The sequence below is a fragment of the Streptomyces sp. NPDC002671 genome, from assembly GCF_053592475.1.
In genome coordinates, this window is record NZ_JBSFVU010000026.1 from 55,136 (window position 1) to 112,527 (window position 57,392).

At 70.2% G+C, this 57,392-nt stretch carries 50 protein-coding genes and 1 pseudogene (2 of these 51 running past the window's edge); 36 read left to right on the top strand and 15 right to left on the bottom strand.

Features of this window, described 5'->3' with window-relative positions:
- Together ACWD35_RS32835 and ACWD35_RS32840 are read left to right on the top strand one after the other, a co-directional pair.
- A protein-coding gene (locus ACWD35_RS32835) for a glycosyltransferase family protein (RefSeq protein ID WP_451354975.1) crosses the window boundary here: on the top strand, positions 1-927 show its 3' portion. Its footprint begins 171 nt before the window's first position; the window shows 927 of its 1,098 coding nt (coding positions 172-1,098); its start codon lies off the left edge, out of view; its stop codon occupies positions 925-927.
- The gene (locus ACWD35_RS32840) at positions 924-2,402 is read left to right on the top strand and encodes an oligosaccharide flippase family protein (protein WP_451354976.1); all 1,479 of its coding nucleotides are present in this window, start codon (positions 924-926) and stop codon (positions 2,400-2,402) included. Before ACWD35_RS32835 ends, ACWD35_RS32840 begins: the two co-directional genes overlap by 4 nt.
- A gap of 26 nt (positions 2,403-2,428) precedes the next feature.
- Here the strand turns inward: ACWD35_RS32840 and ACWD35_RS32845 are convergent, their stop codons facing one another.
- On the bottom strand, positions 2,429-3,427 hold the full coding sequence (locus ACWD35_RS32845; RefSeq protein WP_451354977.1) for a GDP-L-fucose synthase family protein: 999 nt from the start codon (positions 3,425-3,427) through the stop codon (positions 2,429-2,431).
- Entirely contained in the window at positions 3,394-4,584 is a 1,191-nt protein-coding gene (locus ACWD35_RS32850) for a glycosyltransferase family 4 protein (RefSeq protein ID WP_451354978.1), read from the bottom strand. Before ACWD35_RS32850 ends, ACWD35_RS32845 begins: the two co-directional genes overlap by 34 nt.
- Positions 4,585-4,786: 202 nt before the next feature.
- Here ACWD35_RS32850 and ACWD35_RS32855 point away from each other — a divergent pair, with 202 nt between their 5' ends.
- Together ACWD35_RS32855 and ACWD35_RS32860 are read left to right on the top strand one after the other, a co-directional pair.
- Positions 4,787-5,860, top strand: a complete 1,074-nt coding sequence (locus ACWD35_RS32855; RefSeq protein WP_451354979.1) for an NAD-dependent epimerase/dehydratase family protein — start codon at positions 4,787-4,789, stop codon at positions 5,858-5,860.
- Positions 5,842-6,651 carry a WecB/TagA/CpsF family glycosyltransferase gene (locus ACWD35_RS32860; RefSeq protein ID WP_451354980.1) on the top strand — a complete coding sequence of 270 codons (810 nt, stop codon included), beginning with the start codon at positions 5,842-5,844 and terminating at the stop codon, positions 6,649-6,651. Before ACWD35_RS32855 ends, ACWD35_RS32860 begins: the two co-directional genes overlap by 19 nt.
- Positions 6,652-6,724: 73 nt before the next feature.
- Here the strand turns inward: ACWD35_RS32860 and ACWD35_RS32865 are convergent, their stop codons facing one another.
- The gene (locus ACWD35_RS32865) at positions 6,725-7,765 is read right to left on the bottom strand and encodes a UDP-glucuronic acid decarboxylase family protein (RefSeq protein WP_451354981.1); all 1,041 of its coding nucleotides are present in this window, start codon (positions 7,763-7,765) and stop codon (positions 6,725-6,727) included.
- Positions 7,766-8,041: 276 nt separating this feature from the next.
- On the opposite strand from ACWD35_RS32865, the pseudogene ACWD35_RS32870 reads away from it, so the two are divergent.
- Positions 8,042-8,632, top strand: a pseudogene (locus ACWD35_RS32870) (sugar transferase); the annotation flags it as partial.
- A gap of 129 nt (positions 8,633-8,761) precedes the next feature.
- Complete coding sequence (locus ACWD35_RS32875; RefSeq protein WP_451354982.1) at positions 8,762-9,586, top strand: class I SAM-dependent methyltransferase; 825 nt, start codon at positions 8,762-8,764, stop codon at positions 9,584-9,586.
- A 112-nt stretch (positions 9,587-9,698) separates the two neighbouring features.
- Here the strand turns inward: ACWD35_RS32875 and ACWD35_RS32880 are convergent, their stop codons facing one another.
- The 4 genes from ACWD35_RS32880 to ACWD35_RS32895 all read right to left on the bottom strand — a co-directional run bounded on the left by ACWD35_RS32880 (position 9,699) and on the right by ACWD35_RS32895 (position 14,354).
- Complete coding sequence (locus ACWD35_RS32880) at positions 9,699-10,559, bottom strand: FkbM family methyltransferase (protein WP_451354983.1); 861 nt, start codon at positions 10,557-10,559, stop codon at positions 9,699-9,701.
- A 62-nt stretch (positions 10,560-10,621) separates the two neighbouring features.
- Positions 10,622-12,034 (bottom strand): glycosyltransferase, encoded by a 1,413-nt coding sequence (locus tag ACWD35_RS32885; protein WP_451354984.1) that lies wholly within the window; start codon positions 12,032-12,034, stop codon positions 10,622-10,624.
- 101 nt (positions 12,035-12,135) lie between these two features.
- On the bottom strand, positions 12,136-13,950 hold the full coding sequence (locus tag ACWD35_RS32890; RefSeq protein ID WP_451354985.1) for a DUF4012 domain-containing protein: 1,815 nt from the start codon (positions 13,948-13,950) through the stop codon (positions 12,136-12,138).
- 17 nt (positions 13,951-13,967) lie between these two features.
- Positions 13,968-14,354 carry a hypothetical protein gene (locus tag ACWD35_RS32895; protein ID WP_451354986.1) on the bottom strand — a complete coding sequence of 129 codons (387 nt, stop codon included), beginning with the start codon at positions 14,352-14,354 and terminating at the stop codon, positions 13,968-13,970.
- A gap of 192 nt (positions 14,355-14,546) precedes the next feature.
- On the opposite strand from ACWD35_RS32895, the gene ACWD35_RS32900 reads away from it, so the two are divergent.
- Positions 14,547-14,873, top strand: a complete 327-nt coding sequence (locus ACWD35_RS32900) for an antibiotic biosynthesis monooxygenase family protein (protein WP_451354987.1) — start codon at positions 14,547-14,549, stop codon at positions 14,871-14,873.
- 83 nt (positions 14,874-14,956) lie between these two features.
- Here ACWD35_RS32900 and ACWD35_RS32905 read toward each other — a convergent pair whose 3' ends face one another.
- Positions 14,957-17,224 (bottom strand): heterodisulfide reductase-related iron-sulfur binding cluster, encoded by a 2,268-nt coding sequence (locus tag ACWD35_RS32905; protein WP_451354988.1) that lies wholly within the window; start codon positions 17,222-17,224, stop codon positions 14,957-14,959.
- A gap of 219 nt (positions 17,225-17,443) precedes the next feature.
- On the opposite strand from ACWD35_RS32905, the gene ACWD35_RS32910 reads away from it, so the two are divergent.
- From ACWD35_RS32910 to ACWD35_RS32930, 5 genes are all read left to right on the top strand, one after another.
- On the top strand, positions 17,444-18,463 hold the full coding sequence (locus ACWD35_RS32910) for an MraY family glycosyltransferase (RefSeq protein ID WP_451354989.1): 1,020 nt from the start codon (positions 17,444-17,446) through the stop codon (positions 18,461-18,463).
- A gap of 94 nt (positions 18,464-18,557) precedes the next feature.
- A complete protein-coding gene (gene dnaK, locus ACWD35_RS32915) occupies positions 18,558-20,405 on the top strand; it encodes a molecular chaperone DnaK (RefSeq protein ID WP_451354990.1) in 1,848 nt (615 codons plus the stop codon).
- Entirely contained in the window at positions 20,402-21,055 is a 654-nt protein-coding gene (grpE, locus tag ACWD35_RS32920) for a nucleotide exchange factor GrpE (protein WP_451354991.1), read from the top strand. The genes dnaK and grpE overlap by 4 nt, the downstream gene beginning before the upstream one ends.
- A 42-nt stretch (positions 21,056-21,097) precedes the next feature.
- A complete protein-coding gene (dnaJ, locus tag ACWD35_RS32925) occupies positions 21,098-22,273 on the top strand; it encodes a molecular chaperone DnaJ (RefSeq protein WP_451354992.1) in 1,176 nt (391 codons plus the stop codon).
- A 5-nt stretch (positions 22,274-22,278) separates the two neighbouring features.
- Positions 22,279-22,731: a heat shock protein transcriptional repressor HspR gene (locus ACWD35_RS32930; RefSeq protein ID WP_451354993.1), complete on the top strand. Its 453-nt coding sequence runs from the start codon at positions 22,279-22,281 to the stop codon at positions 22,729-22,731.
- 61 nt (positions 22,732-22,792) lie between these two features.
- On the opposite strand, the gene ACWD35_RS32935 is transcribed toward ACWD35_RS32930, so the two are convergent.
- Complete coding sequence (locus ACWD35_RS32935) at positions 22,793-24,526, bottom strand: PA14 domain-containing protein (RefSeq protein ID WP_451355038.1); 1,734 nt, start codon at positions 24,524-24,526, stop codon at positions 22,793-22,795.
- A 169-nt stretch (positions 24,527-24,695) separates the two neighbouring features.
- On the opposite strand from ACWD35_RS32935, the gene ACWD35_RS32940 reads away from it, so the two are divergent.
- On the top strand, positions 24,696-25,355 hold the full coding sequence (locus ACWD35_RS32940; protein ID WP_451354994.1) for a Uma2 family endonuclease: 660 nt from the start codon (positions 24,696-24,698) through the stop codon (positions 25,353-25,355).
- On the opposite strand, the gene ACWD35_RS32945 is transcribed toward ACWD35_RS32940, so the two are convergent.
- Both ACWD35_RS32945 and ACWD35_RS32950 read right to left on the bottom strand, forming a co-directional pair.
- On the bottom strand, positions 25,271-25,801 hold the full coding sequence (locus tag ACWD35_RS32945) for a hypothetical protein (protein WP_451354995.1): 531 nt from the start codon (positions 25,799-25,801) through the stop codon (positions 25,271-25,273). The two genes, ACWD35_RS32940 and ACWD35_RS32945, sit on opposite strands and share 85 nt — an antisense overlap.
- Positions 25,802-25,806: 5 nt before the next feature.
- Positions 25,807-27,102 (bottom strand): fibronectin type III domain-containing protein, encoded by a 1,296-nt coding sequence (locus ACWD35_RS32950; RefSeq protein WP_451354996.1) that lies wholly within the window; start codon positions 27,100-27,102, stop codon positions 25,807-25,809.
- Positions 27,103-27,397: 295 nt separating this feature from the next.
- Between ACWD35_RS32950 and ACWD35_RS32955 the strand changes: the two genes are divergently transcribed.
- Positions 27,398-28,504 carry a sugar ABC transporter substrate-binding protein gene (locus tag ACWD35_RS32955; RefSeq protein ID WP_451354997.1) on the top strand — a complete coding sequence of 369 codons (1,107 nt, stop codon included), beginning with the start codon at positions 27,398-27,400 and terminating at the stop codon, positions 28,502-28,504.
- A 299-nt stretch (positions 28,505-28,803) separates the two neighbouring features.
- On the top strand, positions 28,804-29,844 hold the full coding sequence (locus tag ACWD35_RS32960) for a LuxR C-terminal-related transcriptional regulator (protein WP_451354998.1): 1,041 nt from the start codon (positions 28,804-28,806) through the stop codon (positions 29,842-29,844).
- 6 nt (positions 29,845-29,850) lie between these two features.
- Here the strand turns inward: ACWD35_RS32960 and ACWD35_RS32965 are convergent, their stop codons facing one another.
- Entirely contained in the window at positions 29,851-30,852 is a 1,002-nt protein-coding gene (locus tag ACWD35_RS32965) for a helix-turn-helix transcriptional regulator (protein ID WP_451354999.1), read from the bottom strand.
- Positions 30,849-31,886, bottom strand: coding sequence for a helix-turn-helix transcriptional regulator (locus ACWD35_RS32970; protein WP_451355000.1), 1,038 nt, complete (start codon positions 31,884-31,886; stop codon positions 30,849-30,851). Before ACWD35_RS32970 ends, ACWD35_RS32965 begins: the two co-directional genes overlap by 4 nt.
- A 297-nt stretch (positions 31,887-32,183) precedes the next feature.
- Here ACWD35_RS32970 and ACWD35_RS32975 point away from each other — a divergent pair, with 297 nt between their 5' ends.
- Positions 32,184-32,519, top strand: coding sequence for a hypothetical protein (locus tag ACWD35_RS32975; protein ID WP_451355001.1), 336 nt, complete (start codon positions 32,184-32,186; stop codon positions 32,517-32,519).
- 156 nt (positions 32,520-32,675) lie between these two features.
- On the opposite strand, the gene ACWD35_RS32980 is transcribed toward ACWD35_RS32975, so the two are convergent.
- On the bottom strand, positions 32,676-33,098 hold the full coding sequence (locus tag ACWD35_RS32980; protein WP_451355002.1) for a pyridoxamine 5'-phosphate oxidase family protein: 423 nt from the start codon (positions 33,096-33,098) through the stop codon (positions 32,676-32,678).
- A 122-nt stretch (positions 33,099-33,220) separates the two neighbouring features.
- Between ACWD35_RS32980 and clpB the strand changes: the two genes are divergently transcribed.
- Together clpB and ACWD35_RS32990 are read left to right on the top strand one after the other, a co-directional pair.
- The gene (gene clpB / locus ACWD35_RS32985) at positions 33,221-35,818 is read left to right on the top strand and encodes an ATP-dependent chaperone ClpB (protein WP_451355003.1); all 2,598 of its coding nucleotides are present in this window, start codon (positions 33,221-33,223) and stop codon (positions 35,816-35,818) included.
- 186 nt (positions 35,819-36,004) lie between these two features.
- A complete protein-coding gene (locus tag ACWD35_RS32990; RefSeq protein ID WP_451355004.1) occupies positions 36,005-36,535 on the top strand; it encodes a YbjN domain-containing protein in 531 nt (176 codons plus the stop codon).
- A 61-nt stretch (positions 36,536-36,596) separates the two neighbouring features.
- Here the strand turns inward: ACWD35_RS32990 and ACWD35_RS32995 are convergent, their stop codons facing one another.
- Positions 36,597-37,793 carry a pyridoxal phosphate-dependent aminotransferase gene (locus ACWD35_RS32995; RefSeq protein WP_451355005.1) on the bottom strand — a complete coding sequence of 399 codons (1,197 nt, stop codon included), beginning with the start codon at positions 37,791-37,793 and terminating at the stop codon, positions 36,597-36,599.
- Positions 37,794-38,542: 749 nt separating this feature from the next.
- Here ACWD35_RS32995 and ACWD35_RS33000 point away from each other — a divergent pair.
- The 18 genes from ACWD35_RS33000 to ACWD35_RS33085 all read left to right on the top strand — a co-directional run.
- Complete coding sequence (locus tag ACWD35_RS33000; RefSeq protein WP_451355006.1) at positions 38,543-39,067, top strand: DUF2617 family protein; 525 nt, start codon at positions 38,543-38,545, stop codon at positions 39,065-39,067.
- 118 nt (positions 39,068-39,185) lie between these two features.
- Entirely contained in the window at positions 39,186-40,826 is a 1,641-nt protein-coding gene (locus ACWD35_RS33005) for a polyamine aminopropyltransferase (RefSeq protein WP_451355007.1), read from the top strand.
- A gap of 68 nt (positions 40,827-40,894) precedes the next feature.
- Positions 40,895-41,668 carry an SRPBCC domain-containing protein gene (locus tag ACWD35_RS33010; RefSeq protein WP_451355008.1) on the top strand — a complete coding sequence of 258 codons (774 nt, stop codon included), beginning with the start codon at positions 40,895-40,897 and terminating at the stop codon, positions 41,666-41,668.
- A gap of 51 nt (positions 41,669-41,719) precedes the next feature.
- Positions 41,720-42,508 carry an aldose epimerase family protein gene (locus ACWD35_RS33015; RefSeq protein ID WP_451355009.1) on the top strand — a complete coding sequence of 263 codons (789 nt, stop codon included), beginning with the start codon at positions 41,720-41,722 and terminating at the stop codon, positions 42,506-42,508.
- 10 nt (positions 42,509-42,518) lie between these two features.
- Entirely contained in the window at positions 42,519-43,067 is a 549-nt protein-coding gene (gene pyrE, locus ACWD35_RS33020) for an orotate phosphoribosyltransferase (RefSeq protein WP_451355010.1), read from the top strand.
- Between the two features lie 173 nt (positions 43,068-43,240).
- The gene (fbaA, locus tag ACWD35_RS33025) at positions 43,241-44,263 is read left to right on the top strand and encodes a class II fructose-bisphosphate aldolase (RefSeq protein ID WP_451355011.1); all 1,023 of its coding nucleotides are present in this window, start codon (positions 43,241-43,243) and stop codon (positions 44,261-44,263) included.
- A gap of 69 nt (positions 44,264-44,332) precedes the next feature.
- On the top strand, positions 44,333-45,823 hold the full coding sequence (locus ACWD35_RS33030; RefSeq protein WP_451355012.1) for an MFS transporter: 1,491 nt from the start codon (positions 44,333-44,335) through the stop codon (positions 45,821-45,823).
- A 98-nt stretch (positions 45,824-45,921) separates the two neighbouring features.
- Complete coding sequence (locus ACWD35_RS33035) at positions 45,922-46,335, top strand: DUF3151 domain-containing protein (protein WP_451355013.1); 414 nt, start codon at positions 45,922-45,924, stop codon at positions 46,333-46,335.
- A 162-nt stretch (positions 46,336-46,497) separates the two neighbouring features.
- Positions 46,498-47,346, top strand: a complete 849-nt coding sequence (locus tag ACWD35_RS33040) for a tryptophan 2,3-dioxygenase family protein (protein WP_451355014.1) — start codon at positions 46,498-46,500, stop codon at positions 47,344-47,346.
- Positions 47,339-48,550, top strand: a complete 1,212-nt coding sequence (gene kynU, locus ACWD35_RS33045; RefSeq protein WP_451355015.1) for a kynureninase — start codon at positions 47,339-47,341, stop codon at positions 48,548-48,550. The genes ACWD35_RS33040 and kynU overlap by 8 nt, the downstream gene beginning before the upstream one ends.
- Before the next feature lie 205 nt (positions 48,551-48,755).
- Positions 48,756-49,673: an alpha/beta hydrolase gene (locus ACWD35_RS33050; protein WP_451355016.1), complete on the top strand. Its 918-nt coding sequence runs from the start codon at positions 48,756-48,758 to the stop codon at positions 49,671-49,673.
- Between the two features lie 162 nt (positions 49,674-49,835).
- The gene (locus ACWD35_RS33055; RefSeq protein ID WP_451355017.1) at positions 49,836-50,885 is read left to right on the top strand and encodes an alpha/beta hydrolase; all 1,050 of its coding nucleotides are present in this window, start codon (positions 49,836-49,838) and stop codon (positions 50,883-50,885) included.
- 58 nt (positions 50,886-50,943) lie between these two features.
- Entirely contained in the window at positions 50,944-52,092 is a 1,149-nt protein-coding gene (locus tag ACWD35_RS33060) for an acyltransferase family protein (protein WP_451355039.1), read from the top strand.
- Positions 52,093-52,102: 10 nt separating this feature from the next.
- Entirely contained in the window at positions 52,103-53,482 is a 1,380-nt protein-coding gene (locus ACWD35_RS33065; RefSeq protein ID WP_451355018.1) for a sensor histidine kinase, read from the top strand.
- Entirely contained in the window at positions 53,479-54,159 is a 681-nt protein-coding gene (locus ACWD35_RS33070; protein ID WP_451355019.1) for a response regulator, read from the top strand. Before ACWD35_RS33065 ends, ACWD35_RS33070 begins: the two co-directional genes overlap by 4 nt.
- 123 nt (positions 54,160-54,282) lie before the next feature.
- Entirely contained in the window at positions 54,283-55,644 is a 1,362-nt protein-coding gene (locus ACWD35_RS33075; RefSeq protein WP_451355020.1) for a sensor histidine kinase, read from the top strand.
- On the top strand, positions 55,641-56,306 hold the full coding sequence (locus ACWD35_RS33080) for a response regulator (protein ID WP_451355021.1): 666 nt from the start codon (positions 55,641-55,643) through the stop codon (positions 56,304-56,306). Before ACWD35_RS33075 ends, ACWD35_RS33080 begins: the two co-directional genes overlap by 4 nt.
- A 19-nt stretch (positions 56,307-56,325) precedes the next feature.
- Positions 56,326-57,392 carry the 5' portion of a cytochrome P450 gene (locus ACWD35_RS33085; RefSeq protein ID WP_451355022.1) on the top strand. The gene runs 163 nt beyond the window's last position, so only the first 1,067 of its 1,230 coding nucleotides appear in the window; the start codon lies at positions 56,326-56,328; its stop codon lies off the right edge, out of view.

A 57,392-nucleotide genomic window follows, 5' to 3' on the forward strand; every position in this document is an offset into this window, starting at 1 on the left:
GTTCGTGCCGCGGTCGGCGACGCACGGCCCGATCTGGTGTTCGTCCAGTCTCCGCATGCCTTTCCCTGGACTGCCGAGGCGGTGGGCGGACTGCTCCAGGACTTCGGCGGTCCACCCGTCGTCTTCTGGGAGGGCGACCTCTGGGGTGGGCGCAAGCGGATGCTCGACAGCAGCCGAGCCTGGCTGGCCCACGCCGATGCCGTCTTCAGCGTCGGCATGGGCCGGCAGGCCGCGCTGCTGCGGGGGCTGACCCGGGCACCTGTGCGGTACGTGCCGCATGCCCTGCCGGTGTGGTTCTGCGCAGACCCGGGAGAGCCCGTACCACAGCCGGAGACCGCCACGGACGACATCGCCGTGGTAGGCAACTGCCTTGCCCGGTTCGGCCTCGTCGGCGGTCTCGACGGCAGTCTGCGGCGGGCGCGGATGGTGCGCGGGCTGCGTCGCATCACCGCTTGTGACCTCGCCGTGTACGGGACCGGCTGGCACGGGAAGGGGGCGCGTGGACCGGTGCCGTACGGGGAACAGGTCAACGTCATGCGCAGGGCCCGCCTGACCGCTGGATGGGACCACTACAACAGCCGCACCGGCTACTTCTCCGACCGGCTGCCCATCGCCCTGTACGCGGGGCGTCCGCACGTGACCTCACGCCAGCCAGGGCTCGACTGGCTGCCAGGTCCCGACCACGGGCTGTACCTGGCGGACACTCCCTCCCAGGCCGTAGCGATTCTTCGCAGACTGCTCCGGCACGGCGACCACGAGGAACTGCACACCGCGGCCGTGCGCGGACACCACTGGACAGCCGCCAACCTGACCGAACTCCATGCACTGCGATACATGCTCAGCGGCTTTCTTCCCGTGCCCGCCCCGGAGGGCGGTCCCTGGCCGGACATCCGCGCCCTCTCCCCGTCCGAAGCGGTCCCGGTGTGACCGGGCTGCGCACCCTCGGGCCACAGCTGGCCGGGCGTCGCCCGCCCAGCTCGCGGGCCGCGTTCACGGCGCTGGCCTGGAACTACTCCTGCGCCATCGCTGCCACCGTCCTCCAACTCTGCTACACCGCATGCACCGCCCGCCTGGTACTGCCGCATGACTATGGGACCTACGCCACCTCCTCCACCGCTCTGACGCTCTTCGGGTATTTCGCCGGCGCAGGGCTCGCCACCTATCTACTGCGTGCCGAACGGCTGACCCGGCAGGCGCTGCGCACCGCGTGGACCGTCTCAGGAGTGAGCGGCACGCTGTGCTGTGTGGCGGTGCAGGTGGCCGCCCCCCTGTGTACCGCCGTCTGGCGGATGCCGGAGGCCGGGTCGATGCTGCGGCTGGCCGGACTGCAGTTCCTGGTCCAGCCGGCGGCGGCGGTCGCGATCGCGGCGCTGCGCCGCCTGGGCCACAGCCGGTCCTCGGCTCTCATCGAGCTCCTTGCGCAGGTTGTGGGCATGGCCGGCGGGACGCTGCTGCTCGCCGTCGGCTGGAATCCTTATGGCCTGGCGGCCGCTCCGGTCCTGACCGCCGTGTGCATCCTGACGGTGAGCGGTCTGCGCCTGGTGGCTTCGACGTTCGAGGCGGGCCCCCCGGTGCCGGCCCGCTCCCTGATCGGGCTGTCCAGCGCGTTCGCCGGTTACGGCCTTCTCCAGTCACTCACCAACAGCACTCCGATGTGGGCGGTGGCCCGCGTCATGGGTCCGGCCGCGGCTGGACAGTTCTCCAGGGCCTCCCTCGCGGTGGGCCTGCCGGTCACCTTGTTCTGCCAGAGCCTGCATCGCGCCGTGGTACCGCCCCTGGCCCGTATCAACGGCGACGGACGGCCGCTCCGTTCTGCTGTCCACGATCTGCTCAGCGCTGCATCCGCATTGGCGTTCGTGTCGTTCGGTGCGATGGCCGGGGTGGGGCCCGTCGCTCTGCGACTGCTGCTGGGACCCGGCTGGGACGAGGCGGGCAAGCTCGTGCCCGTCCTCGCCGTCGGCGGTGCCTGCTCGGTTCTGTACGCGATCGGCTATGCCGTGGACGAGGTCCGCAAAGTCATCCGTCGACTGCTGTGGCTTCAACTGACCGTCGGTGCGGCCACTCTGATCGCTGTCGCGGCCTCGGCCGCCGCGGGTGGCCTGCTCCTCATCGCCATCGCCGCGACCGCCACGACCGGGTTCGGCCATGTGCTGCAGCTCCTGCGCTGGCACCAGGAACAGCTGTGCCGACTGCCCTCGTTGGCCCGGATCTACCTCGTGCACGCGGCAGTCGGGGCGGCGCTGTACGCGGGCGGCCGAGCAGGGGCATCGCTCGCAGCGGCACCCGGCATCGCTCTGGGATCCGGTCTGCTCGGCATGGCTCCCGTTGCCCTCATCTGTGTTGCCCTGCGCCGACGGATGCCGCTCTATGCCACTGCCGCGGCTCGCGGTCTCGTCTCCTGAGAGAGGAGTTGACGTCCTGCTGCTGATCACCGCGCACGATCGTCGTGATGCTCCAGGTACCACTCATAGGTCTCCTTGACCCCCTCCTCCAGGCCGATCCCGGCCGACCAGCCCAGTGCGCGCAGTCGCGAGACATCCAGCAGCTTGCGCGGCGTGCCGTCCGGCCGGGACGTGTCCCAGCCGATCTCCCCCCTGTAGCCGACCGCTTGAGCCACCAACCCGGCGAGGTCGGCCAGGGCGATGTCCTCTCCTGTACCGACGTTGAGCGGCGCGTCCCCGTCGTAGTGCTCCAGCAGGTGCAGACAGGCACGGGCGAGATCGTCGACGTGCAGGAACTCCCGGCGCGGGGTGCCGGTACCCCAGTGGATCAGCCTGCTCGCTCCGCTTCGATGCGCCTCGTGGGTACGGCGGACGAGGGCGGGCAGGACGTGTGAGGTGTGCGGGTCGAAGTTGTCCCCCGGCCCGTAGAGGTTGGTCGGCATGGCGCAGATGTAGTGGCGGCCGTACTGGCGGCGCAGCGCCTGGACATGGTGGATACCCGCGATCTTCGCGATGGCGTAGGCGTCGTTGGTGGGTTCCAGCGGGCCGGTGAGCAGCGCGCTCTCTGTGATCGGCTGGGGGGCGTGCTTGGGGTAGATGCAGCTGGAGCCGAGGAACAGCAGCCGCTCGACACCGTGTTCGTGGGCAGCGTCGAGGACGTTGAGCTGGATTCGGAGATTGTCGGAGAGGAACTCCACCGGCTGGGCCGCGTTGGCGCCGATCCCGCCGACGCGGGCGGCGGCCAGTACCACGACGTCAGGGCCGGTCTCGGCGAAGAACGCGCGGACGGCGGCCCGCTCCCGCAGGTCGAGTTCGCTGCGGCAGCGTACGACCAGATCGGTGAACCCCTGGGCGCGCAGATGACGGTGGACGGCCGAGCCGACGAGCCCGCGATGGCCCGCGACGAAGATCCGGGTGCTGCGGGGCAGTGGTGTACCCGGCCGTCCTCCGGCTACGCCGTGGGCCGCGCTTCCTGCCTGCTCCATCGTGCCTCCTCGTAGACCCGCCGGATGCGGGTGACCCAGACCTGCTCTGAATAGTGTTCGGCGAAGACCTGACCGCAGTGCGCGCGCAGTGCGGGGAAGTGCTGTCCGGCCCGCGCCAGTGCAGGCCCCAGCGGCTCTTCCCAGCCCACGACATGCCCTGTGCCCTGCGCCTGTACGACGCGCGGCACCGAGGAACCCTCGAGGGCGAACACCGGCAGCCCGGCGGCGAGCGCCTCCAGGTAGACCAGCGGTACGGCGCCCTCCATGCACCTGCTCGGGAAGACCAGTCCCCGCCACGACGGCAGCCTGCGGCGTAGCTCGGCCCGATCGAACACGCCGAGGAAGCGTACGGACGCGGGCGCGACCGCCCGGCACTCGGACTCCGACTCTCCGCTGCCGATGACGTCGAGGGGCTCGTCCGCCGGCCAGCGGCGCAGGAGTTCGGCGATGCCCTTCTCCGGGCTGAGCCGTCCGACGTAGACCCACGGTCCGCTGCCGTCGCCCTCCCCTGCCACGGCCCGCACGAAGTTGCGGACCAACGCGAGCCGCTGCGGCGGCATCCCGGCCCGCTCGTAGATGTCACGGCTCGACTCGGACAGGACGACCACTCGGTCGGCACGGCGCAGCACCGGGTCGCCCGCCGCACCTCTGCGGCCGGCCCAGGCGAGCGGCAGGGTCGCGGCCCGTGAGCCGCGGTAGCAGCCGTACCGCAGCCCGGCCCAGCGGTCTCCGTCCGGGCAGCGGGTGCACTCCGAGCCCTCGCGGTACAGGGTCGCCGCGGCGCACAGCGGCCGGAAGTTGTGCAGGGTGGCCACGAGCGGACCGTCCCACTCCCGAGCCCACGCCCGCCCGAAGTTGGGGAAGAGGTTGTGGACATGGACCACATCGGGGGAGAAAGCGCGCAGCCGTCGCAGTGGTGACCGGCCGTGGCCGCTGGCGACGGTGAGCCCGGAGAACAGTGCGTACGACGGGGCACGCTGCAGCTCGTCCGTACGGGCCGCGATGAGCTCGACCTCGTGCCCGGCCCGGCGCAGCGCGTCGGCCTGTTCGGACACCGTCTCGTTCTCACCGCTGGGCGCACCGGAGCCGTAGAAGCTGTGGACGAGCGCGATCCTGAGCGCGGAAGGGCGGGTGTCCCGCGGTGTTCGGGGAGTCACGGGCCGCAACATATCGAGGCTGGGGCGTTCCGCCGTGAGGTGTGGGGGAGCGGCGGTGATCTGTTGCGTCCGCTTCACGCCGATGGCGCACACGGTACACTCGCCGACACTTTGCGCACCATGTCCCACATCGTCATAAATGCGAGCTACATCGATATACTCGCCCTTTGTTCCAGCCCGTGAATATCGAGGAGGCGATGGCGTGGCCGTCGCGGTGGTGACCGGCTCGGCCGGCTTGATCGGTTCGGAGGCTGTACGACGGTTCGCCCGTCTGGGACTGGATGTCGTGGGCATCGACAACGACATGCGGTCCCGGTTCTTCGGACCGGAGGCGTCGACTGCCTGGAACATCCGCCGTCTGACCGCCGATCTGGGAGACGCCTACACGCATCACGACGCGGACGTCCGCGATCGGGACGCGATGGCGGCGGTCTTCCGGCGGTACGGACGCGACGTCGCCGTCGTCATCCACACCGCCGCGCAGCCCTCGCACGACTGGGCAGTGCGCGACCCGTACACGGACTTCGACGTCAACGCGGCCGGCACCCTCAACCTGCTGCAGAACGTCCGTGAGCACTGCATCGACGCGCCGTTCGTCCACTGCTCCACCAACAAGGTCTATGGCGACCGGCCCAACTCTCTCCCGCTCGTCGAGCAGGAGACACGGTGGGAGATCGAACCCGGGCACCCGTACGCCGCCGGTATCCGCGAGGACATGTCGATCGACACCAGCCTGCACTCGGTCTTCGGCGCCTCGAAGCTGGCCGCCGACATCATGGTGCAGGAGTACGGCCGCTACTTCGGCATGAAGACCGCCTGCTTCCGCGGTGGCACTCTGACCGGCCCCGCCCACTCCGCAACCGAACTCCACGGCTTCCTCGGGTATGTGATGCGGTGCGCGATGGAGCGGCGCACGTACAGCCTCTTCGGGTACAAGGGCAAGCAGGTGCGTGATGCGATCCACAGCCATGACGTCGTCGCCGCCTTCGAGGCCTTCTTCCGAAACCCGCGCAGCGGCGAGGTGTACAACCTGGGCGGCGGGCGGCATGCGAACGCCTCCGTTCTGGAAGCGGTCGCTCTGGCCGAAAGGATCTCCGGCAACGCGATGACCGTCGAGTACACGGAGACGAACCGGATCGGCGACCACATCTGGTGGATCGGCTCCAACGCGCGCTTCGAGGAGCACTACCCGCAGTGGCGGCTGACCTACGACATCCCCTTGATCATGAACGAAATCCATGAGGCCAACGTGGACAGGTGGGTACCGGCCCGATGAAGGGCAACGTGCTGGGTGTGCTCGTCGACGCGACGACCTACCAGGAAGCGACGGACGCGGTGCTCGCCGCGGCGCGCGAGGGGCGCCCGTTCGCGCTGACCGCCCTGGCCGTCCATGGCGTGATGACGGGCGTACTGGACAGGGCACACGGCGCCCGGCTCAACTCCTTCGACCTGGTGACCCCGGACGGCCAGCCCGTGCGCTGGGCGCTGAACCTGCTGCACGGCGCCGGCCTCACCGACCGGGTCTACGGACCGCTGCTGACCCTCCATGTCCTGCGCAGAGCGGCCGACGAAGGACTTCCGGTCTATTTGTACGGCTCGACCGACGCAACGCTGGACCGGCTGGTGTCAGAGTTGCAGGAGATGCTTCCCGCGCTGAAGATCGCTGGGCGGGAGGCCTCCAAGTTCCGCTCCGTACATGGCGGTGAAGACGCGGAGATCGCCGCCCGGATCATCGGCTCCGGGGCCCGGATCGTTCTCGTCGGGCTGGGCTGCCCGCGCCAGGAGGCCTTCGTACACGCCATGCGCCCGCTGCTGCCCATGCCGCTGCTCGCCGTCGGTGCCGCCTTCGACTACCACGCCGGACAACTACGCAGGCCGCCCGCATGGATGCAGAGGGCCGGGCTGGAGTGGCTGTGGCGCCTGGGCCTGGAACCGGCCCGGCTGTGGAGGCGGTACCTCATCCTCAACCCGGTCTACGTGGTTCGACTGGCAGCACAGAAAACCCGGCTGTGGGATGCCGCTCCACCGGCCCCCGCCACCGAGCGCACGGCCACATTCCCGGTCTGATGCGGGTATGGCGCGCGCCCGAGGAGGCGGGCGCGCAGAGTCGTGTCACGACGCCGTAGCGCAGGAACTCCGATCACACGGGCTCCCGGCGCTCCTCCCGTGCCGGCTGGGGCAGTCGTGAGCCGGCTGCAACGCCGGGGGCGGACGTGGCGGGTTGGGGTACGCGCTCGGCGCTGTCGCCGAAGCTCAGGCGGCGGCGGAAGTCCGTGATGGTTTGACAGAGTCCCTGCTCCACCGGGGTCATGGGCTCCCAGTCCAACAGCCTGCGAGCCGCGGTGATGTCCGGGCGCCGCTTTTCCGGGTCGTCCTCGGGCCGGGGGACGAGCGTGATCTCGGAGGTCGATCTGGTGAGCTTGATGATCCAATGGGCAAGCTCGAGCATGGAGACCTCGTGCGGGTTGCCCAGGTTGACCGGTCCTCCGTGATCGCCGGCCAGCATCCGCACCAACCCGTCGACCAAGTCGTCGACGTAGCACAGGGACCGGGTCTGGCCGCCGTCTCCGGCGACCGTGATCGGCTCTTGCTGCAGTGCCTGGCGAATGAAGGTGGGGATGGCTCGCCCGTCATCCAGGCGCATCCGTGGTCCGAAGGTGTTGAAGATGCGCACGATCTTGGCGTCCACACCGCAACTCCTGCGGTACGCCATCGTCAGCGCCTCGGAGAAGCGCTTGGCCTCGTCGTAGACCGAACGCGGGCCCACCGGGTTGACGCGGCCCCAGTAGCTCTCCGGTTGCGGGTGGACCTCCGGGTCTCCGTACGACTCGGAGGTGGAGGCCAGCAGGAAGCGGGCACCCTTGGCGGCAGCCAGGTCCAGCGCGTGCCAGGTGCCGGCCGATCCCACGCGCAGCGTTTCCAGCGGCAGTCTCAGATAGTCCACGGGCGAGGCGGGTGAGGCCAGGTGGAACACGGCGTCCACGGGTCCGGACACGTCCAGGCTCTGAGTGATGTCCCGGTTGTCCAGCCGGAACTGCGGATGCCCCATCAGGTGCTCGATGTTGTTCATGCTGGACGTCAGGAAGTTGTCCACGCAGACCACGACGTGGTCCATGGCGAGCAGGCGCTCGCAGAGGTGGGAGCCGATGAACCCGGCTCCACCGGTCACTACTGCACGCATAAAGGGTCCTCTCAGTGGCCCTGACGCAGCCCGGACGGGGCAACTTGAATTGCCGATGGCGGGTTCTCTGTCTGAACCGGCCCCGGGTTCGGTAGAGATCGTGTTTGTATTCGTGTACCAGTTGCGAACCGGCTGCGATGTGAGAAGCGTTGGCGTGGCTCCAGAGTGTTTTCCCTTTCCCTCATTCGGCGCAGAAAGGCGCGTGGAATGACTGTCCACTCCATGGAAACGAACGGACATTGCCCAACTCGGCGCCGGAAGCCGCGACGTGCAGACCGGGCTGTCATAAGGGTGGTCGACTTCGTGGGGGCCACTGTTCTTCTCCTGCTGTTTGTGCCGGTGCTCCTCGTGGCGGCCATCGCGGTGAAGATGGACAGCCCAGGGCCCGTGTTGTTCCGTCAGCGACGCACGGGCTGGCACGGCAGGGAGTTTCACGTACTCAAGCTGCGCACCATGCGGCTCGGGGCCGAGGGGGCGCGGGCGGTGCTGGCCGACAGCAATGAAGCCGGCGGGCATCTTTTCAAGATCCGCGAGGACCCTCGCGTCACCACTGTCGGGCGCCACCTGCGCCGTTACTCCGTGGATGAGCTGCCGCAGCTGGTGAATGTGCTGATGGGGCAGATGTCACTGGTCGGGCCCCGGCCACTCCCGGTCGAGGACTCCGCGTTCACCGGAGTCGCCCGCCGCCGCCTGCTGGTCCGTCCGGGTGTCACCGGACTGTGGCAGGTCAGCGGCCGGTCCAATCTCACATGGGAGGACGCCTTGCGGCTGGACCTGCAATACGTGGACAGCCGGTCGATCGGGCTGGACCTGGCCATTCTCGTCCGGACGCTGCCCGCCGTACTGCGCGGTGATGGTGCCTACTGATTCCCGATAGCCCCGAGTCCTTCGGGGCGGGCGCCAGGCCGGCGGGCACCGTTTTCAGCATGTCCCGCCAGCAAGAAATGACTCATTCCGCAATGACTCCGTCCGCACCTGCATGCATGGAGAAATCGCATGAGCACCGACACCACACCTGACATGGCCGCGCTCCAACAGGCTGAGCACGCCAGCGGGCACGACTACGCAAAGGGCTCGCCACATCTGTTGCACCACACGATCAGGGACCGCATCGTGCGCCGCATCCACGGGCTGGTCGGCGAGGTCATCGACCAGCGGGGCACCTGCCGGGTCGTCGAGGTCGGTGCCGGGCACGGCGCGTTCACCGACCATCTGCTGGCAGCCGGCGCCGAGGTGGAGGTCACCGAGATGAGCGCGCCGAGCGCCGAGTTCCTCGCCCACCGCTACCGGCACAGCCCACGGGTACGGGTCGTGCATGACGTGACGGGCGAGGCGGCTCACGGCGGCGAGCCGGTGGACGCGGTGGTGTGCATCTCGGTCCTCCACCACATCCCCGACTACCTGGACAGCGTTGCCCGGTTGACGGGCCGCATCGCACAGGGCGGGTTCTTCCTCAGCTTCCAGGATCCGCTCTGGTACCCGCGCCGCTCGGCGCTCTCCCTCGGAGCCGATCGGGCCGCCTACTTCTGGTGGCGGGCCGGCCAGGGCGAACTGCGGCGGGGCCTGGCCACCCGTATGCGACGGTTGCGCGGCGTCCATGACCCCTCGAATCCGGCCGACATGGTCGAGTACCACGTCGTACGCAAGGGCGTGGACGAAGAGGCCTTGCGCAGGCTGCTGGTGAGGTCCTTCGCGAGCGTGGAGACGGAAGAGTACTGGTCGACCCAGTCCTCCACGCTCCAGGCCATCGGCGAGCGGTACGGCCCCCGTACCAGTTTCGGCATCGTCGCCCGGAACCGGATGCCCGCCAAAGACGGGTGACGGCTCCGTGACGCCCTGGGGGCGGCTCGGCGAGCGTCCGGCGCGCGCTTCCGTCGCCTGGCCCAGGGCCACGGTCACCGGCTGCCGTCAGCGGCCGGTGACGTCACCGACCTCACGCCCGCTGTTCGGGGGCGTGATCCAGGGATGCGGCGCGAGACTCCGTCTGCGTCGGCACCATGGTGAGGTCGGTTCGACCGTCCGGATGCACAGCGACGACGTTGTCGGTCACGCCACAGTGGTGGTCGGGGCTTTCCACGAGACGCAACTCTCCGTGATCCGTGAAGCGGTGCAGCCGGTAGCCGCAGGCTGCCAGGAGGTCCCAGGCCGTTCGATCCGGCGCGGCAGCTCCGGGCTTCCGCCACACGAGTTCGAAGATCACGACAGGGCGGTCCCGCGTGAGGATCTGCTCGGCCCCCTGAAGGGCTTGAGCCTCATAGCCCTCGATGTCCATCTTGATGAGGGAGATGCGGCGCCCGGGCGGTGTCACGTCGTCGAGCCGCACCACCTCCACCGGCTGGGTCTCCGGCCTGTTTCCGTTTGCCGCGTGCAGCGAAGCACGTGACCGGTCGTCGTGCATGTGGAGGGTGGCGTGCCCGGCTTGCGCGCCGGCAGCCACAGGGAGGACCTGCACGTTGCGCAGATTGTTCATCCGGATGTTCCGCTGGAGAACGGAACGCGCGTGGGCAAACGGATCCAGTGCCAGCACGAGCCCGTGAGTACCGACCAGCCCGGCGAGAGGCAGCGTGTAGCTGCCGTAATGCGCGCCCACGTCCATGACCACGTCACCAGGGCGGACCCAGCGGTGGAGTTGGGTCACTTCGATTTCGTAGTCGTCGCGCCACACATACGCGATCTTGGCATTGCCGCGCCACTCGGGAGGGCACCAGAATTCCATGCTTGGCCCGGGGAGCGTCACGGTGGCGCCCATGTGCAGGGCGGTGCGCGCCCGCCAAACCGCCAGTCGGGTCAGCATTGTCGCCGTGGAAGTGTGGGGCGCAGGATGATGTAGCGCCCACCGAGCCTTGCCGAGAAGGGTCATGTTTCACCGCTCTGCGTGAGTTGGGCATTGTGGGGGATGGGAGCCTCTGCCGGGGCTCGTCCGGGGCCGACTGCAGCCGAAGTGGTGGCAGATGGTCTGTCGACGGGAAGGATGGCGCGATAAAGTTCTTCGGCGATTTCCGCTTTCGCCACCCATGTGTGTTTCCGCGCCCACGCCAGCGCTGCGTTTTCCATGCAGCGGCGTGTTTGTTCGTCGCTGAGCACACCATTGAGCGCTGATGCGAGACGCTGTGGCAGATCGGCCGGGTCGCCCAGTGGCACGGAGACTGCTCCACCCGGTGCCGAGAAGTCACCGATTCCCTGGTGGCCGATATGCACCACGGGTACGCCTCTGGCGCACGCCTCCAACGATTGCGTACTGGAGGAGTCCCGGAGGCTGGTCATCAGAAGCGCATCGGCGTCATCGTAGACCGTGAGAACCTGCTTCCAGGGCAATCGGCCGCGGAACTCGACGAATTCGTTCACTCCCAGGCGCAGCGCGAGTTGTTCCAGGGTGTGCCGCAGAGGTCCGTCGCCGATTATCACGAGGCGCGCATCCGGGATTTCCGACCGTAGGTGTGCGATCGTCCGCAGTGCCAGCTCGGGAGCCTTGATCGCGATCAGACCGCCCACCCATAGAACAGTGGGAGGACCGGCCGGCCGGGCGCGCTCACCCTCCGCCGGCTCTCGGAGCAAGGACTCCTGGATGCCGTCGGCAAGCACCAGACGGGTATCCGTGCGGCCCAGACGGCGAGCCAGTCGTACTGTGTCCCGGTTGGTGGCGAGTACGACCGCCGCCTCGCTGACTGTCGTACGGCACAACGGTCGGTGGCTGAGACAGCGAACCCGCAACGTCCGCACCGCTTCCTGCCAGTACGCGGCACCCAGGTAGCGCCGGTGACTGTGCGGTGCGGTCTGGCCGCCGCCGACGGGGCCGAACACCAAGGGCGGTCCCAGGCGGTGCAGGGCACAGCCGCCTTGCAGGGATCCGTACGAGACGTGATGCACGAGGTCGGCCGCATCGAGTCCGTGGCTGCGGGCGTAAGCCAGAGCCTGGCGCTGCCAGCCGTCATAGCGCAGGAAATCCGTAGCCATGTCGCTCAGCCAGCCGGGCAGCATTCCGGTCCAGGAAGGAGTGGGCGGAGCCGGGATGACGTGTAGTTTGATCCGTTCTCCCACCTCCTTCATTTCTGCTACTCGCTCTATAATATGCTTTACGTTGTCGGAGTAGGGGTAAGTCAGCAATTCTACGGTGTGTCCGCGCCTCGCAAGCGTTTCGGCCCAACCCCACCCCCCGGCTGGTTCACTGCCGCAGGTTGGATCGCACGCGAACGCGACCAGTACGATACGCAGTCCGCGCACCGAGGAGATATCAAGGGGTCCCGATTTATTCATCCTCTGGTGGTGCATGTGTCCGAGAATAAAGTCTGATTCGGCAGGGGAATATCGGTTGTCGCCGTATTTCGTGGGCCGTTCCCCCGATCGGAACTACTTGTCCACTCGGCCACGGCTCAGACCCGGCATGGACCCGCCGACTTCACCGTGGCCCGCAGCGGCGTCACCAGGGCCTGCCGCAGAATCGTGGGGGCGCGGTCGGCCTGGGGCTCTCGGAGGTGCAGCACCAGCGTGCGGCTGGACTGCCGAGGCAGCTCCAGGTCGAGGGTGTACACCGGGTGGCCGCGTTCGGCGCCGGGGATCAGCTCGACCCGGCGGCCGTCCAAGGTGGCCCGTGTCAGGTCCGCCCCCTCACTGGCGTAGTAGGACACCAGCAGCCGGTTGTCGCCCGGGCGGGTGCGGTAGGGCGGGGTGTCCACCCGTTGGGTGACGTAGTAAGGGAGCCCCGAGGCGGGCGCCCTGTTGGTGAGCGTCACGGTCACGGTGACCGACTGGCCGTCGTCCGTGCAGGAACCGGGCGCCCAGACCAGGCTCCGGTCGAGGTAGTAGTCCAGCTTGGTGCCCGCCGCGTTGTTCACCACGAGCCCCGCGAAGGGGCCGGGCGTGTCAGGCAGCGTGCCGCCGAATGACCGTGACTCCAGCAGCCGTTCCTCGGCCCCGTGCGCGCTCCACACCTGCAGGCGGCCCTCCCGCTGCACGTCGTGCACGGCCCGCAGCAGCGCGGGGAGCAGGCCCGGGTCGTCGGCCGCGTGCATCAGCCGCTTGGCCGCGGCGCTCGCGGCCTCGACGAAGAACGCCTTGCGCTCCTCGACCTTCTCGTACGCCGCGTAGCTGCTCCGCTCGGTGAGGTCCACGGCGTTGCCGGCGGTGAGCATGGTGCCGTCGGCCAGCCGGGCGGGCCCGGTGGCGCCCAGCAGAAGGCCGAGCGCACCGGGGTCGATGGCCATCGCGCCGTCCAGGCGCTGCCCGGTGTGAGCCCGCCAGTACGCCGTCCAGAGGCGGGCCGCGGACGGGAAGTGCGGGCTCATGTTGGAGTTCTCCCAGACGCTGCCGGGTTCGTTGTTGCCGTACTGGGCGGCGAACTCGGCTCCGAGGTTCACGTGGGCCTGGACACCGCCCATCTCGATGTCGTTGCCGAAGCGCTCGAAGGACAGCCGGCCCCGGTCGGCCCGGAGCACGGCGAAGGCTCCGGGGAGGCCGCCGGTGCCCCGGGCTTCGGCCGTGTTCTGGAAGGAGAGGAAGTAGTGCCGGGGCACGTGCGCTCCGAGCATGGGCGGCACGACACGGGCCGCGTCGGCGATGTCGCGCGTCTGCGGGACGAGACGGTCGAGCTGATCCGACAGCTGCGCACGACCGCGGTCCACCGCCGGCAGCCAGGTGGAGCCGTGCAGCGCGCGGATGTCGTCCCGGACCTCGGCCGCGACCCGCGCGGCCCGGCCGAACGCGGGCGCCTGGTCCTCGAGTTGGGTGAGTACGCGCGGGATTCCACCCGCGTGAGCGCCCGCCGACAACTGGGGGACGGCCCGCACCAGCGGCGGCAGCACCTCGCCGGCCAGCCGGTCCGAGGCGTCCGCGATGCCGCGCACGGTCTGCAGGGGGCCGCCGGCGAACGGCACCTGGGCGGCGAGGTACCAGGCCGGTCCGGTGGTGAGCCAGTGCGCCCGGGCGGCGTGCGCCGCCGCGGAACGCAGCAGGCGCTCCTGACCGGACTCCGCCGGGGCACCCGCGGCGGCGTGCGCGGCCGGGCGGGTCGCCGCCGATGCCGCCACCGACTGCCGGAGCGCGCCGAGGTCGTGCTGTGCGGCGAGGAGTTCGGCGCGGGCGAGCCAGCCCGTGCCTCCGATCCAGACGGCCGCCGCCAGCGGAAGGGTGGCGACGGCCAGCAGCGAGTTCCTGGCCAGAGGGCCGAGGGAGCGCCTGGGGAAGGTCATGCGTACCTTGGGCACCGTCATGAGCTGCGGCGACGGCGCGCGACCAGCATGATGCCGGCGCCCGCTGCGACCAGACTGGCCGCGACACCACCCAGGATCAACCTCGTCCTGTCGTTCTCACCGGTGTTGGCGAGGCGCGGCGAGCCGTGCTCGTGGCCGTGCTCCGGCTCCCCGTGCTCCCCGTGCTCCTCGTGGTCCCCGTGCTCTCCGTGGTCCCCGTGCTCCTCGTGCTCCGGGTGGTGCGGCTTCGGCGGCTTGGGCGGGTAGGCGGGCTTCGTCGGGTGCGGGTAGGGATGGGGGTCCTGGGCGTGAGCGGTCCCCGAGCTCGCCAGTGGGGCTGCGGCGAGCGCGGCGGCCGTGGCGGCTGAGGCCAGAACAGTTCGCCATCTCGGCGACTTCATCATGGGTTCCACTCTCCTCGACTTGATCAGGGCGGCGGGCCGGGCAGTACCAAGAACTGGATAGTGGAACGAATAGGGAACAAGTGGCATAAATCGCTACGCAGCGCCCACAAGCCACCGAATGGTGTAGCGCGAGAGTCCGAAACAGTCCGGTCGGACGGAGCGGCCGGCCGGGTGTTGGGCCAGGATGGGGCCATGAGCGTAGTCAAGATCAACGTACTGACCGTGCCCGCCGAGCAGCGGGAGGTGCTGGAGAAGCGGTTCGCCTCTCGGGCCCACGCCGTGGAGAACTCCGACGGCTTCGAGTGGTTCGAGCTGCTGCGCCCCGTCGAGGGCACGGACACCTACCTCGTGTACACGCGCTGGCGTGACGAGGAGTCGTTCCAGGCCTGGCTGGAGGGGCCGATGAAGGCCGCGCACCAGGGCGGCGGGGAGGGCGGGGAACGCCCGAAGCCCGCGGCCACCGGCTCGACCCTGTGGTCCTTCGAGGTCGTGCAGCAGGCCGGGCCGAAGGGCGCCTAGCCGCTCGCGCATACGACGGCGCCCCCTGCCTGCGCGGGTCAGGGGGCGCCGTCGGGCTTTTCAGCTGCCGGTTGCTCGGCCGGTTACTTCACCGGCTCCGGCTCCGGCTCGCTCACGGCCTCCGCCTCGCCCGCCGGGTCGACCGGCGTCTTGACGGACTCCAGGAGGAGCTGGGCGACGTCGACGACCTGGATGGACTCCTTGGCCTTGCCTTCGTTCTTCTTGCCGTTGACCGAGTCGGTCAGCATCACCAGGCAGAACGGGCAGGCGGTGGAGACGATGTCCGGGTTGAGGGACAGGGCCTCGTCCACGCGCTCGTTGTTGATCCGCTTGCCGATGCGCTCTTCCATCCACATGCGGGCGCCGCCGGCGCCGCAGCAGAAGCCGCGCTCCTTGTGGCGGTGCATCTCCTCGTTCCGCAGGCCCGGAACGTTCGCGATGATCTCGCGCGGGGGCGTGTAGATCTTGTTGTGGCGGCCCAGGTAGCACGGGTCGTGGTAGGTGATGATGCCCTCGACCGGGGTCACCGGGATCAGCTTGCCCTCGTCGACGAGGTGCTGGAGCAGCTGGGTGTGGTGGATGACCTCGTAGTCGCCGCCGAGCTGCGGGTACTCGTTGCCGATGGTGTTCAGGCAGTGGGGGCAGGTGGCGACGATCTTCTTCGCCGACTTCGGCTTCTTGGTCGACTCGTCCTCGTCGTCCTCACCGAACGCCATGTTGAGCGCGGCCACGTTCTCCATGCCGAGCTCCTGGAAGAGGGGCTCGTTGCCCAGGCGGCGGGCGGAGTCGCCGGTGCACTTCTCGTCGCCGCCCATGATCGCGAACTTGACGCCCGCGATGTGGAGGAGTTCGGCGAAGGCCTTGGTGGTCTTCTTCGCGCGGTCCTCCAGGGCGCCGGCGCAGCCGACCCAGTACAGGTAGTCGACCTCGGAGAGGTCCTCGATGTCGCGGCCGACGACCGGGATGTCGAAGTCGACTTCCTTGGTCCACTCGAGGCGCTGCTTCTTGGCCAGGCCCCAGGGGTTGCCCTTCTTCTCCAGGTTCTTGAGCATCGTGCCCGCCTCGGACGGGAACGCGGACTCGATCATGACCTGGTAGCGGCGCATGTCGACGATGTGGTCGATGTGCTCGATGTCGACGGGGCACTGCTCGACGCAGGCGCCGCAGGTGGTGCAGGACCACAGGACGTCCGGGTCGATGACGCCGTTCTCTTCGGCGGTGCCGATCAGCGGGCGCTCGGCCTCGGCCAGCGCGGACGCGGGGACGTCCCCCAGCTGCTCGGCGGACGCCTTCTCCTCGCCCTCCATGGTCTTGCCGCCGCCGGCCAGCAGGTAGGGCGCCTTGGCGTTGGCGTTGTCCCGGAGGGACATGATCAGGAGCTTGGGGGACAGCGGCTTGCCGGTGTTCCAGGCCGGGCACTGGGACTGGCAGCGTCCGCACTCGGTGCAGGTGGAGAAGTCCAGCAGGCCCTTCCAGGAGAACTGCTCGACCTGGGAGACACCGAAGACGTCGTCCTCACCCGGGTCGGCGAAGTCGATCGCCTTGCCGCCCGAGGTCATCGGCTGCAGCGCACCCAGCGCGGTGGAACCGTCCGCGTTCCGCTTGAACCAGATGTTCGGGAAGCCCAGGAACCGGTGCCACGCCACACCCATGTCGGTCTTCAGCGAGACCACGATCATCCAGGTGAAGGACGTCGCGATCTTGAGCCCCGCGAAGAAGTAGCTCAGCTGCTGCAGGGTGGAGGCGTCCATGCCCCGGAACCAGGCGACCAGCGGGTACGTCAGGAAGTACGAGGCCTCGTAGCTGTCCACGTGGTGCTGGGCGCCCTCCAGGGCGTGCAGCGTCACGATGCAGGTGCCGACGATGGTGATGACGGTCTCGACGAAGTAGGCCTGACCGGTGTTGGAGCCCGCGAACCGGGACTTGCGCAGCGCCCGGCCCGGCCTCGACAGCTGGCGGATCACGATCAGCATCAGGATGCCGACCGTGGTCATCACGCTGAGGAACTCGACGAACATGTTGTACGGCGTCCACTCGCCGATGATCGGCAGCAGCCAGTCGCTCTTGAAGAGCTGGCCGAACGCGTTGACGATCGTCAGCAGCAGCGTGTAGAAGCCGATCGCGACGAACCAGTGGGCGAAACCGACGACACCCCAGCGGTTCATCCGGGTGTGGCCCAGGAACTCCCGCACCAGGGTCACACTGCGCTGATACGGGTTGTCGGTCCGGGATCCGGCCGGCACGGGCTGGCCGAGTCGCATGAACTTGTAGATCTGGAGGGTGGCGCGGCAGAACAGCGCCACGCCGACCACCGTCAGCGTCACCGACACGATGATCGCGGCAAGTTGCATGGGCGCTCCTGGGGCGGGGCCTAGATATTACTAAGCGGTAACTTACTCAGTTCGTACGAGATTACCTCTATCTTCCATCGGGGTGCAGTCCGGTGCGGCGTGATCTGGGTCGCTGAGAGCCCCTGAAGGCGGGGTGGCTCGCGATCCGGACACGGTCGACAGGCAATCGGATCGTGTTATTCGTACCGAATTGCTACATTCACCCCTACCTTAGAGCCCGTGCTCTACGGGATCGCCGCCGCCATCGCAGCCCTCGCCCTCACCGCCGTACTCGCGGCGCTGCTCCGGCTGCCCGCCCTGCGCGCGGGCATCGTCGACCGGCGGCGGCAGCGGCCCCTGCCGGTGCTCGGTGGGCCCGCCGTCGTGGCCGTCACCTGTCTGATCGCCTGGACGGGGGAGTGGACGCGGGTCGCCCCGCTCGGCGCCGGGGTCGGGCGGCTGCTCGTCGCCGCCGCCGGGGTCGCCGCGCTGGGCCTGGTCGCCGACGTGTGGCGGCTGCGGGCGAGGGTGCTCGTCGCCGGTACGGCCGTCGCGGCGGCCTGCGTGGTGCCGTACGACGAGACGGGCCTCGCGGGCGGGATCCTTGCCGTCGGCTGGATCGTCTTCGCCGCCCTCGCCTTCAAGGGGCTCGACCATGCCGACGGGCTGGCCGGGACCGTGGGGGTGGTCACCGCCTTCGGCGCGGGCGCCTGTGCCGCCGCCGAGATGATGGACGGGCTCGCCGTGCTGCTCAGCGTGTTCGCCGCCGCCCTCACCGGCTTCCTGATGCACAACTGGCATCCCGCGCGGATGGGGCTCGGGGTGTGCGGCTCGCTGTTCGCGGGGTTCCTGCTGTCCTCTTCCGTCGTCTTCACGCGTGCGGGGTACGGGCTCGGGCCGAGCGCCGGGGTGCTGTTCTGCCTCGGGGCCGTCGCCATCGCCGACGCCCTGCTGGTGGTGCTCGCGCGGCTGCTGGGCCGGCGCCCGCTGCTGCGGCGCGGGCCCGACCATCTCGCGCACCGGCTGCGGAGGCTCGGGCTGACCCCGCAGGGGGCGGTCGTGCTCGTGGGGGCCGGCACCTTCTCCTCGGTGCTCGTGGGGGTGCTCGTGCACACCGGGTGGACGGGGGAGACGGCCGCGCTGTGGGTGTCGGGAGGGGCGGTGGTCGCCGTACTCGTACTCCTTCGGATCCCTCTCCGTATGTCACGGCGGGTTGCGAATACGCAGGTCACAGGGCAGTTGCGTGTAAGGAACGGATAAGAGTTGAGCCCAGCCGACTCAGGTCTGTTGACCCGGCGGACCCGCTCGTGCACACTTGAGCCTGTTCCACTCAAGTCAGCTGGAGGAATCAACCATGGCACGTGCGGTCGGCATCGACCTGGGCACGACTAACTCCGTCGTCAGCGTTCTGGAAGGCGGCGAGCCCACCGTCATCACCAACGCCGAGGGCGCCAGGACCACGCCGTCCGTCGTCGCCTTCGCGAAGAACGGTGAGGTGCTCGTCGGCGAGGTCGCCAAGCGCCAGGCGGTCACGAACGTGGACCGGACCATCCGCTCGGTGAAGCGCCACATGGGCACCGACTGGAAGATCGAGCTCGACGGCAAGGTCTTCAACCCGCAGCAGATGTCCGCGTTCATCCTGCAGAAGCTGAAGCGGGACGCCGAGGCCTACCTGGGCGAGAAGGTCACGGACGCGGTCATCACCGTCCCGGCCTACTTCAACGACTCCGAGCGCCAGGCCACCAAGGAGGCCGGCGAGATCGCGGGCCTGAACGTCCTGCGCATCGTCAACGAGCCGACCGCCGCCGCGCTGGCCTACGGCCTCGACAAGGACGACCAGACGATCCTCGTCTTCGACCTCGGTGGCGGCACCTTCGACGTCTCGCTGCTGGAGATCGGCGACGGCGTCGTCGAGGTGAAGGCCACCAACGGTGACAACCACCTCGGTGGTGACGACTGGGACCAGCGTGTCGTCGACTACCTGGTCAAGCAGTTCCAGTCCGGCCACGGCGTGGACCTGTCCAAGGACAAGATGGCCCTCCAGCGCCTGCGTGAGGCCGCCGAGAAGGCCAAGATCGAGCTGTCCTCCTCCACCGAGACCTCGATCAACCTGCCGTACATCACCGCGTCCGCCGAGGGCCCGCTGCACCTGGACGAGAAGCTCACCCGGGCTCAGTTCCAGCAGCTGACGGCCGACCTGCTGGAGCGCTGCAAGACGCCGTTCCACAACGTCATCAAGGACGCCGGCATCTCCATCAACGAGATCGACCACGTCGTCCTCGTCGGTGGCTCCACCCGTATGCCCGCCGTCGCCGAGCTCGTCAAGGAGCTGACCGGCGGCAACGAGGCCAACAAGGGTGTGAACCCGGACGAGGTCGTCGCCATCGGCGCCGCGCTCCAGGCCGGTGTTCTCAAGGGTGAGGTCAAGGACGTCCTGCTCCTCGACGTGACCCCGCTGTCCCTCGGTATCGAGACCAAGGGCGGCATCATGACCAAGCTGATCGAGCGCAACACCACGATCCCGACGAAGCGCTCCGAGATCTTCACGACGGCCGAGGACAACCAGCCGTCCGTGCAGATCCAGGTCTACCAGGGCGAGCGCGAGATCGCGGCGTACAACAAGAAGCTCGGCATGTTCGAGCTGACCGGTCTGCCGCCGGCGCCGCGTGGCGTCCCGCAGATCGAGGTCGCCTTCGACATCGACGCCAACGGCATCATGCACGTCACGGCCAAGGACCTCGGCACGGGCAAGGAGCAGAAGATGACCGTCACCGGCGGCTCCTCGCTGCCGAAGGACGAGGTCGACCGGATGCGCCAGGAGGCCGAGAAGTACGCGGAGGAGGACCACGCCCGCCGCGAGGCCGCCGAGAGCCGCAACCAGGGCGAGCAGCTCGTCTACCAGACCGAGAAGTTCCTCAAGGACAACGAGGACAAGGTCCCCGGCGAGGTCAAGACCGAGGTCGAGGCCGCCGTCGAGGAGCTGAAGACCGCGCTCAAGGGCGAGGACAGCGCCGCGATCCGTACGGCCACCGAGAAGGTCGCCGCCGTCTCGCAGAAGGTGGGCCAGGCCATGTACGCCGACGCCCAGGGCGCCCAGGCCGCCGGTGGCCCGGAAGGCGCCACCCAGGGCGGCAAGGCCGCTGACGACGACGTCGTCGACGCCGAAATCGTCGACGACGAGCGCAAGGACGGTGCCGCGTGACGGAGGAGACCCCGGGCTTCGAGGAGAAGTCCGACGTCCCCTCCGGCGCGACCCCTGACGACGCCGAGCCGAAGGCCGCCCCCGAAGAGGGGGCGGCCCCGGCCGGGGACGGAGCAGCAGACGCGGGCCTGGTGGCCCAGCTGGACCAGGTGCGTACGGCGCTCGGCGAGCGCACGACGGACCTCCAGCGCCTCCAGGCCGAGTACCAGAACTACCGCCGCCGGGTGGAGCGGGACCGGGTAGCCGTCCGGGAGATCGCCATCGCGAACCTCCTGACCGAGCTGCTGCCCGTGCTCGACGACATCGGGCGGGCACGGGAACACGGCGAACTGGTCGGCGGGTTCAAGTCCGTCGCCGAGTCGCTGGAGACCGTCGCGGCCAAGCTGGGCCTCCAGCAGTTCGGCAAGGAGGGCGAGCCCTTCGATCCGACGATCCACGAGGCCCTGATGCACAGCTACGCGCCGGACGTCACCGAGACGACCTGCGTGGCGATCCTGCAGCCCGGGTATCGCATCGGCGAGCGCACCATCCGCCCCGCGCGGGTGGCCGTGGCCGAACCGCAGCCGGGCGCGCAGGCCGGCAAGGGCGAGGGCGCCGAGGAGAACGCGGCGGCCGACGACAAGGAGAGCGGTGGCCCGGACGAGGGCTGACGTACGGACCGAGGCGAACCACGGAAAGGGGGAACGTCGGGGATGAGCACCAAGGACTTCATCGAGAAGGACTTCTACAAGGTCCTCGGCGTCCCCAAGGACGCCACCGAGGCCGAGATCAAGAAGGCGTACCGGAAGCTCGCCCGCGAGTTCCACCCGGACGCCAACAAGGGCAACGCCAAGGCCGAGGAGCGCTTCAAGGAGATCTCCGAGGCGAACGACGTCCTCGGCGACCCCAAGAAGCGCAAGGAGTACGACGAGGCACGCGCCCTGTTCGGCAACGGCGGCTTCCGTCCCGGGCCGGGCGCCGGCGGCTCCTTCAACTTCGACCTCGGCGACCTCTTCGGAGGCGCCGGGGGCGGGGGCGCCCAGGGCGGCGGCTTCGGCGGCGGAATCGGTGACGTCTTCGGGGGACTGTTCAACCGGGGCGGTGCCACCGGCACCCGTACCCAGCCGCGGCGCGGCCAGGACATCGAGTCCGAGGTCACGCTGAGCTTCACGGAGGCCATCGAGGGCGCCACGGTGCCTCTCAGGATGTCCTCCCAGGCCCCGTGCAAGGCCTGTTCCGGCACCGGCGACAAGAACGGCACACCGCGCGTGTGCCCGACCTGCGTCGGCACCGGGCAGGTCGCCCGGGGCTCGGGCGGCGGCTTCTCGCTCACCGACCCCTGCCCCGACTGCAAGGGCCGCGGTCTGATCGCCGAGCACCCCTGCCTGGAGTGCAAGGGCAGCGGGCGCGCCAAGTCGTCGCGGACCATGCAGGTCCGCATCCCGGCCGGGGTGACCGACGGCCAGCGCATCCGGCTGCGCGGCAAGGGCGCGCCCGGCGAGCGGGGCGGCCCGGCGGGCGACCTGTACGTGGTCGTCCACGTCGGCGCGCACCCGGTGTTCGGCCGCAAGGAGGACAACCTCACCGTCACCGTCCCGGTGACGTTCGACGAGGCTGCCCTCGGCGGCGAGGTGCGGGTGCCGACCCTCGGCGGCCCCGCCGTCACCCTGAAGCTGCCTCCGGGCACGCCCAACGGCCGCACCATGCGGGCGCGGGGCAAGGGCGCGGTCCGCAAGGACGGCACCCGCGGCGACCTCCTGGTCACCGTCGAGGTGTGTGTCCCCAAGGACCTGTCGGGGAAGGCTCGTGATGCGCTGGAGGCGTATCGCGAGGCGACCGCGGGCGAGGATCCGCGTGCGGAGCTGTTCGAGGCCGCGAAGGGAGACTGAGAGTGATGGACGGCCGTCGGCGTAACCCGTACGAACTGACCGAGGAGACCCCGGTCTACGTCATCTCGGTGGCTGCCCAGCTCTCCGGACTCCACCCGCAGACGCTGCGCCAGTACGACCGCCTGGGCCTGGTCTCCCCGGACCGGACCGCCGGGCGGGGCCGCCGCTACTCGGCCCGCGACATCGAACTGCTCCGCCAGGTGCAGCAGTTGTCGCAGGACGAGGGCATCAACCTGGCCGGCATCAAGCGCATCATCGAACTGGAGAACCAGGTCGCCGCGCTCCAGTCCCACATCGCGGAGCTGGAGGCGGCCCTGGACGGCGCGGCGGCGACGATGCGCCAGCGCGAGGCCGCCGTCCACGCCTCCTACCGCCGCGACCTGGTCCCGTACCAGGAGGTCCAGCAGACCAGCGCGCTCGTCGTGTGGCGGCCGAAGCGGCAGCAGTCCTCGGACTGACCCGCATGCTCAGCTGAGAGGGGCCCGGAATCCGGGCCCCTTTCGCGTGCTCGGGTCCTGCTCACGGGAGAAGGACGGCGAGCTCCGCTCCCGGCGCCGACTCGGTGCCGTCCGCGTACAGCGCGGTCACCCAGTAGTAGTGGGTGGTGCCGCTCGCTGCGCCGGTGTCGGTGTAGGAGGTCTGCGCGGTGGCCGCCAGCTTCTCGTAGGCGTGCGTGTCCGCGTTCCAGCGGTAGACCTGGTAGCCGGTGGCGTCGGCCACCGTGTTCCAGCTCAGCGCGACGGCACCCTTGCCCGCGTCGGCGGTCAGGCGGACCGGCGAGCCTTCCGGGGTCGGCACGCTCGGGGTGGTGTCCAGCTCGGTCGCGGTCACGATGTTCGGCGAACGGGTCCACTCGTAGTGGGAGTTCCAGTCGTCGTCCACGGCGTCGATGAAGAAGCAGCGCTCGTCACCGTCCGGGACGGTGGCGTAGTCGTACGAGGTGGTGTCGGTGGACAGCCACTCCGCCGCGTACACCTCGCAGACCTTCTCCCCGTTCTCCTCCTCGTCGTCGTAGTTGTGGAGCTCGCCGGCGTAGACGACGTACCGGGCGAGGTCGGGCGTCGGGTCGGCGTCCCAGGCGAGGTGGAAGCCGTAGTCGGTCGGGGTGACCGTCAGCCCGGTGACCGCGGACGGCGGGGTCTCGTCCTCGTGCACCCCGCTGACCGTGGCCGAGCGCGCGGACTCGTTGCCGGCGGCGTCGACGGCCGTGACGCGGTAGTAGTACCGCGCGCCCTCGGTGCCGGACGCGTCGAGGTACGACGTCCGGTCGGCGGCGGCGACACGGCTGTAGGCGCCGTCGGCACTCGTGGAGCGGTACACGCGGTACGTGGCCGCGTCCGCGACCGCGTTCCACGCGAGGCTCACCCCGTCGCCGCCGCTGCCGGCGGTCACGCCGGTGGGGATGGGGGGCGGGGTGCGGTCGGCGGTGGTGACGGGCTGGTCCGCGGTGCCGGCCGACTCGTTGCCTGCCTTGTCGTAGGCGCGGACCTCGTAGTAGTACGTCCGGCCGTCGGCCGGAAGCGCGGTGTCGGTGTACGAGGTGGCCGTGGTCGCCCTGAGCGCGGCGCCGAACGGGGAGCCCTTGAGCCGCCGGTAGACGGTGTACCCCGCGAGGTCCAGCTCCTTGTTCCGGGACCAGCTCACCTTCGCGGCGCCCGCGGAGTCGTACGAGACGGAGACGCCCGTCGGCGTGAGCGGGGCGACCTTGTCGATGTCAGGGGAGGTGCGCGGCCGGTAGGCGAAGGAGACGAGGGCCGGCCCGGTCCAGTTGACGAAGTCGATGCGCAGCGTGTGCTTGCCGGCCGGGACGGTGACGTTGACGGTCTTCTTCTGCGTGCTGGAGACGTTCTTCCACAGGTCGACCTTGCGGATGCCGTCGAGGTAGACGCGGATGCCGTCCTGGACGGCGACGGACAGCGCGAAGGGCCCGCCGGAACCGAAGTCGCGGGTCACGGTCCAGCGGACGCCGAAGTTGTCCTTCGGCAGTCCGGTGACGGGGACGCCGCTCCAGCTCTGGTCGACGGCGGAGTCGCAGTCCGTCTTCTTCGGGGTGCCCGAGAAAGTGGTGTTCGCGTAGAACTGCCGCGTATAGACGGGTGAGACGCAGCCGGTGGCGGCGGTGGCGGCGGTGGCGGCGCTCAACAGGGCGCCTGTGGCGGCGAGCACGACCGCGGTGGCGGTAGTGCGTCTGGCTGGGTTCGTGTGTTCCTCGGTCTTGACCGTCGCCGGTCGGGGGAAGGGGCTGGCGACGATCACGACTCGCCGAGCGGGTGCTGGGTTGTACGGGTTGAACGTTTCGCCCTCGCTCGGACGGGTGAACGGGGGGTGATTCCCCTGGTCAGCCGTACTGCTGTACCTACCGTGATCGCGTTGCTTGTGCCCCGAGCACACCCAGCCCACACTTTGAGGAGGTGATGCCGCCATGACCGCTCTTGCGCACGAGAGGCCCGAGACCATGCCTGAGACCAGGACCGAGCCCGTGTCCTCGGCCGACAACGGCCCCGAGCTGGACGAGGTCCTGTGGCAGGCGTGGAAGGCCATGGAACTCCCCGAGGGCTACCGTGCCGAGATCATCGAGGGAGCCATCGAGGTGTCGCCCACCGGTCGCCTGTCCCATGCTCAGATCGTCAACCGTCTGCGCAACGCACTGGTGCGGTTCCTCGGGGAGGGAGAGTATGCGGCGTTTCAGGACACCAACGTCATCCACCAGCGCAAGGGATGGATTCCTGATGTCCTCGTCGCCCCCGAAGACTTGGAGCCGTACGGCGACGAGGAGGAGCTGGGGGTGGCTGCGTCCGCTGTCTCCCTCATCGTCGAGGTCGTCTCACCCGGCAAGCGCAACCAGGAGCGTGACCGCATCCGCAAGCGCCGCGAATACGCCCGGGCCGGAATCCCCGTTTACGTCGTGATCGACGACTACGACAGTCACGGCACCGTCACCGTTCTCACCGAACCCGAGCCCGACCAGGCCGATTGGGTCGGAGTCCACCGCGTTCCCTACGGCACCGAAGTCACCATCCCCGAAGGTCCCGCCAAGGGTTTCGTGATCGGTGAGGAGATCACCGGTCCGAAGCGGGGCTGAAGCGGGGTCATAGGCGGGCCCGACCGCTCGGTGACGAACGGCCAGACCACGGGCTCCGTCACGGTGACGAACGAGAAGTCCTCGCCGGTGGTGAAGCGGGAGTTGCCGGCGTAGTCCACGGCGACCACGGCCCACCGGGACGTCTCGCCCTGCGGCTCGTAGAGTTCGTGGACGTAGGAGAGCGTCGGTTCGTCCTCCCAGGTCTGTCCGACCTCACCCCACTTCTCGTACTGCCAGACCCCGTCGACCAGCACGCCCCGGTAGATGTCGTAGTGGTCGACGTCCTCCTCGGTGTTGCGCTGCCACAACAGCTCGATGTCGATCTCGATGTCGCTGCTGTTCACGGCGCCGCGCAGCCCGGTGACGGCCGCTGGGGCGAGGCCGGTGGCCGGTGCGGTGCCGGTGGCGGGTGCGGAGGGGACGGACTCCTGGGACTGGGTGTCCACGGCGGTCACCGTATAGGTGTACGAGGCGCCCTGCCGGACGTCGAGTCGGTGTAGGAGGTCTGCCTGGCGCCGACCTCCTCGATGAGACGGCCGTCGCGGTAGATCCGGAAGTGGCCCAGGTCGTGGGTGATGGGCGTGGTGGGCGCCGCCCAGGTCAGCGCGATGCCACTGCCGGCCTGTGTCGTGGCCGTCAGGCGCGTGGGGGCGGAGGGAGCGTGGTCACCTCGCTCCACGTGCACGCCCGCCGATTTGGCGGACCTGTTCCCGGCGGCGTCGACCGCGGTGACCCAGTAGCTGTAGTAGAGACCCTCTGCGACCTTGACGTCCAGCCAGGACGTGCCGGTCACCTTCGCCACCTGCACGACGGGCTCATCCCCACCGTCGGTGTCCCACCGCCGGTGCACGAGGTACTCCGCCGCCCCCGGAACCGTCTTCCAGGTCACGGTGATGCCCGGCTGGCCGTCGCTCAGCGCGACGCCGGCGGGGACGGCCGGCGCGGTGCGGTCGGGGGTGGTGACGGGCTGGTCCGCGGTGCCGGCCGACTCGTTGCCTGCCTTGTCGTAGGCACGGACTTCGTAGTAATACGTCTCACCGGTCGTTGGCGGGGCATCGGTGTACGAGGTCGCCGTCGTGGCGGTCAGCTTCTTCCAATTGCTGCTGCCCTTGAGACGCCGGTAAACCCGGTATCCGGCGAGGTCCATCTCCTTGTTCTTCGCCCAGGTGAGCTCGGCTTTGCGGGCGGCGGTGTCGTACGACGCGGCAGCCCCTGTCGGCGTCAGCGGCGCCACCTTGTCGACGGTCGCCGAAGTACGGGGTATGTAGGCGAACTTGACGTTGGCCGTGCCCGTCCAGTTGACGAAGTCGACGCGGAGGGTGTGCTTTCCGGAGGGGATGGTGACGTTGAGCGTTTTCGACATCGTCGACGAGACGTTCTTCCACAGGTCGACCTTGCGGATGCCGTCGAGGTGGACGCGGATGCCGTCCTGGGCGGAGGCGGTGAAGGCGAAGGGGCCGCCGGAGCCGAAGTCGCGGGTGACGGTCCAGCGGACGCCGAAGTAGTTGTTCGGCAGTCCGGCCGCGGGCGCTCCGGTGCCCCAGTTCTGGTCGATCGCGCTGTCGCAGTCCGTCTTGGTCGCTGTGCCCGAGAAAGTAGTGTTCGCGAAGAACTGCCGCTTGTAGACGGGTGAGGTGCAGCTCGTGGCGGCGGAGGCCGGGGGCGTGGCCGCGGTGAGCAGGGTGCCGGCGGTGGCGAGCACGACCGCGGTGGTGGCCGAGGCGGTCGTGCGTCTGGCTGGGTTCATTCGGTCCTCTGATCGGGATGGAGCGGCTGCCGTAAGCCGTCGTGATCACGACACGCGAGGAAAGGTGTTGGTTGTACCGATCTTTGCCGCCCCATGGACTCCTCTTGAATGGAGGGCCCGTAAAGGGCGTTTGGATGGGGTTTCGCATCCCCTTCACAGGTGCAGCGGTGTGTGCTGTTGCGTACTCGTTAAGTGGTTTTCCTTGACGCCGCATGTGCCCCCCGCGTTGTCTTTTCAGACACCTGGGTCGCTTAAAGCCGCCCACGTCCGCAACACACCTGAAGTGAGCCCCCGAATGCGTCGTATCGCCCTGACCGTGGCCGCATCCACGATGACCCTCTCGCTGGCCGGCTGCGGCATGCTCGACGCCTCGGGGGACGGAGCGAGCGCGAGCCCGTCGAAGGGCAACGACCTCAGGCTGGGGCTGCTGCTGCCGGAGAAGGCGAACACCCGCTACGACAAGTTCGACTACCCCATCATCAGGGACAAGGTGGCCGAACTCACCCACAAGCAGGGCAAGGTGGTATACGCGAACGCGAACGCGGACGCCACCCGGCAGGCCGGCCAGCTGCAGCAGATGATCGACGACAAGGTCGACGCCATCCTGCTCGACGCGGTCGACTCGCACGCGATCGCCGGCGAGGTGAAGAAGGCGAAGGACGCGGGTATCCCGGTCATCGCCTACGACCGGCTCGCCGAGGGGCCGATCGCCGCGTACATCTCCTTCGACAACGAACTCGTCGGCGAGGTGCAGGCCCGCTCCCTGCTGGACGGTCTGGGCCCGGACCACGACACCTCCGACAAGATCGTCATGGTGAACGGCTCGCCCACCGACCCGAACGCCAAGCAGTTCAAGCAGGGTGCGCTCTCCGAGCTGAACGGCAAGGTGGTGATCGCGAAGTCCTACGACACCAAGGAGTGGAAGCCGGAGAACGCCGAGGCCGAGATGACCGAGGCGATCGGCCTGGTCGGCAAGAGCAACATCGCCGGCGTCTACGCCGCCAACGACGGCATGGCGGGCGGTGTCATCAAGGCCCTGAAGGCGGCCGGCGTCACCCACATGCCCCCGATCACCGGCCAGGACTCCGAACTGGACGCGGTCCAGCGGGTCGTCGCCGGTGAGCAGTACATGAGCGTGTACAAGTCCTACCCGGACGAGGCCGAGGCCGCCGCCGAGATCGCCGTCGCCAAGGTCCGCGGCAAGGACATCAAGTTCGACTCCCTCACGCAGGACAGGGCCGACAGCCCGACCACCAAGAACATCCCGTCCAAGCTGGTCCAGGTGAACGCCCTGACCAAGAGCAAGATCAAGGAGACGGTGATCGCGGACGGGATCTACACCGTGGACGACATCTGCACGGCGGCGTACAAGGCGGCTTGCGCGGCGATCGGGCTGAAGTAACCCACGTTTCCGGGGTGCTGCCCCAGGCGGCGAACGGCTGGTCCCGGCCGGACTGGGGGAGCCCGGCCGGGACCACCTCGGGTGGTTTGCACCCGAGGGGAAGCGAGAACAACGATGCCTCGGCGGCGTCCGGCCCACCACCGTCATCTTGTTGCAGTGCGAGGTGCGGAGGCCGGACGATAACCGGACAAACCCTTCGATTGCCGAGCCCTCGGCGTGGTGAGCCGTGTTGCGGACCCGGTCGGCGCCGCGCATAGTTGCGCTGCGGAAGTGGCAGCACACCGGGGGTGAAATGGGCGATGGCCGGGCACGGGGCGAAGCATCCACATGGTGCCGACCGACTGTGCGAGGCCGGGGATCGTGTGTATTCCCGGGCCGTTCGCCGCGGACGCGTGCCGCGCACCGACGCCGATCCGGTGCCCTGTCTCCTTGAACTGGCGCTGCTGCACCCAGATCCCGACGACATGGACTGGCTGGTGCCGACCTCCCCGCAGGAGGTCATGACCCGGTTGCTGCGCGGGGTCTACGACGAGGTCAGGGAGAGTCAGCGGCGGGTAGGTTCGGCCGTGGCCGCCTTCGAGTGGTACGCCGCGCTCGGGCAGCACCTGCAGACACCGGCGGCGCCGGGCGGGGGCGCCGCGATCCGGGTCCTGGACGGACTCTCCCGCATCCAGGCGGCGATGGACGAGGCGACGCAGGCGTGCACCACCGAGGTGCTCACCGTGCAGCCCGGCGGCATCCGGCGGGAGGCCGAGCTGACCGAGGGCCTGCACCGGGCGCTGGCGCTGCGCGGCCGGGGCGTGCGCATGCGCGACCTGTACACGCATGTGGCGCGCCACGGCCAGGGCCTGCTCAACTACCTTGACCTGATGGGCGACGCGGTCGAAGCCCGCACCCTTGACGAGGTCATCGACCGCCTCATCCTCTTCGACCGCACGGTGGCCTTCATCCCCGCCAACGCCGAACGCACGATGGCCCTGGAACTACGCCACCCGGCCCTGGTGGAGTACCTGGTGACGGTCTTCGAGCGCCTCTGGCGCCTCGCGATCCCTCTCACCGCCGCGCTGCCCGACACCGGCATCGAGGGCATCTCGCACCGCGAGCAGTCCATCGCCGCGCTGCTCGCCGAGGGCCACCAGGACGCGGTCATAGCCGAACGCCTGGGCATCAGCGTCCGCACCTGCCGCGCCCACATCGCCCGCCTGTCGGAGACCCTGGGCGCGGCGAGCCGCACGCAACTGGGGGTCCGCATAGCCCAGGTGGGCCTGGACGGTGCGAGTCGCTCTTCCGGCCCGAACGTGTTCGGCATCCCGGACCAGGAGTCCCCGAGCGTCCACTGACCGGCCCTACGTCTGCTCCTCCACGTCGAGGATCCCTGACTGCCCGATGAGATACCCGAGTTGGGCACGGCTTTCGCTGCCGAGGGTTTCGGCGAGTTTGGCGATGTGGACGCGGGCGGTGCGGATGTTCATGCCGAGGCGGTCGGCTATGACGGCGTCGGTGTGGCCTTCGATGAGGAGGGCGGCGATGGCTCTTTGGCGGGGGGTGATGCCGTTCGACGACGGCGGCGTCACCGCTACCGGGAACATAGGGGTGGCCAGGCGCCACAGCCGGTCGAAGGTCGTGACGAAGTACGTGATCAGCGCCGGATGCCTGACCTCCAACGCCTGGGTGCCGTCGTCGTTCGCGGGAATGAGAGCGCGCCGGCGGTCGATGATGATGAGGCGGTGGGGCACCTCGTCAAGGCTGCGGGCCGCGATGTCACCCCTGAGCTGTTCGAACGAGGTGTACACCGTCGGTAGGTGCCGCAGAGTGTGTGGGTAGAGGGCACGAAGGCGGACACCGCGGTCGAGTAGCGCCTGGTCGCGGACGGAGGCGATGTCACGGGCGATGGCGCCGCGTCGGCCGGTGAGCCCGTTACGGGGCTGGATGGTCAGTACTTCCTGACTCGCCTCGTCCGTGGCCTCGGTGAGGGCCAGGTTGATGCGCTCGGTGCCGCTGAGGAGCCGCAGCATCGGGGTGTCGGTGCCGGCGACGGGGTCCGCTTCGATTTGTAAGAGCGGTTCGAACTGTTCCACCAGCTGGTCCTCGCGCCGGCGTTCGTTCGCGATGCGGGCGGCCGATGTGCGCAACAGTCGGTGCAGGGCGGCTGCGGGGGCGACCGGTTCGAGTCGGTCGGGGTCATGGAGCGCCGGATGTAACAGGCCGAAGTCGATCAGGCAGCGGGCCTCGTCGGCGTCCGCGGCGCGTATGTGGCCTTCGCGTAAAGCGCGTTCGTACAGCTTCGTCCCCGAGGCGCAGAGTTCCTCTACGCCGTGCTCGGGGTGCGCGCTCGGCGCGGGGGTCACCCTGAGGCCCCTTGCTCCGGGACTGTGGTGTCCTTGTCGAGGATTCCGGACTGGGCGATGAGATAGCCGAGCTGGGCACGGCTGCCGCTGCCCAGGGCCTGGGCCAGTTTGGCGATGTGGGCGCGGCAGGTGCGGACGTTCATGCCCAGGCGGCGGGCGATGGCCTCGTCCACGTGGCCTTCGACCAGGAGCTTGGCGATGGAGTGCTGGATTTCTGTGATGCCGTCGGAGGCGACTTCGTAGGGGCCGCCCATGTTGAGCGGAACTGCACGGCTCCACATGAACTCGAAGACCTTGATCAGATATCGGACCAGGCCTGGCTGTCGCAGTTCCAGGGCGACCTGCTGATCCTCGCGAATGGGGATGAAGGCCACGGCCTCGTCGCAAATGATGAGCCGCTCCACGAGTTCGTCGATGGTTCGGTACTCAGCCTTGCCGTCGGCGAGGTGTGCGGCGTATGCCAGCTTCTCCGGGCTGTACCGGGCGGTGTGCTGGTACAGGGTGCGGATGCGGACGCCGCGTTCGATGAGCGGCCTGTCCCGCTCCAGGCCCCGCTGCACGCTGCGTTCGGAGAGGCGATCGCTCGGCTGGATCGTGAGCACCTCGGTCTGGCACTGCTCGGTGGCGAGATTGAGTGCGGCGTTGATGCGGTCGCCGCCCTCCAGAATGGTGATCGAGTCGCTGCCCGCCATCGCCTGTGCACCGAGTGTCATGAAAGGCTCGAAGGTGTCGGCGAGTTGGATCGACAGGCGCCGGCGCTCTGTGATCTCGCGCTCGATCGGGCTGAGCCGATGGGTCAAGGCAATTGCCGGGGGGACGGGACGCAGCCAGTCGGGGTCGTCCGGATCCGGCTGGAGCAGGGCGAACTCCATCAGGCAGGGAGCTTCCGTTGCATCGGAGCGGGCGATGCGTCCGGCGCGCAGAGCGGCGGCGTAGAGACTGCGGCCTTCCTCGCACAGCTCCGTCAACGCGTGGGGATGTGCCGCTTTCGCCCGGTTTGTTACCAAAACTCCACCCCCCAGGGTCCTGAACATGCAGGAACATGATGCACCGATTGTGTGGCCATGACGTGCCCGAATGAGCCATCGTCGTACCTGGCGGGGGAATAGGGGACCTTCAAGTAAGGACGAAGCCGAACATGCGTAACAGAGTGCTTCGCTCGGTGCTTGCCGCCGCCTTCCCCGTCATGGCGATTGTCGGTGCGTGGAGCGGCTTTACCGAGGCGAAGGGTGACGTCCGTGCGAACACTTCGTGGCCGATCGTGACGCCTGCTGTGAGCGAGGGCAACACCAATGGGCCTGTCTCGATGACCGATGGAGCCGGGAGTTGATGTGACCACTCCACCCGACGACCGCACCTTCCGCCGCGAAATGGCCACCGCCTACCGCTCCGGCTGGCACTTCATCGACCTGGTCACCGCCATCCCCCACGGTGGTGACTCGCTGATGGTGACCGTCTTCGGTGAACCGGTCGTCGTCACCCGGGACGAGGACGAGGACGTACGGGCCTACCGGTGTCTGCGTAAGCCCCGTGGTGCGCCCCAGCCAGTGCGCTGTGCCGTTCGGTACGGCATGATCTTTGTGAATCTGGACCAACGAGACCATCGGATGGCAGAACCGGAGGTCTCTGACGTGAGGACCATTTCGGCCACCCCCCGCAGCGCCTGACGCGATTCCCCCGGCGTAACAGATCGCTCAGGTGCTTCCCCCCGCAGCGGCGTCACCGTGACCTGAACACGGTGACGCCGCTGTCGTTTGTGGGGACATTTCAGGGTATGGGCGCGCTTTCACAGTGGCTGAAATCAGCCAGGTGTCGATTCCCGCTCAACCTCGCCCCAGCGCCCGCTCCACCGCGATCTCGATCACGACCCGTGAGGGATTCGGCGACGGCGTCCGCTCGTACCGTTCGGCGTACCGGCGCTCCGCCTCGGCCACCCGTTCCGGCTCGGTGTGGACCGTCGCCCGGCCCTCCAGCGTCGCCCAGCGCCGGCCGTCCACCTGGCATACGGCCACCCGGGCGCCCTCGGGGCCGGCCCCGGCCGCCAGCACATGGGCCACCTTCGCGCTCGACTTGTTCGTGATCACCCGGGCCAGCCGCGCCTCGGGGTCGTACGTCACTCCGACCGGCACCACGTGCGGGCTGCCGTCGGGGCGGAGCGTCGTCAGCGTGCAGAGGTGGCGCTCCCGCCAGAACGCGACATAGGCGTCGTCCGGGGCTGCTGGGTCTACCGCGTGCTTTGAGGACATGGGGGAAACCTAGCCCTCCACCAGCGTCGATCCAGCCTTGAGCGGAATAGGCTCAACTTTGTGTATGTTGGGTATGGCAGTAGCAGTCAGTGGGAGACGTGGCCGAGTAGGAGAGCGCGAACGTGGACGCCGAGCTGACCAACAGGAGCCGGGAAGCGATCAACGCGGCTAGCAGCCGGGCCGTGACCGAGGGGCACCCCGATCTCACGCCTGCCCATCTGCTCCTCGCCCTGCTCACGGGGCAGGAGAACGAGAACGTCACCGACCTGCTCGCCGCCGTCGACGCCGACCAGGCCGCCGTACGCTCCGGGGCGGAGAAGATCCTCGCCTCGCTGCCCAGCGTGACCGGGTCCACCGTCGCGCCGCCGCAGGCCAACCGCGAGCTGCTCGCCGTCATCGCCGACGCCGGTGAACGCGCCAGGGACCTCGGTGATGAATATTTGTCCACCGAGCATCTCCTCATCGGCATCGCCGCCAAGGGCGGTCGCGCCGCCGAGGTGCTCCGGGCGCAGGGCGCCGACGCGAAGAAGTTGCAGGAGGCCTTCGACAAGGCCAGGGGAGGACGCCGCGTGACCACCGCCGACCCCGAGGGTCAGTACAAGGCCCTGGAGAAGTTCGGCACCGACTTCACCGCCGCCGCCCGTGAGGGCAGGCTCGACCCGGTCATCGGGCGGGATCAGGAGATTCGGCGGGTTGTGCAGGTGCTGAGCCGGAGGACGAAGAACAATCCCGTCCTCATCGGTGAGCCCGGCGTCGGCAAGACCGCCGTCGTGGAAGGGCTTGCCCAGCGGATCGTCAAGGGCGATGTGCCGGAGTCCCTCAAGAACAAGCGGCTCGTCTCGCTCGACCTCGGGGCCATGGTCGCCGGTGCCAAGTACCGCGGTGAGTTCGAGGAGCGGCTGAAGGCCGTGCTCGCCGAGATCAAGGAATCCGACGGGCAGATCATCACCTTCATCGACGAGCTGCACACCGTCGTGGGGGCCGGGGCCGGCGGCGACTCCGCCATGGACGCCGGGAACATGCTCAAGCCCATGCTCGCCCGTGGTGAGCTGCGTATGGTCGGTGCGACCACACTCGACGAGTACCGGGAGCGGATCGAGAAGGATCCCGCCCTGGAGCGGCGGTTCCAGCAGGTGCTGGTCGCCGAGCCCTCCGTCGAGGACACCGTCGCCATCCTGCGCGGGCTCAAGGGGCGGTACGAGGCCCACCACAAGGTCCAGATCGCCGACAGCGCGCTGGTGGCCGCCGCGACCCTCTCCGACCGGTACATCACCTCCCGCTTCCTGCCGGACAAGGCCATCGACCTCGTCGACGAGGCCGCCTCGCGGCTGCGCATGGAGATCGACTCCTCCCCCGTCGAGATCGACGAACTCCAGCGCGCCGTCGACCGCTTGCGGATGGAGGAGCTGGCGATCGGCAAGGAGACCGACCCGGCCTCCCGCGAGCGCCTGGAGAAGCTGCGCCGCGACCTCGCCGACAAGGAGGAGGAACTGCGCGGGCTCACCGCCCGCTGGGAGAAGGAGAAGCAGTCCCTCAACCGGGTCGGTGAGCTGAAGGAGAAGCTCGACGACCTGCGGGGGCAGGCCGAACGCGCCCAGCGCGACGGCGACTTCGACACCGCCGCCAAGCTGCTGTACGGCGAGATCCCCGGCGTGGAGAAGGAGCTGGAGGTCGCCTCCGAGGCCGAGGAGGAGGTCGCCAGGGACACCATGGTCAAGGACGAGGTCGGCTCCGACGACATCGCCGACGTCGTCGGAGCCTGGACCGGCATCCCCGCCGGCCGCCTCATGGAGGGCGAGACGCAGAAGCTGCTGCGGATGGAGGGGGAGCTCGGCAAGCGGCTGATCGGGCAGAGCGAGGCCGTGCGGGCCGTCAGCGATGCCGTGCGGCGGTCCCGGGCCGGCATCGCCGACCCCGACCGGCCGACCGGGTCCTTCCTCTTCCTCGGGCCGACCGGCGTCGGCAAGACCGAACTCGCCAAGGCGCTCGCCGACTTCCTCTTCGACGACGAGCGAGCCATGGTCCGCATCGACATGTCGGAGTACAGCGAGAAGCACAGCGTGGCCCGGCTGGTCGGCGCGCCTCCCGGGTACGTCGGCTACGAGGAGGGCGGCCAGCTGACCGAGGCCGTGCGGCGGCGGCCGTACAGCGTCGTCCTGCTGGATGAAGTCGAAAAGGCGCATCCCGAGGTCTTCGACATCCTCCTGCAAGTCCTGGACGACGGGCGGCTGACGGACGGGCAGGGGCGTACTGTCGACTTCCGCAACACCATCCTGGTGCTCACCTCCAACCTCGGCAGCCAGTTCCTGGTCGAGCCGACGACCACCGAGCACGAGAAGAAGGAGCAGGTTCTCGAAGTCGTACGGGCCTCCTTCAAGCCGGAGTTCCTCAACCGGCTCGACGACCTGGTGGTCTTCTCGGCCCTGAACAAGGACGAGCTGGCCCGGATCGCCAGGCTGCAGATCGACCGGCTGGCCAAGCGGCTGGCCGAACGCCGGCTCACCCTGGACGTCACCCCCGAGGCCCTGGCCTGGCTGGCGGACGAGGGCAACGACCCGGCCTACGGCGCCCGGCCTCTCCGCCGTCTCGTCCAGACGGCCATCGGTGACCGCCTCGCCAAGGAGATCCTGTCGGGCGAGGTCAAGGACGGCGACACGGTCCGCGTGGACCGCTTCGGCGAGGGGCTGATCGTGGGGGCGGCCACCGGGAAGACGCTGTAGACCCGCGGGAGAACTGGGCGAACGGGCTGGAACAGGGATTCTGGTACTCGCGTCGATGATCGGCCACCTAGTGGAGGCCGTCGGCTGAGCCGCTTGCCGGGGGTGGGGCAAGAGAGAGAGGGTGGGCTGTGTACGTCTGGTCTCGCGAGGACCGGACGAGCCAGACGACCGCAGGAGTGTCCAAGTATGTCCATCGACCCGTCCTCGATTCCGAACTTCGGGGGCCAGCCCGAACCGCAGCCCCAAGAGCCGGCCGGCCCCGTTGTCCCGGATCAGGACCTCGTGAAGCAGCTCCTCGACCAGATGGAGCTGAAGTACGTCGTCGACGAGGAGGGTGACCTCGCCGCGCCGTGGGAGCAGTTCCGCACGTACTTCATGTTCCGTGGGGAGGCCGAACAGGCGGTCTTCTCGGTGCGGACCTTCTACGACCGCCCCCACCCGATCAGCGCCAAGCCCGCGCTGCTGGAGGCCATCGACGACTGGAACCGGCGCACGCTGTGGCCGAAGATGTACACGCACACCCACGACGACGGCACCGTCCGCCTCATCGGTGAGGCGCAGATGCTGATCGGCACCGGTGTCGCGCTGGAGCACTTCGTCTCCTCCACGGTCAGCTGGGTGCGGGCCGCGATCGAGTTCGACAAGTGGCTCGTGGAGCAGCTCGGCCTGGAGCAGGAAGTCGACAACGCGGAGAAGCCCGAGGACGACGAAGAGTAAGCGCGTCCGGCCGGGTCCGGGGGCGGCGGCCCCCGGACCGTGCCCGGTTGCGCCGCTTTTCTCAGCTGCGCCGTAGCCGTTCCGCCGCCTCCCGCAGGACGTCCTCCTTCTTGCAGAACGCGAACCGCACGAACGGCGCCCCGGCCTCCCGGTCGTCGTAGAACACCGCGTTCGGAATGGCCACCACGCCCGCGCGCTCCGGTAGGGCGCGGCAGAAGGCGAAGCCGTCCTTCTCGCCCAGGGGGCGGATGTCGGTGGTGATGAAGTAGGTGCCGGACGGCATGAACACCTCGAAGCCCGCCTGGGTCAGGCCCTCGGCCAGGATGTCCCGGCGGGTGCGCATGTCCCGGCGGAACGTGTCGAAGTAGGCGTCGGGGAGGGCCAGCGCCTCGGCCACCGCGTACTGGAACGGGCCCGAGGAGACGTACGTCAGGAACTGCTTCGCCGAGCGGACCGCCGTCACCAGGCCCGGTGCGGCCGTCACCCAGCCGACCTTCCAGCCGGTGAAGGAGAAGGTCTTGCCGGCCGAGCCGATGGTCACCGTGCGCTCCCGCATCCCGGGGAACGTGGCGAGCGGCACGTGCTCGGCGTCGTCGAAGACCAGGTGCTCGTAGACCTCGTCGGTGACCACCAGCAGGTCCCGTTCGACGGCCAGTTCCGCGATCGCGGCCAGCTCCGCGCGGGTGAGGACCGTGCCGGTGGGGTTGTGCGGGGTGTTGATCAGCAGCAGGCGGGTGTGGTCGGTGACCGCCGCGCGCAGCTCGTCCAGGTCGAGGCGGAAGCAGGCGCCGTCCCCGTCGGTGTGCGGGCGGAGTGTGACCGGTACGCGCCGGCCGCCCGCCATCGCGATGCTCGCCGCGTAGGAGTCGTAGTACGGCTCCAGCGCGATCACCTCGTCGCCGGGTTCGAGGAGCGCCAGCAGGGAGGCCGCGATCGCCTCCGTGGCGCCCGCCGTGACCAGGACCTCGGTGTCGGGGTCACAGGAGAGGCCGTAGCGGCGCAGCTGGTGCTCCGCGATCGCGGTGCGCAGCTCGGGGATGCCCGGTCCCGGCGGGTACTGGTTGCCGCGCCCGTCGCGCAGCGCTCGTACGGCCGCCTCGCGGACCTCTTCGGGGCCGTCCGTGTCGGGGAAGCCCTGGCCCAGGTTGATCGACCCGGTCCGGACGGCGAGGGCGGACATCTCGGCGAAGATCGTCGTCCCGAACTCGGCGAGCCGGCGGTTGAGGTAGGGGCGCGCGGTGGAGGTCATGCGGGTCATCCTGCGCCCAAGCTCTGGACTTCCTCAACTGTGCTTTGCCCGCCGGATCGGCCGGGCATCTCCCGGTCACCAGCGGCAGGCGACTGGCGCGAGGCGCCCACGGGGGGCCGCTTCGGGGGAACGGAAAGTAGGTGACGCCATGGGCATCGTGCTGAGTGGGGCGGCGTTCTTGTTCGTGTGCGCGGGGATCATGGCCTTCTCGGTCCGGCGTGACAAGCGCGCCAAGTGGCGGCGGTCGGCCCCGGGCGGGTACGGGTCGTCCGACGGGGGCGGCAGCTGGTGGGCCGCCACCGGCGACGGCGGCTCGTCGTCCGGGGGCCACCACTCCGGGGGCCACCACTCCGGCGGTCACCACTCCGGTGGCGGGCACTCGTGTGGCGGCCATTCGTCCTGTGGATCCTCGTCCTGTGGATCCTCGTGCGGCGGATCCTCGTGTGGCGGGGGCGGCTGCGGAGGCGGCAGTTGAGGGGCGCTCGGCGGCTTCCGCCCCGCGCCAGGCGTACGCCGTAGTTGAACAGTTGAGCTGTGGGGCCCTCTGAGGGATGGAAACCCGGCGAAGTTGGGTAAAAACGCTGTGGCGGCGCCACTGTTCATGATTCCCTCTAAGCCACTAAGCAGCCCTCGGACGCCCCGCAGACACCCCGTCCCGCCCGGGCCGGCTCGGCAGACCGGGCCGACATGGCACTTGCCCGGTGTCGACCGAGGTGCGCCGGACCACACCCCTCCTTGCGTGTTAGCGGAGCCGATCCATGCTCACGACCCTGAACACCTCCTACACCGATACGCGCGCTGCCGATCTGGCCTGGGCCCTCGGACGCGAGCCGCTCCCCGCGCTGGCCACCCTCGACCTGGAACTGGCCGGTGCCAAGCTGCAGTTGAGACTGCTCGGCGCGTCCCACCAGGTCCTGCTGGACGAGGAGCGGGGCGGCTGTTCGGAGACGGTCGCGTGCATCCCCGGCTCCAGCACCCCGCTGCCGCTCGGCGTCGCCAAGCGCGTCGGGGACTGGGAGTACGAGTTCGCCGCCCGGGTGGAACTGCTCACGCCCGGCTCCTTCGCGGGCCGCGCCCAGGAGTTGCTGGCCCTCGTCTCCGACCACCCGCACGGCCTCGCCGGGGTCTTCCCGGGCAGCCCGCACGCGTTCACAGCCATGCTGGCCCAGCGGCACGACGGGCAGGTGCAGTGGCGCACCTGGCACGCCTACCCGCAGGACGGCCAGTTGGTCGCGACCCGCACCCGGGTCGGCGTCCGCGTGGCGGTGGGTCAGCCGGGCTAGCTGGAGGCGGTCCGGTTGATCACTCGCGGGGCCGCATAAACCCGCGAGGCATCAACTGCCCCTATTTCCACACGTGTGGGTGACCAGGCGTACTGAGCCTGTGACGTAACGTCGCAACGTGATCGAACCGCACGCCCCCGCGCCCCCGGGCGCCCCGCCCCGGACAGGCCCCGCCCTGCTGCCTGTCCGGCCCGGCACCGGGCGGTTCCTGGTCCTCGTGTGCGTCTTCGTCGTCGCGGCCTGCGGGCTCGTCTACGAACTCGAACTCGTCGCGTTCGCCTCGTACTTGATCGGCGACTCGGTCACCCAGTCCTCCGTCGTGCTGTCCGTGATGGTGTTCGCGATGGGCATCGGCTCGCTCGGCGCCAAGCGGCTGCGCTGGCACGCGGCGGCCGGATTCGGCGCGGTCGAGGCCGCCTTGGCGCTGGTCGGCGGATGCAGCGCGATGGCCCTGTACGCCGTCTTCGCCTGGACCGGCGGCTGGGGCGGGGTGTGGGCCGAGGGGCCGCGCTTCCTGCTGGTCGCCTTCTCCCTCGCCATCGGCCTGCTCATCGGCGCCGAAGTCCCCTTGCTGATGGAGCTGATCCAGCGCATCCACCGCCAGGACGCGGGCGGCGCGGTCGCCGACCTGTTCGCCGCGGACTACGTGGGCGCGCTCGTCGGCGGCCTCGCCTTCCCCTTCCTACTCCTGCCCGTCCTCGGCCAGTTGACCGGCGCGCTGCTCACCGGTGCGGTCAACGTCGTCGCCGGGGGCGCCCTGGTCCTCGGCCTGTTCCGGCGCGACCTGTCCCGCCGCGCCACCTGGACCCTGCTGCTCGTCGGCCTCACCGTCCTCGGCGTCCTCGCCTCCGCCGCCGCCCTCGCCGACGAGTTCGAGCGCGCCGCCCGGCACGCGGTCTACGGCAAGGACGTCCGGGTGGCCGTACAGACCGGTGTCCAGGAGGTCGTCCTCACCGGCGGCACCGACGGCAAGCCGCTCGACCTGTTCCTGGACGGCCGGCTGCGCGTCGGCGGCCGGGACGAGCGCCGCTACCACGAGGGCCTGGTCCACCCGGCCCTGTCCGGCGGCCCGCACGCGCGCGTGCTGATCCTCGGTGGCGGAGACGGCCTCGCCGCCCGCGAGGTCCTGCGCCGCCCGGACGTGCGCCGCGTCGACGTCGTGGAACTCGACGCCGGCCTGATCCGCCTGGCCCGCCGCGACCCCGGCCTGTCCGCCCTCAACGGGCATGCGTACGACGACACGCGCGTCCACGTCACGACCGCGGACGCCCTCGGCTGGCTGCGGGGGGCGCCCGTGCGGTCGTACGACGTCGTGATCGCGGACCTCCCCGACCCCGGCATCACCGCCAGCACCAAGCTGTACTCCCAGGAGTTCTACGGCCTGTCCCGCCGCGTGCTCGCCCCCGGTGGCCGGCTGGTGGTGCACGCCGGGCCCGTCTCCACCCGGCCCCGGGCCTTCTGGACGGTCGACGCGACCCTCCGCGCGGCCGGCTTCGCCACGTCCCCGTACCGCGTCCTGGGCCAGGACTCCGGCTTCGCCCCGGGCCCCGACCGCTCCGCGGCCTCCACCCGCGCCCCCCACGACTGGGGCTTCCTCCTGGCCGCCCCGGGCCACACCCCGCCACCCCTGCGGCTGGACCCCCGGGGCCCGCGTCCGTACACGCTCACCCGGTCCGCGCTGGCGGCGGACGGACTGGCGGCGGAGCGGACGCGGATCGGCGGGCTGGCGGCGTCGACGCTGGTGCATCCGCGGTACTGACGGGTCAGGACAGACCACCTGTTCGCGTGAGGGTACGTTCGGGCCCCAGGTGGGTAGGGTCAGTCGACATGGAGCACCAGGTCTTCGTTCCGGTTTCCGGTGAGCGGCTCAGGGCGGCGCTGGCCGACCCCGTGCGCGTCGCCCGGGCGATCCCCGGGTTCCAGCAGGACGCGGGTGGCGAACCCGGCGCCGGGCGGCTGAAGTTGCGGGTCGGCGGGAACTCCGTCACCTACCGGGGCGCGGTGCGCGTCACCGCCCGGGAGGACGGCACGTACGCCGTCGAGGGCGACGGCACCGAGGCCCGCGGCGCCGGCTCGGTCAAGCTCGCCCTGACCCTGCGCATCGACGAGGCCGAGGGCGGCTCCACCGTCACCGTCGCGGGCACGGTGGACGCGGACGGACGCCTCGCGGAACTGCCGGCGGAGGCGGTGACCTCGGCGGCGACCCGGCTGCTGAACCGCTTCGTGGAGGGGCTGGCGGAGGGACCGGCGGATTCGCACGACGCGCCCGAGCCCGAGCCCGAGTCCGGACCCGACCACGTCTCCGTCTTCGACACCGGGATCCCCCCGTCCCCCCTGGAACCCGACGCCGACACCGCCGACCGCCGCGCCGGCAACTTCGCCGACACCGATGAACCCCCGGCCGAGGCCGCGCACGCGCGCCGCACGATGATCGGCCGCAGCGCGGAGGAGGTGGACCACGCCCCGCCGCGTGGCCGCTACGCCCCCGTACCGGCCCCCCAGACGGTCGCCACGAACCCGGCCCTGCGCTGGGCGGCCCCGGCGGCGCTGGCCTTGGCATCGGCGATCGTCGTCGCACGGGCGCTGCGCAAACGCCATTAGCGACCGCCCGTACCGCGGACGCCGTCTTGATCACCCCAGTAGGGTCGTCCCGTGAGCAACGAAGACATCACGCTGACCGCGGGCGACGCGGAGGTGAGCGTGCGCCCCGGCAACGGCGGCCGTATCGGTGGGCTGCGGATCGGCGGCGTGGAACTGCTGCGGCAGGGGGAGCGCTACGGCTGTTTCCCGATGGTCCCCTGGTGCGGCCGGACCCGGGACGGCCGGTTCCTGGACGGCGGCACGATCCGCCAGATGCCCGTCAACTCCCCGCCGCACGCCATCCACGGCACCGCCCGTGACGGCGTCTGGCGCACCGCGCGCGTCGCGGAGAACGAGGCGGTGATCACGTACGACCTGGTCGACCCCTGGCCGCACCCCGGCCGCGTCACCCAGGTCGTCACGCTCACCGGGGACAGCCTGACGCTGACCATGTCCGTGGAGGCGCAGGACGACTCCTTCCCGGCGCAGATCGGCTGGCACCCGTGGTTCAACCGGAACCTCGGCGGCGAGGACGTACGGCTGGACTTCGAGCCCGGCTGGCAGGAGGAGCGCGGGGACGACCATCTGCCGACCGGCAAGCGCATCGACCCCCGGCCCGGCCCCTGGGACGACTGCTTCGGCATGCCCGGCGGTGTCGACGTCACCCTCACCTGGCCCGGCCAGCTGGAGCTGAAGGTGGCGAGCCGCGAGGAGTGGGTGGTCGTCTACGACGAGCAGGCCGAGGCCGTCTGCGTGGAGCCGCAGACCGGGCCGCCCAACGGGCTGAACACCCTTCCGCGCCTGGTCACACCGCTGGACCCGCTGGAGGCGACGACGACCTGGAGCTGGCGGCGCAACTAAGCTGTTCGGCATGACGGACGTACGTGGCGCGCTGCTGCAGCAGATCAAGGACAAGGCCGTGGTGCACGGCAAGGTGACCCTGTCGTCGGGCAAGGAAGCCGACTACTACATCGACCTCCGCCGGATCACGCTGGACGGCGAGGCCGCGCCGCTGGTCGGTCAGGTCATGCTCGACCTGACCGACGAGCTGGACTTCGAGGCCGTCGGCGGCCTCACCCTGGGCGCCGACCCGGTGGCCACCGCGATGCTGCACGCCTCCGCCGCGCGCGGGAAGACGCTGGACGCCTTCGTGGTCCGCAAGGCGGGCAAGGCGCACGGCCTGCAGCGCCGCATCGAGGGCGCCGAGGTCAAGGGCCGCCGGGTGCTGGCCGTCGAGGACACCTCCACCACCGGCGGCTCCGTGCTGACCGCCGTGGAGGCGCTGCGCGAGGCCGGTGCGGAGGTCGTCGCCGTCGCCACGATCGTGGACCGGGCGACCGGCGCGGCCGAGGCGATCGCCGAGCAGGCGGGGGTGCCGTACCTGTTCGCCTTCTCGAAGGATGAACTGGGTCTGGACTGACGCGCCGGTTTGACCTGGACTTGTCCGGGGGGCCGACCATCACGCCAGGTCTGGAAAGATGGGGCCGACGATGACGTCACCCCCCGGGACAGGTGACGATGACGTCACCCCCCCAGGTCTAGGTCAGGGCCGTAACGCAGCAATCCGACCCCGCACACCCAAGGAGCGGACAGATGCCCATCGCAACCCCCGAGGTCTACAACGAGATGCTCGACCGGGCGAAGGCAGGCAAGTTCGCCTACCCGGCCATCAACGTCACCTCGTCCCAGACCCTGAACGCGGCACTGCGCGGCTTCGCCGAGGCGGAGAGCGACGGCATCGTCCAGATCTCCACGGGTGGTGCGGAGTTCCTCGGCGGCCAGTACAGCAAGGACATGGTGACCGGCGCGGTCGCGCTCGCCGAGTACGCGCACATCCTCGCCGAGAAGTACCCGGTCAACATCGCGCTGCACACCGACCACTGCCCGAAGGACAAGCTCGACGGGTACGTGCGTCCGCTGCTCGCGCTGTCCGAGGAGCGCGTGAAGGCCGGCCGTAACCCGCTGTTCCAGTCGCACATGTGGGACGGCTCCGCCGAGACCCTCGCCGACAACCTGGCCATCGCCCAGGAGCTGCTGGAGCAGGCCCGCCGCGCCAACATCATCCTCGAGGTCGAGATCACCCCGACCGGCGGCGAGGAGGACGGCGTCACCCACGAGATCAACGACGAGCTGTACACCACGGTCGAGGACGCGATCCGCACCGCCGAGGCCCTCGGCCTGGGCGAGAAGGGCCGCTACCTGCTGGCCGCCTCCTTCGGCAACGTGCACGGCGTGTACAAGCCGGGCAACGTCGTGCTCCGCCCCGACCTGCTGAAGGAGCTGAACGACGGCGTCGCGGCCAAGTTCGGCAAGCAGTCCCCGTTCGACTTCGTCTTCCACGGCGGCTCCGGCTCCACCGAGCAGGAGATCCTGACCGCGCTGGAGAACGGCGTCGTGAAGATGAACCTCGACACGGACACCCAGTACGCCTTCACCCGTCCGGTCGCCGCGCACATGTTCCAGAACTACGACGGCGTCCTGAAGGTCGACGGCGAGGTCGGCTCCAAGAAGGCCTACGACCCGCGCACCTGGGGCAAGCTGGCCGAGGCGGGCATGGCCGCGCGCGTTGTCGAGGCCACGAAGAACCTGCGCTCGGCGGGTAACAAGATCAAGTAAGGCGTCGCTCGACGTCTTGGCGGGCCCGGTGACTATCGACGTCACCGGGCCCGCTGTATACCTGGAGCCATGCCCGACGTCCGGCTGGCCTCCCCCCAGGGCAAGTGGATCCTGCTGACCACGGTCCTCGGGTCCAGCATGGCGATGCTGGACTCGACCGTCGTCAACGTGGCGCTCCCGCGCATCGGCCGCGACCTGGGCGCGAGCCTGGCCGCCCTCCAGTGGACGGTCAACGCGTACATGGTCACGCTGGCCGGGCTGATCCTGCTGGGCGGTTCGCTGGGGGACCGCTACGGGCGGCGCAGGATCTTCGTGCTGGGAGTCGTCTGGTTCGCCGCCGCGTCGCTGCTCTGCGGCCTGGCCCCGACCTCCGGCGTCCTCATCGCCGCCCGCGCGCTCCAGGGCATCGGCGGTGCGCTGCTCACCCCCGGCTCCCTCGCGCTGATCCAGGCCTCCTTCCACCCCGACGACCGGAGCCGGGCGGTCGGCCTGTGGTCCGGCTTCGGCGGCATCGGGGCGGCCGTCGGCCCGTTCCTGGGCGGCTGGCTGGTGGACGGCCCCGGCTGGCGCTGGGTGTTCCTGCTGAACGTGCCGCTGGCCGTGCTGTGCGTGCCGGTCGCCCTGCGGCACGTCCCCGAGTCCGCCGACCACCGCGCCCACGGCCGTTTCGACGTGCTCGGCGCCGCCCTCGGCGCCCAGGCGCTCGCCCTGCTGACGTACGCCCTGATCGAGGCCCGCAGCGGCTCCCTGGTGGTCGCGGTGACCGCGGTGGCGGGTCTGGCCGCGGCGGTGGCGTTCATCGTCGTCGAGCGGCGCCGCCCGGATCCGATGCTGCCGCCGGACATCTTCGCCTCGCGCCAGTTCACCGCGGTCAACCTGGTCACGCTGTGCGTGTACGCGGCCTTCGGCGGCTTCTTCTTCCTCACCGCGCTCCAGCTCCAGGTGGTGGCGGGCTACTCGGCCCTGGCCGCCGGTACGGCCCTGCTGCCGACCACGGCCCTGATGCTGCTGTTCTCCGCCCGCTCGGGCGCCCTGGCCGACCGGACCGGCCCCCGTCTGCCGCTCACCGTCGGCCCGTTGCTGTGCGCCGTGGCGATGCTGCTGATGCTCCGCGTGGGGCCGTACGCGCACTACCTGACGGACGTGCTGCCCGCCCTGCTGGTGATGGGCGCGGGCATGGTCATCCTGGTCGCGCCCCTGACGGCGACGGTCCTCGCCTCGGTGGACACCGCCCGCGCGGGCCTGGCCAGCGGCATCAACAACGCGGCGGCGCGGGCGGCGGGCCTGATCGCGGTCGCCGCGCTGCCGCTGCTGGCGGGCATGGGCCCGGAGGCGTACCGCTCGCCGGGCGCCTTCGACGCGGCGTTCCGGCGGGCGATGCCGATCTGCGCGGGCGTGCTGGTGGTGGGGGCGGCGCTGGCCTTCACCCTGGTCCGCAGCCCGGCCCCGGGCTGCCGCAAGCCCGAGTGCCACAGGCACGGCTGCGTGACGTGCCCACCGCTGGAGGGGACCACGACGTCGGAGGCGACCACGGCTTCCAGCGCTGGTCGAGCCGAGTGAGGTGCCGAGGCCGTAGAGCTGGACGTCGATGCCGTTCCAGCCGGTGCCGCAGGCGCCGCAACAGTTACCGATCAAGCGCAATGCAGCAGACTGGTGCCATGACGATGCACGAGAACCTTCTCGGGGGCCCGCCCCCGACCCACCTCCCCGACGACCCGGAGCCCCGCGAGCTGCTCGCGGGCGGTACGGCACCGGCCGATGTGGCCGCCAAGTACCCCACGTCGTCCCTCGCCTGGGCCCAGCTGGCCGACGACGCGTTCGAGCGGGGCGCGGTCGTGGAGTCGTACGCGTACGCCCGTACGGGCTACCACCGTGGCCTGGACGCCCTGCGGCGCAGCGGCTGGAAGGGCCACGGCCCGGTGCCCTGGGAGCACGAGCCCAACCGTGGCTTCCTGCGCGCCCTGCACGCCCTCGCCCGCGCCGCGCAGGGGATCGGCGAGCAGGAGGAGTACGAGCGCTGCACGCAGTTCCTGAAGGACTCCTCGCAGACGGCGGCCCAGACCCTGGGCTGACCCCTGCGGGAGTCGTACGGGATTCACCGGTGTGGCCCGTCTGGCAGCAGACGGGCCTTGCCGTGCCGGGGGTGATCGCGGAGGATGCGGTTGGGGACCGGGGCCCCCGTGCCGGAATCGGCAGGGGCGGACCGCTACCCGGAGCAACAGCAGGAGACAGCGATGTCCCAACAGGCTCATCGGTCCTTGGAGACTCAGGAGCCCGAGACCCCGCATCTCGACTTCGCGGGCACGACGCCGTACGAGGACTACGTCAAGGCGGACGTGCTCACCCACCTCCAGCACACCCTCTCCGACGACCCCGGCGAGATGGTCTTCCTGGTGACGACCCAGGTCATGGAGCTGTGGTTCACGGTCATCGTGCACGAGTGGGAGACCGCGGCACGCGCCCTGCGCGAGGAGCGGGTGCCGGTGGCGATCGACGCGCTGAAACGTTCCGTACGGGAACTGGAGGCGCTGAACGCCTCCTGGAAGCCGCTCGGCCAGCTGACCCCGGCGCAGTTCAACGCGTACCGCTCCGCCCTCGGCGAGGGCTCCGGCTTCCAGTCGGCGATGTACCGGCGCCTGGAGTTCCTGCTCGGCGAGAAGTCCGCGTCCATGCTCGTCCCGCACCGCGGCGCCCCCCGCGTCCACGCGGAACTGGAGAAGGCGCTGCACGAGCCGAGCCTGTACGACGAGGTCGTACGGCTCCTCGCCCGGCGCGGCCACGCGATCCCCGAGGACGTGCTGGGACGGGATCTGACCCAGCGCTACGAGCCCTCCGGCGCCGTCGAGGCGGCCTGGGCGGAGATCTACTCCGGCGACCAGAACGCCGAGCTCGCCCGTCTCGGCGAGGCGTTGTCGGACGTGGCCGAACTGGTGTGGCGCTGGCGCAACGACCACCTGGTCGCCACCCGCCGCGCAATGGGCGCGAAGGCCGGCACGGGCGGCTCGGCGGGCGTGGCCTGGCTGGAGAAGCGCGCCCGCAAGAACGTGTTCCCGGAGCTGTGGACGGCGAGGTCGCATGTCTGAGTTCGCGTTGCGCGCGGAGAAGCTGGACGCGGCGGACGAACTGGCCCCGCTGCGCTCCCGCTTCGTCCTGGACACTGTGTCCGGTCATGCGGCTGACTCCGCCGGCGTCTACCTGGACGGGAACTCGCTCGGCGCCCTGCCGGCGAACGTGCCGGGCCGGGTCGAGGACGTCGTCCGCAGGCAGTGGGGCGAACTGCGCATCCGCTCCTGGGAGGAGAGCGGCTGGTGGACGGCGCCGGAGCGGATCGGCGACAGGATCGCCCCGCTGGTCGGCGCGGCACCGGGCCAGATCGTCGTCGGCGACTCCACAAGTATCAATGTTTTCAAGGCAGTTGTGGCAGCCGTTCGCATGGCGGGCGAGGGCCGGGACGAGATCCTGGTGGACGCGACGACGTTCCCCACGGACGGCTACATCGCCGAGTCGGCCGCCCGCCTGACCGGCCGCACGCTGCGCGCGGTCACCCCGGCGCAGGTGCCGGACGCGCTCGGCGAGCGCACGGCGGCGGTGCTGCTCAACCACGTCGACTACCGCACCGGCCGCCTGCACGACCTGCCGTCCCTGACGGCCGCGGTGCACGCGGCGGGGGCGTACGCCGTCTGGGACCTGTGCCACAGCGCGGGCGCCCTGCCGGTCGGCCTGGACGAGCACGGGGTCGACCTGGCGGTCGGCTGCACCTACAAGTACCTGAACGGCGGCCCCGGTTCACCGGCGTACCTGTACGTGCGGCACGAGCTGCAGGACCGTTTCGACTCCCCGCTGCCCGGCTGGAACTCGCACACCGACCCGTTCGGCATGAGCCCGTCGTACGCCCCGGCACCGGGCGCCCTGCGCGGCCGGGTCGGCACCCCGGACATCCTCTCCATGCTGGCCCTGGAGGCGGCCCTGGAGGTCTGGGACGAGGTCTCGGTCGCCGCGGTCCGGGCGAAGTCCCTGGCCCTGACCGACTTCTTCCTGGAGTGCGTGGCGGCGTACACCGAGCCCGGCCGGGTCGAGTCGGTCACCCCGGAGCCCCACGAGGAACGCGGCAGCCAGGTCGCGCTGCGCTGCCCGGATGCCGGTGAGGTGATGAGACGCCTGATCGCGCGGGGTGTGGTGGGCGACTTCCGCCACCCGGACGTGCTCCGCTTCGGGTTCACGCCGCTGTACGTGAGCTTCGGGGATGTGGAGCGGGCGGCGCGGGTGCTGGGAGAGGTGCTGGGCTAGGTCCGACAGGTCCTGGAGGAGAAGCCGGGGCTGGGCGGGGCGGCGATGGCTCCTGCCCGGCCCCTGCCGCACAACGGGCCGCAGAAGCGTTTTCCTTCACCCTGCGTGACATCCCCATATTGCCGCACGTCACCGGCCTGATACCGTCCCCGCCAACGGTCGACGAAGAGTCGCCAAACCCGTTCCATCGCTGAGAGGTTGGAGCATGCCGGACGACGCCGCAGCAGCCCGCGCCGCCGCCGAGGAGGAGTCCGCCTTCTCGCACCCCCCGGTAGACCCCGACGTCAGCGCCACGTACGGCGACCATCCCGACCAGGTGATCGACTTCTACGCCCCCCGCACCGGCCCGGACTCCCCGCTCGCCCCCGGTTCCCCCGCCCCGCTGGTCGTGGTCCTGCACGGCGGCGCCTGGCGCGCCCGCTACGACCGCCGCCACATCACCCCGTTCGCGGACTACCTGTGCCGCAGGGGCTTCGCGGTGGCCAATGTGGAGTACCGGCGGGGCGGCGGCCTGATCCCGGAGCAGAGCAAGGGGGCCGAAGGGGACGAGGGCACCCCGCTCGCGGGCCGCTGGCCGGACACCTTCGACGACGTCGCCGCCGCCCTGGACGCCCTGCCCGGCATGGTCCACGAGGCGCTCCCGCAGGCCGACCCGCGCCGCACGGTGCTGACCGGCCACTCGGCGGGCGGCCACCTGGCGCTGTGGGCGGCGGCCCGGCACGTCCTGCCCGCCGACGCCCCCTGGCGCACCGACCGTCCGACCCCGCTGCGGGGCGTGGTCGCGCTGGCGCCGATCGCGGACTTCGAGGTGGCGGAGAAGCTGGACGTCTGCGGCAACGCGGCGCTGCAACTCCTCGGCGGGAAAGGGCACTTCGCGGAACGCCGGCCGTACGCGGACCCGGTCCTCCTGCTCCCCACGGGCATCGCCACGACGCTGGTCCAGGGCCGTTCGGACCTGGTGGTGCCGCAGGCGGTGGCCGAGTCGTACGCGGATGCGGCGGCGAAGGCGGGGGAGCTGGCGGGCCTGACCCTGCTGCAGGACGTGGGCCACTTCCCGCTGATCGACCCGGCGGCGGACGCGTGCGCGGTGGTGGCGGAGGAGATCGCGCAACTGGCGTGGTGAGGGCCGGGGTTCGCCCCTTCCGGGGCGGCCCCGGTCATACCCGTAGTACCTGAGAGCTACGCGCCAGAACAGTTCCCTGGCGGGACGCGAACGACACGCCCCGATTTCTAACTTCCTTGTCAGTGCAGCCCGATGGCCGGGCGAACTGAGAGGAAGCCGACCATGGGGCTCACCACCGCCACGCGGCACGACCCGCAGCCGCCGACGACGAGCCGGCCCCGCGAGGGCCACCCGCACAAGAGAACGCACCGCAGCTCCCGACTCCGCCGCGCTCTCCTCGTCACCCTCCTCACCACCGCCATCGTCGCTCCCCTCTCCGCCGCGGCACGCCCGGAAATCCCTGCTCCACCTCCGGCCCTCGCCTCCTCCCTCACCCCGGCCACCCTCACCGCCGCCTACGAGGCGAACCGGGCCAACGCGACCGAAGCCGCCCGCATGGCCGCCGCCCACGGCGACCCCCACCGCGCCGCAGCCGACCGCGCCCTGGCCGCCCCGACCCACCACCTCCTCGCATACGACGGCCGCGGCGCCGGCCGCGTCACAGAGGTCCTGGGCGACCTGCCCCACGCAACCCACATCGCGGTCCTGATCCCAGGCTCCGACACCTCCCTCGACACCTACGCCCGCTTCCGCAGGGCAGCGTCGGCGCTCTACTCGGACCTCACGCACAGAGCCCCCACCGGCACCCGTACGCGCGTGGCCGTAGTGGCCTGGCTCGGCTACACAACCCCGGCCACGGTCAGCACCACGGTGACGACCACCACCCGAGCCGACGAAGCGGCGCCCCACCTGCGCGCCTTTCTCCGCGCCCTCCACCACGTCGCCCCGCCGACGGCCCGCTACTCCCTCCTCTGCCACTCCTACGGCTCGGTCGTCTGCGGCCGTGCCGCCCAGGGGCTGGACGCGGACGACATAGCCCTGGTCGGCAGCCCCGGCACGGGTGCGGACTCAGTGGCCGCCCTGCACACCCGGGCCCGGGTCTGGGCGGCCCGAGGCAGCGCCGACTGGATCGCACACGTGCCGCACGTCAGCGCCCAACTCTTCGGCACCACCGTCGGCTTCGGCGCCGACCCGGTCTCCCGGGCCTTCGGCGCCCGGGTCTTCGATGCCGCCGGCGCCGACCACAGCGGCTACTTCACCCCGGGCTCGGCCTCCCTCGCCAACCTGGCCCGGATCGCTCTCGGCGAGACCTCGGAGGTGACCCGTGCCTGAACAGGCCGCACGCCATCAGCGCCACCCACTCCGCACCTTCCGCCAGGCTGTCCACCGGATCGACAGGGCCACCCCCACCTCCCGGGACCGCGCGGTCGACGCACTCCGCGCCTACGCGATCCTCGGTGTGGTCCTGGGCCACTGGCTGGTCACGGCGCTGGTCGCCGGGGACGGCGGACTGCATACGGCAAGCCCGCTGCAACACATGCCCTGGCTGGCCCCGATCTCCTGGCTCTTCCAGACCCTGGCCGTGTTCTTCCTGGTCGGCGGCCATGTGGCGACCCGAAGTCACGCCTCGGCCATCGCCAGGGGCGAGACCTACGGCCAGTGGCTGCGCGCCCGACTGACCCGTCTGCTCCGCCCGGTGGTGGCCCTCCTGGCCCTGTGGACGGTGGTGGCAACGGCCCTCGTGCTGGTCGGCACGCCCTTCGCCACGATCCACACACTTCTCAAACTCGCCCTGTCCCCCCTCTGGTTCCTCCTGGTCTTCGCGGCGTTGACGGCCGCGACCCCGCTCCTCACCCGCCTCAACCCGCTCTGGCCCCTGGCCGTGGTCCTGCACGTGGACGTCCTGCGCTTCGGCCTGCACCTCGGCCCGTCCTGGCTCGCCTGGGCGAACGTGGCGGCGGGCTGGCTGGTCCCGTACACTCTCGGCGCCGCCTGGACCCGGGGCGAGCTGGACAGCCGCCGAGCGGGCTGGGTCCTCTTCCTCGGCGGTACGGCGGCCACGGCGGCCCTCATCACCTGCGCGGGGTACCCGGCGTCCATGGTCGGCGTCCCCGGCGCAAAGGTCTCCAACCTCGACCCGCCGACCCTGGCGGCCGTCACGTTCGGCCTGGCCCAGTGCGGCCTGGCCCTCCTGCTCCGCGACCGCCTGCGCCGCGCGATGTCCCGCCCGCTGGCCTGGTCGGCGACGGCCCTGGTCAACCTCTCCGCAATGACGATCTACCTCTGGCACCAGACGGCTCTGATGGCCACGACGGCAGCCACCCTCCCCGCCGCCCGCCTGCCCGGCCTGCACACCTCACCGGACGACCTGACCTGGGCGGTGGCCCGCCTGGCCTGGCTTCCCCTCCTCACCCTCACCCTGGCGCTGTGCTGGACGGCATTCCGCTCCCAGGAACAGGGCCCTCGCCGCCTCCGGAACCGCCCGTCCCACGTGGTCCACCGCCACCTGCCCCCGACAAAGACCCCGCACAATGCCTAACCTTGATCAAGTGAAAGCCGCGGACCCCAACACCGAGAGCCGCACATCCGCACTCACAGGAACCCGCCGAACCCGCCTGCTCACCTGGCTGGGAGAAAACCCCTCCCCGAACTCACCCCCCTTCTCCCGCCACCGCTGGCTCCGCCTCCTCACCTACCTGATCACCTGCTACGTGGCCCTGGGCATAGCCCTGGGCGGCGGCTCCGAACTGACCGACAGCTACCGCTTCACGACCCCGGTCGCCCTCCTGACCGGCCTCGTCCAGGGCACCGCCGTCGTCCTGGCCCTCTGGCGCCCCGTTCCCGCCTGGGCCCTGTCCCTGACCGGCGCCACGGTCGCCGCCCTGCTCGTCCGGCACAACCTGGAGTTGTCCCCGATCCACAACGGTGCCAACTGGCCCTGGAGCACCCCGGCCCTGCTGGCCCAGATGGCCGTGTTCGTGCTGCTCGCCCTCCGCGTCCGCATCCGCGGCACTCTCGCCGCCCTCGGCACGACCGCCCTGACGACGTACTTCCTGGAAGGCGTCATGGGGGCCCAGCGCTACTCGGCGACCGGCGTCGTGGCGGTGGCCCTGTTCGCGGTCGCCGCTCTCGTCGGCACGGTCCTGCGCAGCCGGAGCGAGGCCCGTAGCCAGCTGGTCCAGCAGACGACGATCACCGCGGAGGAGCGCGCCCGCCGCACCCTGCTGGAGGAGCGCAGCCGTATCGCCCGCGAGCTGCACGACGTGGTCGCCCACCACATGTCGGTGATCTCCATCCAGGCCCAGGTGGCGCCCCACCTGGTGGAGAACCCGTCGGAGGAGCTGAAGGAGAACCTCGCCGGGATCCGCGACAACGCCCTGGAGGCGCTGACCGAACTGCGCCGCGTCCTCGGTGTCCTGCGCTCCGAGACGCCCGGCGACCCCGGCGCCCCGGGCGAACCGGCCCCGGACGCCCCGCAGCCGGACCTCTCCCGGCTGGACGCGTTGCTGGAGAACACCAGGGCGGCCGGCCTTGAGGTCGGTATCGAGGTGCTCGGCAAGCCCCGCTCCTATTCGCCCGGCGTGGAGCTGTCGGCGTACCGGATCGTGCAGGAGGCGCTGAGCAACGCCCTGCGGCACGCCCCGGGTTCGACGGTCCGCGTGGAGGTCAGCCATTTCCCCCACGGCATCTTCCTGGGCGTCATGAACTCCCGCCCCCGCCACCCGGTCCAGCCGTCCCCGGGCACCGGCCACGGCCTGCTGGGCATGCGGGAGCGCGCGGCGATGCTCGGCGGGAACGTGACCGCGAAGCGCACCCTGAACGGCGGTTTCACGGTGACGGCGTTCCTCCCGCAGGGCAGTTCCCCCGACGGGTCCCCGTCCCCGTACCCGCCTCCGTACCCACTCCCGACAGGAGAACAGAGCCCATGACGAGCGGCGTCGGCCCCATCCGTGTACTCATCGTCGACGACCAGCAGATGGTCCGGCAGGGTTTCACCGTGTTGCTCAACACCCAGCCCGACATCGAGGTGGTCGGGCAGGCGGTGGACGGCATGGACGCGATCGTCAAGGTCGCCGAACTGACGCCGGACGTGGTCCTGATGGACATCCGGATGCCCGAGATGGGCGGCATCGAGGCGACCAGCCGCATCACCGCGGGCAACCCGGCGATCAGAGTGCTCGTGCTGACCACCTTCGACCTGGACGAGCATGTGTACGACGCGCTGCGCGCCGGTGCTTCCGGCTTCCTCCTCAAGGATGCCTCCGCCGACCAACTCGCCGAGGCGGTGCGGGTGGTGGCCGCGGGCGACGCCCTGCTCGCGCCCGGCATCACACGTCGGCTCATCAACGAGTTCTCCCGCCTGGACGGCAGCCACCGGGCCCCGCTCAAGCACCGCGTCGGGGACCTGACCGAGCGGGAGACGGAGGTGCTGGCGCTGATCGCGCAGGGCTTCTCGAACGCGGAGATCGCCGAGCGGCTGGTGGTGGCCGAGCAGACCGTGAAGACGCACGTGGGCCGGATCCTGGTGAAGCTGGGGCTGCGCGACCGCACCCAGGCGGCGATCTTCGCCTACGAGTCCGGGGTGGTCCGCCCCGGCGCCCGCTGACCTCGGCACCTCCTACGGCCCCCTTACGGGTACGGCCGGTACTCGTAGTACCTGAGAGGGACTCCCGAGAACCCCTCTCCATGGGGACGACCGTGACACCCGCCCGGCCCTACCGTTCTGCATGTGACCGAGACGACGCACATGCAGACGACCCCGCCGGGGCCGGCCGGCCGGCCGCGCAGCCCCGAGTACCGGCTGGCGTTGGACGCCCTGAGCGGGCTGCGCCAGGACCTGTTCCACGAGGCCTTCGCCTATCGTCCGCTGCCCCGGCTGGACGCCGACAGCCCGCTCGTGCGCCGCCGGTCCGGCCGGCTGAAGGAGTACGCGACCTGGACCCCGCACACGGTGGTGGCCGCCCTCGGCCTGGTGGCGATGTTGCTCGGCCTGGCGGGTACCGAGGACTCGGGGGTGTCGTCCCTGCTGTGCGGGCTGCTGGCCCTGGCCCCGGTCCTGCTGACCCTGGTGCGTCCGGCGGGTGCGTTCTGGCTGTCGCTCGCCGCGTCCACGGCCGCCACGGTCGTAGGCGGGAACGAGTGGAGCGACTGGCCGTGGCAGCCGGGCAGCTTCTTCTCCCATCTGGTGGTGCTCGCGGTCGTCGCGATACGCACCCGCCCACGCACCGCGGCCTGGATGTGGGTGCTGACCGGCGTCTACAGCTTCTTCGCCGAGAGCTTCTACGCCGCGCCCTACAACACCAACGTGGCTCCGATGATGGTCGTTTCCGCGCTGATCCTGCTGGTCGTCACGGTCTGGCACATACGCAGGGACGCGGCGCAGGAGGTGACGGCGCAGCAGACGGTGACCGCGGTCGAGCGTTCGCGGCGCACCCTGCTGGAGGAGCGCACGACGATCGCCCGGGAGCTGCACGACGTGGTCGCGCACCACATGTCGGTGGTCGCCATCCAGGCGGAGGCCGCGCCGTACCGGGTGGAGAACCCGCCGCCGGAGCTGGAGAAGGCGTTCGCCACCATCCGGGAGAACGCGGTGGCGGCCCTGACCGAGCTGCGCCGGGTCCTCGGGGTCGTCCGCGCGGAGGACTACGAGGCCCCGGACGCCCCGCAGCCCGCCCTGGCCGACCTGGATGCGCTGCTCGCCAATGTGCGCGAGGCCGGGCTGGAGGTGGACAAGATGGTGACCGGCGCGGTGCGTGAGCTGCCGCAGGGCGTGGAGCTGTCGGCGTACCGGATCGTGCAGGAGGCGCTGAGCAACACGCTGCGGCACGCGCCCGGGGCGGGCGCGCGGGTCGACATCGGGTACGTCCTGGGAGGCCTCGGCCTGCGGGTCGTCAACGGCCCGCCGCCGGCGCCGTCCCTGATAAAGCCTTCGCCCGGTGCGGGGCACGGCATCACGGGGATGCGGGAGCGGGTCTCCATGCTGAACGGCGAGATGACGGCGGTCCCGACGGCGGACGGGGGGTACGAGGTGACGGTGTTCCTGCCGGTGCCGGCCACCGCCACCGACACAGCCACCGAGGTCGAGGCATGACCATCCGCGTACTGATCGCGGACGATCAGATGATGGTCCGCGAGGGCTTCTCGGTCCTGCTGAACGCGATGCCGGACATCGAGGTCGTCGGCGAGGCCGTCAACGGCCGGGAGGCGGTACAGCGCGTCCGTGAACTCTCCCCGGACGTGGTGCTGATGGACATCCGTATGCCGGAGCTGAACGGCATCGACGCGACCCGGGAGATCGTCGCGGCGGACGGCGCGGCGAAGGTGCTGGTGCTGACCACGTTCGACCTGGACGAGTACGTGTACCAGGCGCTGCGCGCGGGAGCCTCCGGCTTCCTGCTGAAGGACGCCTCGGCGCGCCAACTGGCCGAGGGGGTGCGGGTGGTGGCGTCCGGGGAGGCGCTGCTGGCGCCCTCGGTGACGAAGCGGCTGATCACGGAGTTCTCGCGGCTGTCGGACGTGCCGCGCATGATGCCGACGGCGCAGGCGGCGTACGGGGAGCTGACGGAACGGGAGACGGAGGTGCTGGTACTGATCGCGCAGGGCCTGTCGAACGCGGAGATCGCCGAGCGGCTGGTGGTGGCGGAGTCGACGATCAAGACGCATGTGAGCCGGATCCTGGTGAAGCTCGGGCTGCGGGACCGTACGCAGGCGGCGGTGTTCGCGTACGAGGCGAGGCTGGTCACACCGGGGTGAACCGGGCTAGCGTCCGTTCATGGCAGCTGTTGCGGACGGTTCGGACCTCGCCTTCGATCCCTGGGACCCGGCGTTCCTCGCCGACCCGTACCCGGCCTACGCCGAGCTGCGGGCGCGCGGCCGGGTGATCCGGTACGAACCGACCGACCAGTGGCTGGTGCCGCACCACGCGGACGTCGCGGCGCTGCTGCGCGACCGCCGCCTGGGCCGCACCTACCAGCACCGTTTCTCGCACGAGGACTTCGGCCGGACCCCGCCCCCGCCGGAGCACGAGCCGTTCCACACGCTCAACGACCACGGCATGCTCGACCTGGAGCCGCCGGACCACACCCGGATCCGGCGCCTGGTGTCGAAGGCGTTCACCCCGCGCACGGTGGAGCGGCTGCGGCCGTACGTGCGGAACCTGGCGGAGGAGCTGGTGTCGGCCCTGGTGGCGGCGGGCGGCGGCGACCTGCTGAGGGATGTCGCCGAGCCGCTGCCGGTCGCGGTGATCGCCGAGATGCTGGGCATCCCGGAGCCGGACCGGGCCTGGCTGCGGCCCTGGTCGGCGGACATCTGCGGGATGTACGAGCTGAACCCGTCGGAGGAGACGGCGGCGAAGGCGGTGCGGGCGTCGCTGGAGTTCTCGGACTACCTGCGCGAGCTGATCGCGGCCCGCCGCAGGGAGCCGGGGGAGGACCTGATCTCCGGCCTGATCGCGGCGCACGACGAGGGCGACCGGCTGACGGAACAGGAAATGATCTCCACGGCGGTCCTGCTCCTCAACGCGGGCCACGAGGCCACGGTGAACGCGACGGTGAACGGCTGGTGGGCCCTGTTCCGCAACCCGGATCAGCTGTCCGCCCTCCGTGCCGACCACTCCCTGATCCCGTCCGCGATCGAGGAGCTGATGCGTTACGACACCCCGTTGCAGCTCTTCGAGCGCTGGGTCCTGGACGACATCGAGATCGCCGGCACGACGATCCCACGCGGCGCGGAGATAGCCATGCTCTTCGGCTCCGCCAACCACGACCCCCAGGCCTTCGACAACCCCGGCCACCTGAACCTCACCCGCCAGGACAACCCCCACATCTCCTTCGGCGCAGG

Excerpts from the sequence above, each read along its gene's own strand:
- ACWD35_RS32990 (WP_451355004.1), top strand. The coding sequence starts at position 36,005 with ATGTCCATCGACCCGTCCTCGATTCCGAACTTCGGGGGCCAGCCCGAA.
- ACWD35_RS32960 (WP_451354998.1), top strand. The coding sequence starts at position 28,804 with ATGGCCGGGCACGGGGCGAAGCATCCACATGGTGCCGACCGACTGTGC.
- ACWD35_RS33055 (WP_451355017.1), top strand. The coding sequence starts at position 49,836 with ATGGGGCTCACCACCGCCACGCGGCACGACCCGCAGCCGCCGACGACG.
- ACWD35_RS32895 (WP_451354986.1), bottom strand. The coding sequence starts at position 14,354 with ATGATGAAGTCGCCGAGATGGCGAACTGTTCTGGCCTCAGCCGCCACG.
- ACWD35_RS33030 (WP_451355012.1), top strand. The coding sequence starts at position 44,333 with ATGCCCGACGTCCGGCTGGCCTCCCCCCAGGGCAAGTGGATCCTGCTG.
- ACWD35_RS33080 (WP_451355021.1), top strand. The coding sequence starts at position 55,641 with ATGACCATCCGCGTACTGATCGCGGACGATCAGATGATGGTCCGCGAG.
- ACWD35_RS32875 (WP_451354982.1), top strand. The coding sequence starts at position 8,762 with ATGAGCACCGACACCACACCTGACATGGCCGCGCTCCAACAGGCTGAG.
- fbaA (WP_451355011.1), top strand. The coding sequence starts at position 43,241 with ATGCCCATCGCAACCCCCGAGGTCTACAACGAGATGCTCGACCGGGCG.
- ACWD35_RS32940 (WP_451354994.1), top strand. The coding sequence starts at position 24,696 with ATGACCGCTCTTGCGCACGAGAGGCCCGAGACCATGCCTGAGACCAGG.
- ACWD35_RS33000 (WP_451355006.1), top strand. The coding sequence starts at position 38,543 with ATGCTCACGACCCTGAACACCTCCTACACCGATACGCGCGCTGCCGAT.
- ACWD35_RS33035 (WP_451355013.1), top strand. The coding sequence starts at position 45,922 with ATGACGATGCACGAGAACCTTCTCGGGGGCCCGCCCCCGACCCACCTC.
- ACWD35_RS33070 (WP_451355019.1), top strand. The coding sequence starts at position 53,479 with ATGACGAGCGGCGTCGGCCCCATCCGTGTACTCATCGTCGACGACCAG.
- ACWD35_RS32890 (WP_451354985.1), bottom strand. The coding sequence starts at position 13,950 with ATGACCTTCCCCAGGCGCTCCCTCGGCCCTCTGGCCAGGAACTCGCTG.
- pyrE (WP_451355010.1), top strand. The coding sequence starts at position 42,519 with ATGACGGACGTACGTGGCGCGCTGCTGCAGCAGATCAAGGACAAGGCC.
- ACWD35_RS32950 (WP_451354996.1), bottom strand. The coding sequence starts at position 27,102 with ATGAACCCAGCCAGACGCACGACCGCCTCGGCCACCACCGCGGTCGTG.
- dnaJ (WP_451354992.1), top strand. The coding sequence starts at position 21,098 with ATGAGCACCAAGGACTTCATCGAGAAGGACTTCTACAAGGTCCTCGGC.
- ACWD35_RS32880 (WP_451354983.1), bottom strand. The coding sequence starts at position 10,559 with ATGCTGACCCGACTGGCGGTTTGGCGGGCGCGCACCGCCCTGCACATG.
- ACWD35_RS33040 (WP_451355014.1), top strand. The coding sequence starts at position 46,498 with ATGTCCCAACAGGCTCATCGGTCCTTGGAGACTCAGGAGCCCGAGACC.
- ACWD35_RS32865 (WP_451354981.1), bottom strand. The coding sequence starts at position 7,765 with ATGCGTGCAGTAGTGACCGGTGGAGCCGGGTTCATCGGCTCCCACCTC.
- ACWD35_RS32995 (WP_451355005.1), bottom strand. The coding sequence starts at position 37,793 with ATGACCCGCATGACCTCCACCGCGCGCCCCTACCTCAACCGCCGGCTC.
- ACWD35_RS32955 (WP_451354997.1), top strand. The coding sequence starts at position 27,398 with ATGCGTCGTATCGCCCTGACCGTGGCCGCATCCACGATGACCCTCTCG.
- kynU (WP_451355015.1), top strand. The coding sequence starts at position 47,339 with ATGTCTGAGTTCGCGTTGCGCGCGGAGAAGCTGGACGCGGCGGACGAA.
- ACWD35_RS32970 (WP_451355000.1), bottom strand. The coding sequence starts at position 31,886 with ATGTTCAGGACCCTGGGGGGTGGAGTTTTGGTAACAAACCGGGCGAAA.
- ACWD35_RS32980 (WP_451355002.1), bottom strand. The coding sequence starts at position 33,098 with ATGTCCTCAAAGCACGCGGTAGACCCAGCAGCCCCGGACGACGCCTAT.
- ACWD35_RS32930 (WP_451354993.1), top strand. The coding sequence starts at position 22,279 with ATGGACGGCCGTCGGCGTAACCCGTACGAACTGACCGAGGAGACCCCG.
- ACWD35_RS32845 (WP_451354977.1), bottom strand. The coding sequence starts at position 3,427 with ATGGAGCAGGCAGGAAGCGCGGCCCACGGCGTAGCCGGAGGACGGCCG.
- ACWD35_RS33050 (WP_451355016.1), top strand. The coding sequence starts at position 48,756 with ATGCCGGACGACGCCGCAGCAGCCCGCGCCGCCGCCGAGGAGGAGTCC.
- ACWD35_RS32905 (WP_451354988.1), bottom strand. The coding sequence starts at position 17,224 with ATGCAACTTGCCGCGATCATCGTGTCGGTGACGCTGACGGTGGTCGGC.
- ACWD35_RS32885 (WP_451354984.1), bottom strand. The coding sequence starts at position 12,034 with ATGCACCACCAGAGGATGAATAAATCGGGACCCCTTGATATCTCCTCG.
- ACWD35_RS33010 (WP_451355008.1), top strand. The coding sequence starts at position 40,895 with ATGGAGCACCAGGTCTTCGTTCCGGTTTCCGGTGAGCGGCTCAGGGCG.
- ACWD35_RS32900 (WP_451354987.1), top strand. The coding sequence starts at position 14,547 with ATGAGCGTAGTCAAGATCAACGTACTGACCGTGCCCGCCGAGCAGCGG.
- dnaK (WP_451354990.1), top strand. The coding sequence starts at position 18,558 with ATGGCACGTGCGGTCGGCATCGACCTGGGCACGACTAACTCCGTCGTC.